Origin of the sequence: Aporhodopirellula rubra, assembly GCF_014192335.1 — a bacterium.
Lineage (GTDB): Bacteria > Planctomycetota > Planctomycetia > Pirellulales > Pirellulaceae > Rhodopirellula > Rhodopirellula rubra.
Genome location: NZ_JACHXU010000007.1, coordinates 279,765 through 337,435 on the forward strand (window position 1 = coordinate 279,765; position 57,671 = coordinate 337,435).

43 protein-coding genes (2 of these 43 cut by a window edge) are annotated in these 57,671 nt (G+C 54.7%); 27 read left to right on the forward strand and 16 right to left on the reverse strand.

Features of this window, described 5'->3' with window-relative positions; translation table 11 throughout:
- The 5 genes from FHS27_RS12130 to FHS27_RS12150 form a co-directional block, all read right to left on the reverse strand.
- Positions 1 to 1,782, reverse strand: the 5' portion of a protein-coding gene (locus tag FHS27_RS12130) for an ATP-binding protein (protein ID WP_246419638.1). 213 nt of this gene lie to the left of the window's left edge; the window shows 1,782 of its 1,995 coding nt (coding positions 1-1,782); its start codon is at positions 1,780 to 1,782; its stop codon lies off the left edge, out of view.
- Positions 1,783 to 1,959: 177 nt separating this feature from the next.
- A complete protein-coding gene (locus FHS27_RS12135; protein WP_184305193.1) occupies positions 1,960 to 4,146 on the reverse strand; it encodes a dockerin type I domain-containing protein in 2,187 nt (728 codons plus the stop codon).
- Between the two features lie 161 nt (positions 4,147 to 4,307).
- Positions 4,308 to 5,093, reverse strand: coding sequence for a class I SAM-dependent methyltransferase (locus FHS27_RS12140; protein ID WP_184305266.1), 786 nt, complete (start codon positions 5,091 to 5,093; stop codon positions 4,308 to 4,310).
- A 301-nt stretch (positions 5,094 to 5,394) separates the two neighbouring features.
- Positions 5,395 to 5,760, reverse strand: a complete 366-nt coding sequence (locus FHS27_RS12145) for a response regulator (RefSeq protein ID WP_184305194.1) — start codon at positions 5,758 to 5,760, stop codon at positions 5,395 to 5,397.
- A gap of 104 nt (positions 5,761 to 5,864) precedes the next feature.
- The gene (locus tag FHS27_RS12150; RefSeq protein ID WP_184305195.1) at positions 5,865 to 7,481 is read right to left on the reverse strand and encodes an ATP-binding protein; all 1,617 of its coding nucleotides are present in this window, start codon (positions 7,479 to 7,481) and stop codon (positions 5,865 to 5,867) included.
- Between the two features lie 103 nt (positions 7,482 to 7,584).
- On the opposite strand from FHS27_RS12150, the gene FHS27_RS12155 reads away from it, so the two are divergent.
- Positions 7,585 to 8,922 carry a sigma-54-dependent transcriptional regulator gene (locus FHS27_RS12155; protein WP_184305196.1) on the forward strand — a complete coding sequence of 446 codons (1,338 nt, stop codon included), beginning with the start codon at positions 7,585 to 7,587 and terminating at the stop codon, positions 8,920 to 8,922.
- 101 nt (positions 8,923 to 9,023) lie between these two features.
- Here the strand turns inward: FHS27_RS12155 and FHS27_RS12160 are convergent, their stop codons facing one another.
- Complete coding sequence (locus FHS27_RS12160) at positions 9,024 to 9,533, reverse strand: transposase (RefSeq protein WP_246419643.1); 510 nt, start codon at positions 9,531 to 9,533, stop codon at positions 9,024 to 9,026.
- Positions 9,534 to 10,117: 584 nt separating this feature from the next.
- Here FHS27_RS12160 and FHS27_RS31375 point away from each other — a divergent pair.
- The 6 genes from FHS27_RS31375 to FHS27_RS12185 all read left to right on the forward strand — a co-directional run bounded on the left by FHS27_RS31375 (position 10,118) and on the right by FHS27_RS12185 (position 15,087).
- Positions 10,118 to 10,564 carry an SDR family oxidoreductase gene (locus tag FHS27_RS31375; protein WP_221225043.1) on the forward strand — a complete coding sequence of 149 codons (447 nt, stop codon included), beginning with the start codon at positions 10,118 to 10,120 and terminating at the stop codon, positions 10,562 to 10,564.
- A complete protein-coding gene (locus FHS27_RS30795) occupies positions 10,548 to 11,039 on the forward strand; it encodes an SDR family NAD(P)-dependent oxidoreductase (RefSeq protein ID WP_221225044.1) in 492 nt (163 codons plus the stop codon). The genes FHS27_RS31375 and FHS27_RS30795 overlap by 17 nt, the downstream gene beginning before the upstream one ends.
- A 203-nt stretch (positions 11,040 to 11,242) precedes the next feature.
- Positions 11,243 to 12,091, forward strand: coding sequence for an SDR family oxidoreductase (locus FHS27_RS12170; RefSeq protein ID WP_184305198.1), 849 nt, complete (start codon positions 11,243 to 11,245; stop codon positions 12,089 to 12,091).
- Between the two features lie 146 nt (positions 12,092 to 12,237).
- Complete coding sequence (locus FHS27_RS12175; RefSeq protein WP_184305199.1) at positions 12,238 to 13,251, forward strand: zinc-binding alcohol dehydrogenase family protein; 1,014 nt, start codon at positions 12,238 to 12,240, stop codon at positions 13,249 to 13,251.
- A 78-nt stretch (positions 13,252 to 13,329) separates the two neighbouring features.
- The gene (locus FHS27_RS12180; protein WP_184305200.1) at positions 13,330 to 14,322 is read left to right on the forward strand and encodes an MDR family oxidoreductase; all 993 of its coding nucleotides are present in this window, start codon (positions 13,330 to 13,332) and stop codon (positions 14,320 to 14,322) included.
- Between the two features lie 309 nt (positions 14,323 to 14,631).
- A complete protein-coding gene (locus FHS27_RS12185; RefSeq protein ID WP_246419646.1) occupies positions 14,632 to 15,087 on the forward strand; it encodes a BLUF domain-containing protein in 456 nt (151 codons plus the stop codon).
- Positions 15,088 to 15,238: 151 nt separating this feature from the next.
- Here FHS27_RS12185 and FHS27_RS12190 read toward each other — a convergent pair whose 3' ends face one another.
- Positions 15,239 to 16,732: a hypothetical protein gene (locus tag FHS27_RS12190; protein ID WP_184305202.1), complete on the reverse strand. Its 1,494-nt coding sequence runs from the start codon at positions 16,730 to 16,732 to the stop codon at positions 15,239 to 15,241.
- Between the two features lie 178 nt (positions 16,733 to 16,910).
- Positions 16,911 to 19,688 (reverse strand): hypothetical protein, encoded by a 2,778-nt coding sequence (locus FHS27_RS12195; protein ID WP_390853348.1) that lies wholly within the window; start codon positions 19,686 to 19,688, stop codon positions 16,911 to 16,913.
- A gap of 437 nt (positions 19,689 to 20,125) precedes the next feature.
- Between FHS27_RS12195 and FHS27_RS12200 the strand changes: the two genes are divergently transcribed.
- Complete coding sequence (locus FHS27_RS12200; protein ID WP_184305203.1) at positions 20,126 to 21,610, forward strand: hypothetical protein; 1,485 nt, start codon at positions 20,126 to 20,128, stop codon at positions 21,608 to 21,610.
- A 299-nt stretch (positions 21,611 to 21,909) separates the two neighbouring features.
- Positions 21,910 to 22,617, forward strand: a complete 708-nt coding sequence (locus FHS27_RS12205) for a hypothetical protein (protein WP_246419674.1) — start codon at positions 21,910 to 21,912, stop codon at positions 22,615 to 22,617.
- A gap of 30 nt (positions 22,618 to 22,647) precedes the next feature.
- Here FHS27_RS12205 and FHS27_RS12210 read toward each other — a convergent pair whose 3' ends face one another.
- Entirely contained in the window at positions 22,648 to 23,061 is a 414-nt protein-coding gene (locus FHS27_RS12210) for a response regulator (RefSeq protein ID WP_184305205.1), read from the reverse strand.
- Between the two features lie 465 nt (positions 23,062 to 23,526).
- On the opposite strand from FHS27_RS12210, the gene FHS27_RS12215 reads away from it, so the two are divergent.
- From FHS27_RS12215 to FHS27_RS12225, 3 genes are all read left to right on the forward strand, one after another.
- Positions 23,527 to 23,691: a DUF1328 family protein gene (locus tag FHS27_RS12215; protein ID WP_044250748.1), complete on the forward strand. Its 165-nt coding sequence runs from the start codon at positions 23,527 to 23,529 to the stop codon at positions 23,689 to 23,691.
- 167 nt (positions 23,692 to 23,858) lie between these two features.
- Positions 23,859 to 24,884 (forward strand): NADP-dependent oxidoreductase, encoded by a 1,026-nt coding sequence (locus tag FHS27_RS12220; protein WP_184305206.1) that lies wholly within the window; start codon positions 23,859 to 23,861, stop codon positions 24,882 to 24,884.
- A 198-nt stretch (positions 24,885 to 25,082) separates the two neighbouring features.
- Positions 25,083 to 26,459: an NAD-dependent succinate-semialdehyde dehydrogenase gene (locus tag FHS27_RS12225; protein WP_184305207.1), complete on the forward strand. Its 1,377-nt coding sequence runs from the start codon at positions 25,083 to 25,085 to the stop codon at positions 26,457 to 26,459.
- Between the two features lie 129 nt (positions 26,460 to 26,588).
- On the opposite strand, the gene FHS27_RS12230 is transcribed toward FHS27_RS12225, so the two are convergent.
- The 3 genes from FHS27_RS12230 to FHS27_RS12240 form a co-directional block, all read right to left on the reverse strand.
- On the reverse strand, positions 26,589 to 33,020 hold the full coding sequence (locus FHS27_RS12230) for a PAS domain-containing protein (protein WP_184305208.1): 6,432 nt from the start codon (positions 33,018 to 33,020) through the stop codon (positions 26,589 to 26,591).
- Positions 33,021 to 33,299: 279 nt separating this feature from the next.
- Entirely contained in the window at positions 33,300 to 35,792 is a 2,493-nt protein-coding gene (locus FHS27_RS12235) for an ATP-binding protein (protein WP_184305209.1), read from the reverse strand.
- Positions 35,792 to 36,010 carry a MerR family DNA-binding transcriptional regulator gene (locus tag FHS27_RS12240; protein WP_184305210.1) on the reverse strand — a complete coding sequence of 73 codons (219 nt, stop codon included), beginning with the start codon at positions 36,008 to 36,010 and terminating at the stop codon, positions 35,792 to 35,794. The genes FHS27_RS12235 and FHS27_RS12240 overlap by 1 nt, the downstream gene beginning before the upstream one ends.
- Before the next feature lie 654 nt (positions 36,011 to 36,664).
- Here FHS27_RS12240 and FHS27_RS12245 point away from each other — a divergent pair.
- The 9 genes from FHS27_RS12245 to FHS27_RS12285 all read left to right on the forward strand — a co-directional run bounded on the left by FHS27_RS12245 (position 36,665) and on the right by FHS27_RS12285 (position 42,991).
- Positions 36,665 to 37,018 (forward strand): hypothetical protein, encoded by a 354-nt coding sequence (locus FHS27_RS12245; RefSeq protein WP_184305211.1) that lies wholly within the window; start codon positions 36,665 to 36,667, stop codon positions 37,016 to 37,018.
- A 221-nt stretch (positions 37,019 to 37,239) separates the two neighbouring features.
- Complete coding sequence (locus FHS27_RS12250) at positions 37,240 to 37,710, forward strand: PA2169 family four-helix-bundle protein (RefSeq protein ID WP_184305212.1); 471 nt, start codon at positions 37,240 to 37,242, stop codon at positions 37,708 to 37,710.
- Positions 37,711 to 37,843: 133 nt separating this feature from the next.
- Positions 37,844 to 37,996, forward strand: a complete 153-nt coding sequence (locus tag FHS27_RS12255) for a DUF3309 domain-containing protein (RefSeq protein WP_184305213.1) — start codon at positions 37,844 to 37,846, stop codon at positions 37,994 to 37,996.
- 33 nt (positions 37,997 to 38,029) lie between these two features.
- Positions 38,030 to 38,209, forward strand: a complete 180-nt coding sequence (locus tag FHS27_RS12260; RefSeq protein ID WP_184305269.1) for a hypothetical protein — start codon at positions 38,030 to 38,032, stop codon at positions 38,207 to 38,209.
- Positions 38,210 to 38,474: 265 nt separating this feature from the next.
- Positions 38,475 to 38,678, forward strand: a complete 204-nt coding sequence (locus tag FHS27_RS12265; RefSeq protein WP_009093831.1) for a CsbD family protein — start codon at positions 38,475 to 38,477, stop codon at positions 38,676 to 38,678.
- Positions 38,679 to 38,771: 93 nt separating this feature from the next.
- Positions 38,772 to 39,389, forward strand: a complete 618-nt coding sequence (locus FHS27_RS12270; protein WP_184305214.1) for a PRC-barrel domain-containing protein — start codon at positions 38,772 to 38,774, stop codon at positions 39,387 to 39,389.
- A 334-nt stretch (positions 39,390 to 39,723) separates the two neighbouring features.
- On the forward strand, positions 39,724 to 41,001 hold the full coding sequence (locus FHS27_RS12275; protein WP_184305215.1) for an AI-2E family transporter: 1,278 nt from the start codon (positions 39,724 to 39,726) through the stop codon (positions 40,999 to 41,001).
- Positions 40,980 to 41,492, forward strand: a complete 513-nt coding sequence (locus FHS27_RS12280) for a carboxymuconolactone decarboxylase family protein (protein WP_184305216.1) — start codon at positions 40,980 to 40,982, stop codon at positions 41,490 to 41,492. Before FHS27_RS12275 ends, FHS27_RS12280 begins: the two co-directional genes overlap by 22 nt.
- A 143-nt stretch (positions 41,493 to 41,635) precedes the next feature.
- A complete protein-coding gene (locus FHS27_RS12285; RefSeq protein ID WP_184305217.1) occupies positions 41,636 to 42,991 on the forward strand; it encodes a dihydrolipoyl dehydrogenase family protein in 1,356 nt (451 codons plus the stop codon).
- Positions 42,992 to 43,259: 268 nt separating this feature from the next.
- Here the strand turns inward: FHS27_RS12285 and FHS27_RS12290 are convergent, their stop codons facing one another.
- Entirely contained in the window at positions 43,260 to 43,496 is a 237-nt protein-coding gene (locus FHS27_RS12290) for a hypothetical protein (protein WP_184305218.1), read from the reverse strand.
- A 236-nt stretch (positions 43,497 to 43,732) separates the two neighbouring features.
- Between FHS27_RS12290 and FHS27_RS12295 the strand changes: the two genes are divergently transcribed.
- The 5 genes from FHS27_RS12295 to FHS27_RS12315 all read left to right on the forward strand — a co-directional run bounded on the left by FHS27_RS12295 (position 43,733) and on the right by FHS27_RS12315 (position 51,937).
- Positions 43,733 to 44,068 carry a cupin domain-containing protein gene (locus FHS27_RS12295; RefSeq protein WP_184305219.1) on the forward strand — a complete coding sequence of 112 codons (336 nt, stop codon included), beginning with the start codon at positions 43,733 to 43,735 and terminating at the stop codon, positions 44,066 to 44,068.
- A 75-nt stretch (positions 44,069 to 44,143) separates the two neighbouring features.
- A complete protein-coding gene (locus FHS27_RS12300; RefSeq protein ID WP_184305220.1) occupies positions 44,144 to 46,132 on the forward strand; it encodes an AI-2E family transporter in 1,989 nt (662 codons plus the stop codon).
- 76 nt (positions 46,133 to 46,208) lie between these two features.
- Positions 46,209 to 46,586: a response regulator gene (locus FHS27_RS12305; protein ID WP_184305221.1), complete on the forward strand. Its 378-nt coding sequence runs from the start codon at positions 46,209 to 46,211 to the stop codon at positions 46,584 to 46,586.
- Positions 46,587 to 46,616: 30 nt separating this feature from the next.
- On the forward strand, positions 46,617 to 48,446 hold the full coding sequence (locus FHS27_RS12310; protein WP_184305222.1) for an alpha-amylase family glycosyl hydrolase: 1,830 nt from the start codon (positions 46,617 to 46,619) through the stop codon (positions 48,444 to 48,446).
- A 452-nt stretch (positions 48,447 to 48,898) separates the two neighbouring features.
- Positions 48,899 to 51,937 (forward strand): glycoside hydrolase family 2 TIM barrel-domain containing protein, encoded by a 3,039-nt coding sequence (locus FHS27_RS12315; protein ID WP_184305223.1) that lies wholly within the window; start codon positions 48,899 to 48,901, stop codon positions 51,935 to 51,937.
- Positions 51,938 to 52,589: 652 nt separating this feature from the next.
- Here FHS27_RS12315 and FHS27_RS12320 read toward each other — a convergent pair.
- The 3 genes from FHS27_RS12320 to FHS27_RS31380 all read right to left on the reverse strand — a co-directional run bounded on the left by FHS27_RS12320 (position 52,590) and on the right by FHS27_RS31380 (position 56,865).
- On the reverse strand, positions 52,590 to 53,660 hold the full coding sequence (locus FHS27_RS12320; RefSeq protein WP_184305224.1) for an AI-2E family transporter: 1,071 nt from the start codon (positions 53,658 to 53,660) through the stop codon (positions 52,590 to 52,592).
- Positions 53,661 to 53,848: 188 nt separating this feature from the next.
- Positions 53,849 to 56,584 (reverse strand): cation-translocating P-type ATPase, encoded by a 2,736-nt coding sequence (locus FHS27_RS12325; protein ID WP_184305225.1) that lies wholly within the window; start codon positions 56,582 to 56,584, stop codon positions 53,849 to 53,851.
- 152 nt (positions 56,585 to 56,736) lie between these two features.
- Positions 56,737 to 56,865: a hypothetical protein gene (locus FHS27_RS31380; RefSeq protein WP_261363927.1), complete on the reverse strand. Its 129-nt coding sequence runs from the start codon at positions 56,863 to 56,865 to the stop codon at positions 56,737 to 56,739.
- Positions 56,866 to 57,451: 586 nt separating this feature from the next.
- Here FHS27_RS31380 and FHS27_RS12330 point away from each other — a divergent pair.
- On the forward strand, positions 57,452 to 57,671 hold the 5' end (the start) of the coding sequence (locus FHS27_RS12330) for a c-type heme family protein (protein WP_184305268.1). It continues 293 nt past the right edge of the window; only the first 220 of its 513 coding nucleotides appear in the window; the start codon lies at positions 57,452 to 57,454; the stop codon falls past the right edge of the window.

Here is a 57,671-nt window from a genome sequence, read left to right on the forward strand (position 1 = left end):
GACCCGAGTTGCGTTCGCACTGCGAGCGATGTTGGCAATCATGGCTTTGAAAATCAATACGATCTCGCGTTCGGCATTTTCTCCCGGACAGAATTCGACAAATGCGGGATCGAAGGCCCACTGCAAATTCATGCCCGGCAACATGCGTCGGGCGATGGATTGTAATTGGGAGGATAAACTTTCACCTCGTCGTTTGGGGCCGCCGAGCAACCATAGCGTCTCATGCATCGATTCGGTGCATTCGCCGGCGAGTTCACGTATCGAACGAAAGTCTTCTTTTAACTCGTCACTATCACCGACTGCCTCGCCGACTTCTCCAATTCGCGAGATGGCAGCAAGGTTACTGCCTATCTCATCATGCAAATCCTGCGCGAGTCGCATGCGAAACTCGGCACGCTGACGCGAACGTCGCCGACGCTGTTGCCATCCGATCGCGAGTAATGTGATCGCACCAATGTTCATCACACCAACCCCCGTCCACGAGGCTCGACGCCGAGCGATTGTCGAAAAGCGATTGATGTGTTGTTCCGTGGATTCCATCTCTTGCTGGAGGTTACGGGCCGCCTTCCATCGATCGAACCATTCTTGCAGAGACGAAATTTTCCCGTAACTGGCCTCTCCATCGACGAGTAAGCTCAGCGGGCGGTCGGACCGCCAATGCACAGCAGTGATGGGTCGATTCAACGCGAGGTTCTCACTTTCACGCAATACTTGAACCTCAGAGAAACCGACTTTATTGGTCGCTAATAGCGATCCTCTTTCGCTGACGAAACGCACGAAACGAAATTGCGATTCAGGCATTTGCAACGTGACGGGGTTGTTGCCGGGCGAGTCGAAATCACGCTGAGTTTGATACCACGTCGTTGATTCTTCGAAAGACTCGCTATCAGATGTTTCGATCCGAAACCGTTTGGGAAACGCGTAGCCGGGATAGTCAGCCCCCTGCCGAGCGTGAACCGGGAACAATCTGATTGCATCGAAGGACCGAATACTACCGAGGTCGATTTGAAACCAAACCTCTTCATCGGGTTGATCGGAATTGAAAAAGACGCCATCGAACTCAGGTAACTCATCACTCGATTGTGTCGCTTCGATCGGTGTTCCTAGTGGCGTTCGACCATCGACGAGGTAGCGAGGCGACCAAACGGGAGCCAATGATGTCGCGCCATTCATCGTGACGGCGGCATTCAATGCAATATTTCGGTCACCACGGATGACCATCACCTCGGATAACGCGTAGGTCCAACGGTTGGCGACCTGGGCGAGTTCCGTGACGGTAACTCGCAAGTATCTCGCACGAACCATCGGTGTATCGATCACTACAGGGAACGGGCTGATCGGATTCAGTTTTCCGGCCCCGGAACCGCTGCTCGCGGAATCGTAGAGAAGTTGAAACGAGTCGAATGTTTCCGTCATCGAGCCGTCGATGCGAAACCGTTGCGGGAACGCGTAGGACTCAATCGCGTCACTCACCAATCCCACGATTGCCGGAACAATGACGATGCGCTCAAACGATTCTGCGCGTCCCAAATCGAGCTGGATCCATGGGGCCTGTGGCGGCGGAGTCGCACCCATGTGCAATTGCGCCCCTGCTTGGGGCACCGTCTGACGCAGTTGAAGCGGTCCGAGTTGTTCGTACTGACGCGTCAACTCTCTGAGATGTGCCTGCGTATCTCGCAGTTCATTGGAGAACATTCCCCATCCATCCGCCCTCGCCGTGCTCATGAACAGCAGCGAGGTCAGGGCGAGAGGAATGTAAAACGGGAGGAAAAATCGAATCATTCTCTCCAGGTTCACGCGGTGGCAGGAAGCGGTATCCGTTCGCTCATTGCGAATGGCTCGCAGTATAGTACCTCCGAATCGCAACTCAGGTTACCGCTTGCCCGTCGGAAATTATCCTTCTCGAATATGATACCGAATGTCCCTCCATAGATTCAGCGGCGACATTGCCCTCGAGACCTAAAATCGATTCTCGGCAAAGATGGAATCGATCATCGCCAATCGTTCGTCGAGAGAATCCGAACTCGTCAGTTCATCTAGGCGAACGCCGGCCGAATCCAATTCGGGCCTTCGAACGTCCGGTTCGCGATTGGATGGCGAAGTGATTTCGGCGAACGCATTGGCATCCACATCGTTGGTCGTTCGGCTCTGATCGAATAGGGGCTGATCCGAGTCATCAAAAGTGAAATCGAGTAGGTTCGTCGCGAGAGCGAGTGATGAAGTCGCGGAGCGTGGGGATCCACTATCATTGCTGTCCCCTTCGTTTCCCCTGCGATCACCTCCATCGTTGTTTCCTCTATTTCCGTTTCCAGCTGGGCTGTTGTCGGCAAAGCCTCCACCTCCCGTATCACCATTGTCATTACCGGAGTTGGCGTCCGTCAAAGCTGCGAATTCGGATGCAACGGTGGCGGCAACGGTTTGCCCGACTGCTTGCCCGACGAGATCATCAAAGTCGAAATGGATTCCCAAGTACACTCGACTGCGGCCGTTTTCAGCCATCGCATCGCTGAACGAACTGAACGTGCGAGTTGCATCATCAAGACTGATTCCGTAGGCCTCCTGCAGCTCAGGATCTTCGAGCAAGACCTCCAGCTCCCTCGATGTCAACTCGAAGGAAATGTCATCGGTTCCGTAGAAATGTTGAAGCGTCCCGAAGAGGGCGCCGCCGAACGTCGCGTGTCCGGAAATATAGGTTGGAAATTGAGGCGTGAATCCAATCTCATCTTCGCCTCCATCGGGAGCTCCTAATGCGGTCCACTCGGCGTCGCCTTCGGTGAGCGGATTTCCATCGATGTCGCCCGATTGAATCGCCGTCACCGGTCTCCAAAACTCTTCACTGAATTTGGTATCCCACGCCACAACCGCCGCGTCGGCCATCGCCACGGATGCCTGTGCGAACAACGCCGCATTTTCTTCGAGCGTGTTCCCCTGTTGGACGGCGATCGTTGCGAGGACGTCGTTGTATAGTGCCAGTGGCGTTCCTAGTCCCTCACGGTCATACGCCCAAAAAACACCAGCTTCCGTTTGATCTTCAGTCCTAACCGCACTGTCAGCCGCCCCAAGTTCTTTGACTTCGTTGTAAGAGGCGGCATACTCCTCGCTGGTCAGAGCCGGAGTGGTTTCAGGTAAGTACTCGTCGGTGGAACTGATCGCGAATGTGCCCACCTCCCCCCACCCCGGCCCCCATACCGGGACGTCGGGGTTAAGTGGGTCTGCTTGGAACCAGCCGACCTCATCGGTGTAAGTGTATTGAACCAACTCATCGAATCCGTCGTCGGCGCGGATCGCGAGAATCTCATTGCCGATTTCGGTACCCAAGGCGATGCTGCGGGAAGTGCTATCACCGCTGCGAAAGTTTGCGAGACTAGAGGCTAAGAACGAATCGAGAGTCTCCTGCTGGTCGGGGTAGAGTCCGCTGAGCACCGTGTACGCCGCTTGAGAAGCCACGACCTCCGTCGCAACGTTGTCGGAGCTACCGCGGAAGTCAATCGAGTAGTCGTAGAAGGTATCCGCATCGGCCCCATCAGTTACGAGATTGACGGAGTCGAAAATGGCAACGTTCAACATCGCCATCGACCGCGAAGCGTAACCGGGGTTTTGGTCCTCCACACTGCTCGCCAGGATTTCACCAAAGAGGTCATTCCATTGAAGCACCACATCGGAATCGGTTTCGGCCGCGGGAAGCTCATCGTTATCGGTTGAATCAGCGGGCGAATCCTCGTTCGGTTCATCGGGAGAGGCATCTCGGTCGACAACAGGATTTCGCAATCCGTCGTCCCCGCGATTAAATCGATTGATCACCATCAACGCATCCAGTGCGCTATCACGACCGTCGTTGTTGACGTCCGTCAATCGCCCGCGTCCACGTTCTTGTGACCCAGGTTCACCCTCACCAATATTATCCGCTTGATTAATTTGGTTGATGATCGTTAACGCATCGACGGCTGTGACTATCCCGTCTTCATTGACATCTTCGGGCATCGCTTCGTTGTGAAAGATGTTCGCAGCGAGCAACTGCCGAGCCTCCAACGTTTCTGGGCGGAGACGTCGACGCGTCAAAATCCGTTTACGATTTTTTCCCGACGACTGATCCGACTGTGGATCGGAATTTCGGCGTCGTACCCAACGACTCAAAAAGCGTGCCATGCGTTCACCTGCGGTCTTAAATGTGGGAGCAGAACCCCCATCGCACGGCCCAGTTCGGCCGCCAATGGGTCCCCATTCAAGTACGAAAACGCACACCCCGTGTCACATTTTCGTCCACATGTCACCTCGGTTCCCCATGGACACCCGCCGGCGAAGAGCATTCAAGGCTTGATCGCGCGGGTCGCGATGAACGTGTCCGTGAATTTCGATATCGGGTCGTTGTCCGAGTCCGCATAGCGGTCTTCGAACATCGCGGACAATAGGAAACCGGCGCGTAGTTGCCCGCCGATTTGATCAGTCAGAGTGTGCGCAAACTCAAGAGGCTTTCCAGCGCGGATCGCGTTTTGAATGTGAGGTTCATCGAGATGATCCAAATCAGAATAGGGAAGTGAGTGAACGACCGCTAAACTGCCGTTCTCGACGCGTTCATCTTCAAACAGGTAACGCAGAGGATTGGTGAATCCCGCCATCATCACACCGCCGCTTCGCAACACACGAAAACACTCTCGCCAAACAGGCAGCACGTTCACGGCGAAGCCATTCGAACACGGGTGAAAGATGAAGTCGAAGCTTTGATCCGGAAACACGGCGAGATCAGCCATGTCACCTTCGACGAATCGCATCGATAGACCATCACGCTGCGCGACAAACCGGTCTTGATCTAACTGCGCCGGTGAATTGTCAAACACGGTCACGTTCGCACCCGCTGCCGCGAGGACGGGAGCCTGCTGCCCGCCACCTGACGCGAGACATAAAGTGTCCGCTCCCGTCAGTTCCGGAAACCAAACTGCCGGCACCGGGATCGTCGGCGTCAACACGATTTCAAATTTGCCCGACCTCGCTTCGTTGATCACGTCGATGCTCACCGGCCGTGTCCAGCGATTCGCATCATTCACTTGCTTGTTCCACGCATCTCGGTTGTATTTCAAAAGATCGTCGTTGTTCACTCGGCCCGCTCCGCATCGATCATTCGTATCACTCACGCTAGAAATCAAGAACGCAGCATACACGGGTGAAGCGACAATCGACATCGCTGCATCCCCGTTCTGCAGTTCCCATCAAGATCACCTGATCGCTATCCTTGTTTTTCGTCCGAGCAAACGAATCGATCGACGGAGCGTGATCCAACGCGTCAAATGGGTCAAACTGTCCATCGATGCACAGCTTCATCGAATTGCTGTCCACATTTGGGCAACATCAGTCACCGATGCGAGCGAGTGATCAGACCGACATTGCCGGTTTAGCGCATTAGTCGGTGCGGCTAGCTTTTTCGATTGCGGTTTGCAGATTAGGAACGCTTACTGGCTTGAGCAAAAAATCCGCGATGAACGCAGAATCCTCATCAGCCGGACGCTCATGAGATGACACGACGATGACCGGAATCGCCTGAGTTTTCGCAATCTGTTTCGCAGCCTCGATCCCTGACATTTCCGGCATCCGGATGTCGGTGATCACGAGGTCAGGTTGGGAATTCAAACAAAGATCCACCAACTCACGTCCGTTCGCTGCTTCGCCAATGACATCACATCCGAGCTTGCTCAGCAAACGGCGAAAACCTTGCCGGATGTCATCTTCATCGTCGGCGATCACAATTTTCAAGCGAGGTGTCATCATGTTGCGCAGGCCGCCCGCCCGCTGTTGAGGTTAAGATTTTCGTCGCACAAGAAGCCAGCCAGCGGTTGGCTTGCCCCTTCCAACCGGGCTGGTTTCCCGAAGTTTCACGACGTTTTCGGCAATTTGATGATGAATTCGGCACCATCTCTTTGATCGTCACCAATCTCGATCGTCCCCTGGTGTGCTTCGACGAGACGTTTTGCAATTGCCATGCCAAGACCGGTCCCCTTAGCCTTTGTAGTTTGAAATGCGTCAAAAACATGCGGCCGGATTTCCTCTGGCAGGCCCGGCCCGTTGTCACGCACCGACACGGAGAGTACTGACGAACCGCCGCGGCTGATCGTTTGACAGGCGACAGTGATCCGAACAGGGTCACAACACGCGGCGAGCGAGTTTTCGAACAAGTTACGGAACACCTGCTCGAACCGGAACGCGTCGATTTGCAAGGTCAGGTCCGCGTCACCAATTTCTTCGACCAATTCGGCCTCGCGTCCGGCACGCGACACCTTCAAATTCGTCCACGCCTGTCGCCAAATTTGGGCCAGATTGTCCGCAGTCGTGTTCAGTCGAATCGTCCCCGCGAAGCTGCGCAATTCGTCGTGCAGATGTTCGAGGTCGGATTTCGCACGTTTGATACGATCGAGATCCTCACGAGCTTCGCTTCCTTCCTCGATTTCATACTCCAACACATCAACCCCAACTTGAATGCGCTGCAGCGCGTTGCGGCTTTCGTGCGCGATCGCCGACACCATCTGCCCCATGGCCGCGAGACGCTCCGCCTGCACAAGTTTGCTCTGACTCTCGGCAAGCTTGGCTTCGGCGATCTTTCGATCGGTGATATCGCGTATCAATCCCAGGTATCCGATCGCCGCTCCGTGGTCGTCTCGAATGGTAACACCTACCATTTCACCCGGAAAGGTTTCACCGGACTTACGACGCCACTGAACCTCGATCACCGCCAAATTTTCATTCATTCGAGTATTAAATCGTTCCTCGGCGAGGCGATCGTGGTCACTGGGATTCGCGTATAAAAGAGTGGTCGGCTTGCCCAGTACTTCCTCGGGTTCGTATCCAAACATCCGCGTCGCACTGCGACTGAAATGCGAAATGGTTCGATCGAGATGACTCGACACGAGAGCTTCAGGGACCCCATTAACGATGGTCTTGAGCATCGCTCGTTCGAGCTCGACAGCGTTTTGATATCGAACCCGTTCAATCGCCAGCGCGGCGAGACTCGCGCACGTCGACACAAACTCCAATTCACTATCTTCGGGCGATCGCGGCGTTTGATAATACATGGCGAAGGTCCCCATCACCTTGCCCTTTGAGCTGACGATGGGTTCGGACCAACACGCCTTCAAGGAGGCTTGCAAGGCGACGCCGCGTCCCCTCTCCCACAACAAATCCGAACTGATGTCTTCGACGATGACACGCTTTCCGGTGTAAACCGCCGTACCACATGATCCACTTTTTGGACCTGGCCTCGTTCCGTCGATGGCGTCACAATATTCCTTGGGTAGGCGACGGGAAGCACCATTGTGGAGGCGGCCGGTTTCCTCATCGACCAACAACACCGACGCGATCAGTTCGGGCCGAGAATCCTCCGCGACTTCAATGAGCGTGTGCAGGACCTCTTCCAGCGAGGCACCTTGTGCTAAACGCTTCAGCACGCGAGTCTGGCCTCGGAGATCGCTTTCCAATAGTTTTTGAGAATGACTCATTATCGTTCGCAACACAGGCGGTCGACCTGTTTGCCCTGCGTTGTCCGAGAGAATGACAGGCAGACTGCCTGTCCTACATTGTTTCAGTACAATACCAGACATCATGAGCAACGAAACCTTAGACATCCTCTTCGTCGATGACGATCCCGACTTCGCCGCCGGTTGCGTACGTTGGTTTCGCAAGAACGGTCATGAAGTCACCCATACGACCAGCGGCCAAGACGGGATCGGGCAATGCGACAAGCGTGACTTTGATATCGCGATCCTCGATTGGAACCTTCCAGGGTTGGGGGGACTGGAGCTCGTCCAGCGGATGCGGGACGTCAATCCGGAAACAGAAATCATCGTCTTGACCGGTGAAGGATCGATCGAAAACGCTGTCGAATCGATGCGTCGCGGCGTCTTCGACTTTCTGTCAAAACCCTTTCCGATGGGCGACCTCGAACGTCGATGCTTTGGCGCTCTCGAGCGACGTAAACTACGCAAGGAAAACACCCAACTCCGGGAAGTCATCGGTCGCACCAAACGTCGAGCGGCGCAGATGATCGGTGAATCAGAACCGACGAAGAAGGTTTTCCGACTGATCGATCGAGTCGCCCCCACCGACAACCCGGTATTGATCGAAGGCGAAAGCGGAACGGGCAAAGAATTGGTGGCGCAAGCGATCCATCAGGGAAGCCTCCGTGGGAAACGACCGATCGTGACCGTCAACTGCGCCGCCTTGCCCGAACAACTCGTCGAGAGCGAACTCTTCGGACATGAGAAGGGATCCTTCACCGGTGCAACGGCCGCCAAACCGGGGTTGTTCGAAGTTGCCCACGGCAGCACCCTGTTCATCGATGAAATCGGCGAGCTACCGCTCTCGTTGCAACCAAAACTACTGCGTGTGTTGGAAGACGGATCGATGCGCCGAGTCGGATCTGAGAAAGAGCGACGGGTTGATGTACGAATCGTGGCGGCAACGAATCGCAATCTCAAACACGAAGTCAACGAGGGCCGGTTTCGTGAAGACCTTTATTACCGCATTAATGTTCTGACGATCGATTTGCCCCCGCTGCGAGAACGGGCCAACGACATCCGCTTGCTACTCCAGCACTTCCTCGGCGATGAGCACGAACTGGAAGAGGACGCCCGAATCGCATTGGAAACACATCATTGGCCCGGCAACATCAGGCAGCTCATCAACACGATCACGCGAGCCAAAATCCTCGCCGACGACGTGATCACGATCGAAGACTTACCCGAGGAATTTGAACCACATTCCTCAACCCACGGCTCTCATACTGGCGAGACACCAGGATCGTTGATTTCACTCCAACGCGACCACATCCTCGAAGTGCTCGAACAAGAAAACGGAAACAAATCCGCCGCCGCCCGCATCCTCGGCGTCGAACGACGCAAACTCTACCGAATGATGAAACAACATCGGATTGAGGTGTAGCGTATTGCAGGCTGCCAGCCTGCGTTTGCCGGCCCGTCACCTCTCGTAGCCCGCATGGCATTTCCTACCGACCAAAATGCCCATGCAGGTAGAAACCGATTCTACGATGCGGGTAACCAACCGCTGGTGTCACCATCGAGTTGAAACCGGTCGTGACAAGAACACCACGGCCAATCTTCCGGTTTCGAAGCCAAATTTGCCGCAATCGGGTTGCTGCAAATATAGCTGACGATACGCTCCATTTCTTCCTCATCGCGAATCCAGTGATCGTACGATTCCGGTTGCCAGAATCGGCCGGATCGCTCTAACAATTTGTTCGCTTCATTGGCGGTGTAGCTTTTCAAGCTATGCATGATTCGCGATAGCGGACTTCCTTTATCAAATGCTTCCCCGACCGCGTGACTGGATCGGCTACTATCCTCAATGAATTTGGGCGATGGTGTCAGCACAACATGAACATGGTTGGGCATGATGCAATAAGCATGAAGGTGATACTTCTCCCCGTCATGATGGTAGAGGTTCTGTCGAAGCATCGACGCGACAGCGGGATCACGCAGCCATTCGATCGCAGATACTTGATCGAGATACTTATCGTACTGAGAGAAAAGCACCTTATGAGCATGCCGACGATGTTCAAGGAATGGGCGTCTCGTCCTTGCCTTCAATAGCCTGGCCTTCGTCGCCTTCAGCTCCTCGACAACAGATACCGGCAGCGTCCCGGACAATCGATACGTTACGAAATAGGCTGCCCCTGGCTTGAACCAATGTGGCAACGAACGCCGATGAAGTTGCTCCATGCTTTCCCTCACACCACCATGCACAGGCTACCGCTGTGTTTTGAAACTTAGAAACCACGACAGCAAAAGTACGGGCCGTTTCGCGGGCAAAATCGTTGTGCATTACAGAGGGTCATTCTAGCTGAATTCTACGCTCGCATTTCCTGCGCAGGCTAAAAACGCAGACGGAGGTCTCAACAGCAGGCTAGCAGCCTGCACTACGCCCCCCTGTCCGCATCCTGCCAACACGGGGTACCGACCTGCGCACATATGGGCAGTTACCCTCGCCGATCATTTCCGCCCCTCGCTCAACCACGCGGATCCACGTAACTCCTCATGGATACGAAGCAAAACACGGCATTGGCACAACGGTTGCTTTCTCTACGTAAACATCGCGAACGTCTTTACCCAAGACGCGTTTGCGTTACATCACGTCTCCTCTTGAAAAGAACGGCGCATCCGTCAATTCCAACATCGCCCTATTCGCTGCCGATTCATCCATCGATCTCCAACAGCCAACTGCGACGAACGAGCGAGAAGATCAATGCGCATACTCACACGAAAAACAGGAACGCAGATCCGTGAACGATATGAAAGTTGTCATTGTCACCGGCGCTGGCTCAGGCATCGGCGCGGCCACCGCCAAGCGGTTTGTGAACGATGGCTTCAACGTTGTTTTAAACGGCCGCAACGAACGAAAGCTTCAGGATGTCGCTGATGCGATCGGCAGCGAAAACGCACTCATCGTGCAGGGTGATGTTTCATCGGAGGCTGACGTCGACAACCTCATCACTCAAACCCGATCACTTACGTTTTTACTAGAGAGACCATCACGAGTTTCAACAACAAATGGGACATACCCTTGACCAAGTGTCCGCATCGGATTGGGACCAGCAAATGGCGATCAACGCCAAGGGCCCGTTCCTCGTGACCAAAGCCGCCTTGCCGCATTTGGAAGATACGAAAGGCGCGATCATTAACGTTTCCTCTGTGTCCGGCATCGGCGGCGACTGGGGTGCGTTTGCCTACGACGCCAGCAAGGGGGCCGTCACGTTGATGACCAAAGCACTCGCACTCGACTTTGCTCCCAAGGGCGTACGCATTAACGCAGTAGCGCCGAGCCTTACCGATACCGACATGGCCGAATTCGCGATGAAGGATGACGAAACTGTCTCCGCATTCAAAAATCGAATCGCAATGGGACGTGCGGGCACGCCGGAAGAGGTCGCCGACGTGATCGTTTTCTTGGCTAGCGATGACGCTCGTTTTGTAACCGGAACGATCATTCCGGTCGACGGTGGCCTCAGTGCCTCGAACGGTCAACCCAAAATCGCAAAGTAAGCTAACGAACTCGCGTCCTGAATCGTTCGCATGGAACACGAAACAGAAACCCGATAACCATCACTGTGTCATCGACTACATCCAAAGTGTAGAACAGTTGTCTTAACGGTTCACTGAAACGACGCCGTCTCGACACTTGGCGTTTCCAAACGAACAGCCCAAACCCCCAGTTAAAATAACCAAACGAGAACACGGACGATTCAATGACTAGAGTCGCAATCACCGCAGCCAGTGGCCACCTTGGGGCTGCAATCGTGAAGAACGCCATCGTAATCCTCGGTTCCGAAAACGTCATCGGCCTTGCGCGAACACCGGAAAAGGCCCAAACGCTGGGAATCGAAATCCGCCCCGGCGACTATGAGTCTCGAACTGGCTTGGAATCATCGTTGGCCGGCGTCGATGCCGTGTTGCTCGTTTCGGGAATGGATGCACCGGACAAACGAATCGTCCAACACCGAAACGTTATCGAAGCAGCCAAGACTGCGGGCGTCAAAAAGATCGTCTACACGAGCATCCAGGGGGCCGAACAGAACACGGCATTCTCGCCGATCGTGCAGAGCAACCGACAGACCGAAGAAGATGTTCGCGACAGTGGATTGGAATGGGTGATCGGTCGCAATGGAATCTACATTGAACCAGACGTCGATTATATCGAGACGTACAAACAACAAGGTGAGATTGCCAACTGTGCCGGAGACGGATTGTGCGGGTACACAACTCGTGGCGAATTAGGTGCGGCCTATGCCCAAATGCTGACGTCGCCAACGCACAACGGACAAACTTACAATCTCCACGGTCAAGCGATCACGCAAACCCAACTCGCAGACCTCATGAATCAAGCATTCGGAACGAACTTGAAGTACAGAGAGATGTCGGTCGCGGATTACCGAGCGGAACGCATCTCGGCACTCGGTGAATTCCTGGGTAGTGTCATCGCAGGAATCTACGAAGGAATCCGAATCGGTGCGACAAACAACGAAAGCCAATTCGAAAAGGCAGCAGGACGCTCTCACCAAAGCTGGGAAGATTACTTCCAGCAACTATCCACTTAGAACACATCATTTATCGTAGGACAATGCCACCAACTGTTTCTCTACCAACACGACGATGAGCAAGACTGATGAACAGCGAACAATTGAGGACAATTGTTCTACCAAAGATTGCTCGACACCTAATTCAAATTCCTTGAAGAAAAACCATGAAAGCTGTTGGCTACAAAGTTCCCGGACCGATCGATCGAGATGATTCTCTGTCAGACATTGCGGTTGAGAAACCGAAGGCTGAAGGTCGCGATCTACTCGTCAAAATCCATGCAGTGTCGGTGAACCCCGTCGATACGAAAGTCCGACGAAAAGCTGGTCCTGACGGCAGCGAATATAAGGTGCTCGGGTACGACGCCTCAGGTGTGGTTGATTCCGTTGGCCCGGACGTCCGGGTTTTCCAACCCGGGGACGCCGTCTTCTACGCGGGTTCGATCGCACGTCCTGGCACCAACAGTGAATACCATCTCGTTGATGAACGGATTGTCGGACGCAAACCCAATACTCTACGTGACGCTGAGGCCGCCGCGTTACCACTCACATCGATCACCGCGTGGGAAATGCTGTTCGACCGCCTCGACGTCAAACGTGCGACTCCAGAGGGAGGCAATGTGATTCTCGTCGTCGGAGGTGCTGGGGGTGTCGGGTCGATCACGATACAGCTTCTGCGCGCGTTGACCGATATGACGGTCGTTGCCACGGCCTCGCGTCCGGAAACACAAGACTGGGTACGAGAGAGTGGTGCCCACCACGTGATCAATCACCGGGAGCCCATGTCTCCTCAGATTGAAGCATTGGGTACCGGCGCTCCGGGCTTTGTTTTTTCAACAACACATTCCGGCGACCATCTCGACGACATCGTCGAATTGATGGCTCCGCAAGGACGATTTGGTCTGATCGACGATCCTGAAAACTTCGACGCCATCAAACTCAAGCGCAAAGCCCTCTCGCTGCACTGGGAATTCATGTTCGCACGCTCGTTGTTTGGAACCCAGGACATCGCCGAGCAAAGCAAACTGCTCAACGAAGTTGCGGCGCTCGTGGACGCGGGGAAAATCCGATCAACCGCCACCCAATCCGCGGGCAAGATCAACGCGTTTAACCTGAAGGAAGTCCACGCGAAAATCGAAAGCAATACGGCACGCGGAAAAATTGTGCTCGAAGGTTTTTGAACCTTGGAAAAGCCAGCCTTTCTTAACGATGCGCGACACCGCCTCGACAGCCACCTTATCAATCCCAATTGAATAACAATGACATTTGATGCACTCCTTGTCGAAAAGATCAATGATGACGAAGTATCCGCGTCCGTTCAAACGCTGACCGACGATCGTCTGCCCGATGGCAACGTGACGGTTGCGATTGAGTACACCACCGTCAACTACAAAGACGGTCTGTGCATGCGTCCCAAAAATGGTCTCGTGCGCACCTACCCGCACGTTCCAGGAATTGACTTCGCGGGAACCGTCGAATCATCCGACGATCCTCGATACAAGCCTGGTGACAAAGTCGTGTTGACGGGATGGCGTGTCGGCGAAACTCACTGGGGCGGGCTGGCGCAGAAGGCTCGCGTCAACGCGGATTGGTTGGTGCGGTTACCCGACGCTCTGTCAACTGAACTAGCCATGGCTGTGGGAACAGCAGGCGTTGCCGCAATCCACGCCGTCATTGCTTTGGAAGACCACGGTTTAAACCCCGGCAAGGGCGAAGTGCTGGTGACCGGTGCGGCCGGTGGTGTCGGTTCGATCGCGACGGCGGTTCTCGGTAATCTCGGATATGATGTTGCCGCAGTGACGGGACGGCCCGAGACGTCTGACTATTTGAAATCTCTCGGCGCGAGTCGTATCGTCGCCCGAGAAGAGATCGACACCGTATCGAAGCGTCCGCTCGAATCAGAGACCTGGGCCGGATGTGTCGATGCCGTCGGAGGCGAGATGCTGGCACGCGTTATCGGTCAACTCAAATACGGCGGTTCGGTTGCCGCCGTCGGGCTCGCAGGCGGTTCCTCATTACCAACGACGGTGATCCCGTTTTTGCTTCGGGGAGTCAACCTGCTGGGCATCGACAGCGTCATGCAGCCGTACGAAAATCGCGTGAGGGCGTGGGACCGAATCGCCACCGATCTGCCGTTGGAAAAGCTCGGCGCGATGATCCATCGAGCAACCTTGGCCGACGTACCCGAGTTAGCGTCCGATATTCTGGAAGGGAAGATCAAGGGCCGAATCGTCGTCGACGTTAATGCGTAGACGCAGACGAAGACGTAGACGCCTGATTCAGTCGCACGGGCATCAAAGCTTCACAACCGGATTTGCGGTGGAAATCCGTTGCAGACAAAAGAGTTAAGCTGCACCGCTGGGGACACCAGTCGGGGGATAGGTCAGAATGCGTCGGTGGTACCCGGTCGATTACGCAAGTTTCGCATTGGGCTTGATCCTTTGCTACTGCTCTAGCTTAGGATGGTGAACGGATCACCAAACCAAGGACGCCTTCCTTGTCGTGCTTGCATCGCCCCCTATGAAAACATCCTGACGACGAAGTCCATCCCAAGAATCATCATGCTGATTGAACTCGTGTATTGCAGCGTCGCGTCTCGCGTCATGTCTACGGAAGACCTGCATGGCCTACTCGATCACGCTCGGAAGAAAAACGCGTCGTTGGGCGTGACGGGCATTTTGTTGTACGGCGAGAAAACTCGCGAGTTCATTCAACTGCTAGAAGGCGAAGACGACTGTATCGAAGCACTGTTGTCTGTGATCACTGCCGATGATCGCCATTCGTCCGTTGACGTGATGTACCAAGGCCCGATTAAAGAACGGAGTTTCGCCGACTGGTCAATGGCGTTTCGCACGCTGGATGAGATCGCTCCCAGCATTCAGGCGTTACAAGATGTAAGAGCGGATACGACAGAAGGGTACTTAACCTTTAACGCTGAGTCGTTACCCGCGAAGATGCAGAGCGGCAGAGCGAGTCGGGCGAAAACGATGCTCGCCGAACTCAGCAAGTCGCTCTGAACCACCACGGCGAGACAGATGTCTCTGTCGTGATTGCAGAATCGCTCCGCTGACCTTTCGTCCGAATCAACGCCTACGGTTCCGGTAGTCGATGCCTGACAAGGAGCGTTGATCGATACAGGAAAAACGCTGACGGTTTCGCTAGTTGATCTTAGAGCCCGCGACCGACGATCTCGCCAATTTGAGCTTGCTGCTCCGGAGACACCCATCGAAGGTCAATCACGATTTCATTGCCAGCAACACCGCATAACAAGCCGGTGGGTGCGTCGGCAAGATTTCGAGCAACGACGTCTGCGGCTTTCGATGCATCAAGAGTAACAACGACTTGGCGAGAAGGAATCGCGTCGTCAGCCTGAGACGTGCAATCTGATCCGGGTGCGATCCCGATACTGGCGGAGGCCGCGGTCACGCGAGTTGACTGGACGGCATCGAAACCAGCGAGTTGAGTCGCGAGGCGAGTCGCTCGGTCTTGGAGGTTCTCTTCCGATACTCCCATGAGTTGCCCCAACGGTGAGCGGCCTAACGATTGAACCGCTACCGACGACGCGACGATGGCCGTCAAAGCCGCCGGGGCAACAACGAGGTCATGCCGTGGATTTTCGACGAGACGTTCCATGACGTCTTCGTTACCCACGATGAGGCCGAGTTCGGGAGTGCCCGCGAGCACGCCTCCGGCCAGGACAACGATGTCGGCACCGGCGCGAAGTTGATCGACAACACTGTCGGTCGCGATTTCGTTTCCGGTTGAATAGATCGAACCGACAGGCATCACCACAACGTCAATCCAGTTTTCGCGTTGGCTACCAGGGATCTGACCGGTGTCCCCTTTCGCTGCGAGGCGAACCAGAACCTGCAGCCGAGCGCCACGGTGTTTGTCGCCGCCATGTTCGCCGTGCTGACCGTGACGCGGAGGTCCTCCCCGTCGGCCACTTTGTTTCGCGAAGTGGACATCGTCCCAACGGTCACTCCCGTCAACGCGTCCAAACTCACGGACGTTGCCGCAACCAAAACGGCGGAGTCGCTCGACGAGCAACTCGTCACGCTGGGATGGTTTCGAATCTTGCGAAGATGTTTGGACGACGGTGTCTAGCGGAACGGCACAGCAACGGGGGACGTTGAGCGAACCGCCCCGCTTGCCTAGCGTGGCGATCAAACCAAGCGACGCGTCGAGAGAGTTCGTAACGATCGCCGACAACGTCCGACTCTCCGAGGCCCCTTCGTTGCATCGACGGGTGATCGTGGCGGCGATCTGCTCACAGAGACGAGAATTAACGTTCTCGACATGAGACGCATCTCCCGCGAGGTGTGGGACCGCGGCGGCGAGCGACTCGGCGGGTATCCCGACGCCGCTGCCACGTGGATCGAGCAATCGCCCCGATGCGTTGATCAGCCGCGTTGGCGTCAGCGAGACGGTTCCGCCGCCCCACAACACTCCGCTCTGCCAGACGTCTTTGATCGGCCGCGTGGACTCTTCGGCTTGGCGAAGGATCGTGTCGACTTTTTCACGAGCGGTCTTGGGCAACTCCTCAACGAGTTTGCTCGCCTGCTCTTTCAACGATGCCGCCGTGTCGTTGTCGGTGACTTGACGGGCGAGATCGGCCACGCCGCGACGAAGAAGTTCAACGGTCCAGGGGGGGAGAGCCATGTCGGTGCCTGCATGTGCGTCGATGGGGGTAATTCAGATCACCTCATCATCGTCACCGTGCCTCCGACTCACAATCCCTCCTGCAAAACCTTTCAACTCAGACGCGAGCACCCCCAATCGCGTCCCGTCCGTTCTCGACGGTTAGCTCGCGATCATCGCACGATTGAGCCCGCCGAACCTAAATCCCACTGCTGTAGATATCACTGTGATAGATCGGCTCCGTCGGCTGGGTTTTCAGTTGCAGCCCGCATTTAGCCGGCGTGCAAGGATTCTCTCCGTCGATGAATTGCCCACAATCGATCAGCCCTCCTTCGCTCGTCCCGACGAGTCGGAGCAGATAGTCCGGATCGATCGGTCCGGGATCGATCCACATGCCATCGGGCGTCAACTCCATCGTCCCGAGGTCGAGATCGAGCCCGCGACGAACGACTTCGAAGTTCACATAAAGGTTCAACAAACCGTTTTGCGAATTCAGCAAGTCGCTCAATGCCGAGATCGTATCGCGAGCGGCCGTCGGTCCGCTGTTGAGCCCACGTGCGTCACGGAAGGAACGAATGTCTTCGTTGAGTTCCAACTGGGTCGCGGCGATTCGGACCGATTGGCGTCCGAGTTCGAAGTTGATCCGGTTGGCTTGCAATTGCCGAATCGTTGCCCGCAACAACTGCCAAATCCCGTCCTCGAATCCGTAATACGATCGCTTGGCCTGTTCATACTCGATCAAGGATTGACGATACGTGTTGCGTTCTTGCAGACGTGTGATCGGAGCGTCCCATTGCAGCCCGACTCGTAGGGAGCCGGTATTCTGCCGCAGTGCGAACGGGTTGTTGCCGTCGTTCTGAACTTCGCCCGAGAACGTCAAGTCGAGCGAGCTTTCGAGGTTATCGGCAATGAACTCGATCGAACGATATTGATCAACCAAGCTCGCCCGAGCGTTCGCCCAGTCGCGGCGATTCAGCCGTGCGATCTGCAACGCTTGAGCTGGATCGATCTCAACCTCCGGCAACACAAGGCTCTCCACGCGAGCCCGAGCTTGGACGAGTTGCAATGCCAGAACATCGTCACCGAGCGAGGACAGCAGTTTCTGACTCGAGAGGATGATTTCGCGGCGAACGACTTCGGCGATCTCGGCGCGATCCTCAGTTCCCGGTCCCGAGACAACGTACTTCTCGATACTATCGGTCAACTGATCGACTTCGTTTTGGTAGTTCACCAAACGCGAGGAGAGCTGCTCGAACTGTTGGTCCAACTCTTCGCCGAGTTCCATGATCGGTTCGATGTCAAAAATTGACTCATCGAGTGTCTCGATCCCCAACAACGAGCAAATCGTTTCTTGCTCCTCGCGGTAAAGCTCCAACAGTGATTCGGTTTGCCGCCGTCGCTCGGGCAACTGTTCGAGCAGAATCTCCAAGTCCGTCTGAACCCGCGGGAGGTCTTTCGAGACGAGGTTGCGTGAGAACCGCGAAAGCGGCTTGATCGCCTGCCGAAGTTTTTCGATCACCGCGATCGTGTCATCGTCCCACTTCAATTCGGCATGCGGCAAACCGGTGTCTTCGTCAATTTCCATTACCGCCAGATCCAGCAGTGCGACGTTCAGTTCACCGACTTCCGCCCGGGTGGCAATCAACTGCTCGCGGCGTGAGCGTAGTTCTCGGTCAATCAGTTCGAATCGATTCAATGCCGGATCGTTGATCTGCACGCACAGGTAAGGCGGCAATCCGAGGTCGCCGAGAAAACTGTCGACGGAGTTTTGGAATGCGACGCGGCGAGATACCAACGCACTCTGCGCGCCGAGCAGGGATGAGCGTGACTGCGCGATCTGCAATCGTTGACGAATGATCGCTTCCGGGTCGTCCGGAATGGTGGTCAACAATTCGACGAGTGTGTTTTCGAGAATGACGAGGTTCTCGCCGAGTCGGGCGATGTTTTCTTCAAGGTTGCGGATCTGCAGTTGGTCTTGAAGCAACCCAATGAAACCGCCGGCGTCAGGAACACCACCGCCACCGGTCAGCCCAAATCCACCGCCACCGCCGAGCCCCCCAAAGCCGCCGCCGAGTCCCGTGAATCCGCTCAGTCCGACGCCAAACACACCACCGCTGCGTCGCACTTGGGTATTGATGTTACGACCGGTGGTGATGTTCAAGTAGAACTCCCGCCGAAATCGCTCAAACGATCGGACGTTGGCGAGCAATCTGCGTTCGGCCAAGGTCAGCCGTTCCAAAACACGGTCGCGACCGGCTCCCCGTAACAGAGGTTGCAACAACGTGAAATCGAGAACCGTGAATGCGGACTGCGAATTCGGCCCGCTGAGTTCCCAGACGATGTTATTGGCGACACCCACGATCAGGTTTCCGCCGGTGGCAAAGGCCCGCTGCATCGACAGATCGCGAGCCCCGTTGCTGTCGGCACCGAGGGCGATCGCACTGCTGCTCTCGCCGGTCCGCCCCGCACCGATTGCCGTGTAGGAGGTGTCCGCCCCACCAAAGAACTGCGTGTCGAACTGAAACCGTTCGCTGCTGACGTCAAGCGCCGACAGGAACAGGGTCTCGAGTTGCTCCTGATATTCCGACGAATGCAACAACGCGATCCGAACCGCATTGTCTGCGTTGAGTTCGAGAATCCCGTTTTCGTTGAGCGGCAGATATTGCCACCACAGCGGATTTTCAGCTGCGTTGGTCAGCCCCGCGGCCTCCCACATGGGGTAACCACGCCGCCCATCGACGCACTGCATGAACCGGTTCGACGCCGGGTCGTCCAACGGCATCGGTTGGAAATCGGGGTCGAACGGATTAAACATGCGGCTCCGAGGATCCAAATCGATCGTCAGAGGAGTGTTGACCGGACGAGCGACCTGCACCGCCTTTTCGGCGATTAACGCATTGGCCTCCCCGTCGGCTTGGACGCGGTAGTGTGCGCGTGAGCACCCGCCGACGGCGATTGCGACAATCGCGACCGTCATCCCGAACGCCCCGCAAATGCGAAACGTATTGAACCGCGGGATTCCCACGCCTGCTGGGCGAGAAAAACCAGCCTCTGGCGACATTTGAGAATCCGCATGGGTATCGTAAACCAACGAGCGATCGAGCACGTCTTCCATCCGTGGGTTAAATGTACGAGTCATTCGGAACGGCCTGCCGATTAGGATTCGGACGATCCGAGCAACCCGCTTGACCGGTTCGCATCGGAAAGCCGCTACATCCCCACCAATGGCGTTGGTTTGGTGACTGATGTCCGGAATGTGCCGATTGAGGTGCTTTGAAAATTGATTCCGGCGGTTGGTGTCAGAAAACTTGGTGAAAAACTAGCGGTTAGGCCGACTCGTCGATTAAACTTCTGTTTCGGGCAACCTGAACGCCTGCGTTTGAATTCGCAATTACTCCACTTTTCTCCTATTCGATGCAGTACGCCCTCCTCGCATTTTTGGTCATCTTGGTGCTGGTCCAGGCTTTTTTGCTATGGAAAGCACGGGCAGAATGGCGTTGGTACGAAATCACAGCGATCATCATGACGATGATTCTGGCCGTCGTTTTCGTATTCCCGGTCGCCGGTGCGCTGAAGAGTCGTTCAGCCTGGCACAAAGTCAAAGAGGATCTCGACGCCCGCCTGGCAAAAGCCAAAGCCGAACAAAAGGAGCTCCGTGACGGCGATCGCAACAATCCGCTGTCCGACCAAGGGGCACTTCCGCTGGCCCAAAAACTCGCGGCGATCGGAATCGAGGCCGGACGTCGATGGCGTGGACTGCGTTTCAACAACGCGAATTTCAACGGCCAACCCTCGATTGTTTTGTCGAGAGTCGCCGAAGTCGATGACGGCACCGACCCGCTCGACGGCACACCACCGGATGAGGGGGCCGCCGCCGGCGAGGACGAGGCCGATCCGATGCCACTGATTCCCGAATCGATGGTTGTCTACGGTTTTGGCGAAGGACGCGGCCCCAATATCGAGGTTCCAGTCCCGATCAAATTCCTCGGCGAATTCCGAGTCACCGCCAGCACCCCGACCCAAGTCACCCTGACACCAACCGGGCCGCTGCTACCCGAACAACAACGATTGATCGAACAGGGCAACGCCCGCAGTTGGTCCGTCTACGAGCTGTTGCCACTCGACGGTCACGAACCGTTCATCGCCGAAGGCAGCCTCGAAGATGACGACAACATTTTCGGCCGCGTCGATGATCAATTGATCAGTGCGATCCTGCAGGGAGCGTCCGAAGAAACTCGCAACAACTACCTGCGTGACGGTTCACGGTCGTTGCCCGATGACGAGCCGTTGTCTCGCTGGGTCAAAATCGAATTCACGAAAAATCACACGATCACGGTCGACAGCCCCGATCAATACAGTGCTCTCGAAGGTGGCTTTTTCGACGGAAGTGGACGCGCCGTTGACAGCCGTCTGCAAGTCGGTGACAGCGGCCAGGTTAAATTCGACAAAGGCGACCTCTTAGTCGTCAAGGAAGAAGCGGCCGATGCGTTGAGAGCCGAAGGCGTCGCCCGACTCGTGGACGAGTATTACCTGCGCCCGCTTAACGACTATCGTTTCGTACTGCGTCGTATCCGTTTGCGAATTGCGGAACTCGATAACCGGGCCGTGCAACTGAATTTCGAAAAAGATGTGTTGGAGCGAGCGATCGACGCAACGGTCAAAATGTTCGCGTCGTACCAGACCGACAAATTGTTGCTCGAACAGGATTTCGATCAGTTCGAGAAAGAACGACTGGCGCTCGAAGCGTACAACAAAGACTTGCGTGAAGGCTCTCGAGCGACACGTGAAAAATTGGTTCGTCTGTACCGCAGCAACCAGGCCCTTGAGTTAGAACTCGAACAGATCCATCGCTCGATCCAAGAGAACATCAATTCGTTGACCTCTTCGGAAGTTCGCTAGCGAATTCTTCCCGATAACGCGTTGCCGCGAGCAGGTTTCAGTACTGCCGCGCCGCGTTCTCTGCCCCCCCAACTCTCGTTCCCACCGGGATATCTGCGAGGGCTCGCGTGAACGGGCAACCACGGCCTCTGCCAGCGAGAGGCTACGCTGGGTAGAATTATTTGTGCAAGTCCTCCGCCAAGAATACCGTTTGCGGACTTCCCCTCTCGGTACGCTGCCGAAAGGGACGGCTGATTCGAGAGGCTGTCTCGAAATGTGCCACGTTGAGGTGTGAACTGTTGAACGAAACGCCGAACACGATGCATGATCTGCCTGAGCGTCCGAACACGCTGGTGATGTCTTACCTCGGCATTCGAAGAGCGATCGGGATTAGCGGGTTATTACTGCCGATCGTCTTGGGGCCGGTCGGATTGCTGTTCGGCATCGAAATCCAAGACAACCTCAGCAGCTACTACCACACACCACTGCGTGATGTTTTCGTCGGCACGCTGTGCGCCATTGGGATCTTCCTGTTCTGCTACCGCGGTTACGACCGCGTTGAAAACTGGACCGCGAACCTCGGTTGCGTCTCGGCGCTCGGCGTCGCGTTGTTTCCGCTCGATTTCAACAGCGATCCCCTCGTCCAGAAGTCAATCACCGGTTACCTGCACACCGTCAGTGGCGGACTGTTCTTTCTCACGCTCGCCTTCTATTCGCTATACCACTTCCCTCGCGACTCGAGACGCGAACACGAGCCTCATCTGCGAGAGCGTGATTTCGTTTACCGAACGAGCGGGCTCGTGATTCTGGGATCGATGTTTGCGATGGGCGGCTACTTGTTCTTGCTTCCGGACGAATGGAAACAGTCGTTTAACGACTACAACTTTCTATTTTGGATGGAGTGGATCGCAGTGTGGTCGTTCGCCTCGGCGTGGTTGGCAAAAGGGCGCACTATTGTCGCGGACATCGCGGTCGACGTTCTCGCGTACTCGAGCGAATTGGTGCTCGGTCGAAGCCAAACGCAATGATGGGCACGACCGGCGGATCTCATAATCCCGCTAAACGGCGCTGAAGTACCGCAACGCCGCGACAGCCAACGCCCGGACGTTAACCGGTTTCGGCACGACCGCCTCAACGTGAAGTTGATTCAGTTCTGACAACGTCTTTTCGTTGATCTTCGAACTGCAGACGATGATGGGAATGTCCCTAAGATGTTCGATATCGCCAGTCCTCAATCCTTCGATCAACTTCTCGCCGTCCATAATCGGCATCTCCAAATCGGTAACGATGGCATCGGGGCTGGTGTCTCGCGCTAGCTTCAGTGCCGCACGCCCGTCCTCCGCTACCAATGTGGAAAACCCGAGCCGCTCAAGAGTACGAGTAACCAAATGCCGAGAGGATGCCGCGTCATCAACCACTAAGACGGTCGGGAATGACTCTCGATCAGAATTTCGCTCGGGTACCTTAAGCATCTCACGCTCTCGAATGAATCAGATTGGATTACTCGTCACCTAATCACCTAACGATTTCAACGGTCGGCAGGGAAAAACGGGAACAACGACGGTCGAATCGACCACCCCCAAAAGGATGCAAACGACGTTCCAACCTCCATTTCCAGTAGCCGAAGCGAAGGTCGCCGGTGTTCACGTGACATTCGTTTTCCCCCACCCGCGAGCAACGTTGCCCAACCAATCGTTGACACAAACCGCAACTCGCTGCGAACGCGTAACTATCCGAGGGGTTCACTTTTCACACAAACCGATCGCGAATCGCCCCCCGTTCGCTGAATCGGATATCACCGCAATGACCATCGTGAGCGCGGATCCATCACATCCGGCGCACCAGATTGGCACAGCAATCGCTCTTCCTCTCTCAGCATTCGCGTGACAGACCTTCAACACGGCCACGCTCTCAACACCTTTCCACTGGAGAAACTTATGCTCGGTTGGGCCCTCACATTTTTAGTCATCGCGTTAATTGCAGGCGTACTCGGTTTTGGTGCCGTCGCCGGAACCGCAGCCACGGTTGCCAAGGTGCTCTTCTTCGTCTTCTTAGTGCTGTTCATCATCGGCTTGGTGCTGGGACGACGCCCCGCCGTTTGAGCAGATCGATCAACACAGTCACCCGATCAATGATACCAGCGGTGAACGATGCCAGCGGTGAACGATTCGTTGCAATCGCCGCCATATCGCGTTCCGAACCACACACCAGTGACACGACACCGGGCCGCATCACACTTCCTATCCAACACCCACCCCAGGAAACACCAATGAGCACTCAAACGTATCGACCCGTCAAAAGTAAACAAATCGAACTCGCCTCTCGTCCAGACGGGATGCCAACTAAAAGCAACTTCGAACTCAGCGAAGTGTCCATCTCCCCCATCGCAGATGGTGAGTTCTTGGTTCGAAATCAATGGATGTCCGTTGATCCCTACATGAGAGGACGGATGAAGGACGGCGACAGTTACGTACCGCCTTTTCAAATCGGCAAAGCACTCGAAGGCGGTTGCATCGGCGTCGTCGTTGAATCGAAGAACGAACAATTCGTGGAAGGCGACCAAGTTCTCGGCAACTTAGGATGGCGTGAATTTTGGAAATCAGAGGGGCAGGGTGTCCAGAAGATTGATGCCGAACTTGCACCTGCTCAGGCCTATCTCGGTGCTCTTGGAATGACGGGCATGACCGCCTGGGTAGGGTTGAAACGGATTGCTAACGTACAACCAGGTGACACCGTTTTTGTATCGGCCGCCTCTGGAGCAGTCGGTTCCATGGTTGCCCAGATCGCGAAAGCAAATGGCTGCAAAGTCATCGGAAGTGCCGGCAAGCAGTCCAAGATCGATTGGCTGCGTGATCGTGCGGGGATTGACTCGGTGATCAACTACAAAGAGACAACAAACCTATCCGATGAACTCGGCAAGATGGCGTCCAAGGGCATTGATGTCTATTTCGATAACGTGGGCGGGGAACATCTCGAAGCTGCACTGGATCACATGAATGATTTCGGCAGGATCGCTTCTTGCGGCATGATTTCGACCTACAACGCAACCGAACCACCCGCGGCACCGCGAAACCTTTTCAAGGTGATTGCCAAACGCATCCGAATGCAAGGTTTCATTGTTCGCGACCACATGAATGATTACGAGGACTTCATGCGAGACGTGTCGGCACTGATCCGCAGTGATCAAGTCGTATGGGAAGAGACGGTCACTGAGGGTTTGGAAAACGCTCCCGATGCATTTATCGGTTTGTTCGAGGGTGACAATCTCGGCAAGTCACTCGTCCGAATTGGGTAACCGACGTCGCGGGTTTCCGTTGCGACTCCTTCACACGGACGCCCGGCATGTTTTCCACCAGAAGCGATCGCTTATCGAAGTTTCGTGCTAACTCAATCATCTTCGGTATGACAATCGCTGTCTTACTTTGTGAACATCGAGCACGTCCTTCCCAAGCAGACGGACTGCGTACCAATTCATCAATTACGGAGACCTCCCATGACGATTACCAGCATCAATCCTGCGACAAACAAGACCATCGAAACCTACACGCCGATGACCAAAGATCAGACGATTTCCGCGATTGGGAAAGCGGACGAGGCGTATCAAGAGTGGAAAAATAGTTCGTTCGAAGAGCGACGTAAGGCGATTCTGTCGTTTGCGAACCAGTTGAGAGAGCGTAAAGAAGAGTTCGCAAAGTTGATCACCCTCGACATGGGGAAACGAATTTCCGAAAGTCGTGATGAAATTGAATTCTGTGCCGAGATCGCGGAATTCTACGCGAACAACGCGGAGGAGTTCTTAGCCGACCAACCGATGAGCGACGTTGACGCGGATGCCTACATACACTTTGAACCGATCGGCGTCCTGATGGGCGTGATGCCATGGAACTTTCCGTTCTATCAAGTCACACGTTTTGCGGCACCAAACATCATGGCCGGAAATACCGTGATGGTGAAACACGCGAGCAATGTCCCACAGTGTGCTGACGCGATAGAGAAACTGTTTCGCGAATGTGGATTGCCTGATAGCGTTTATACGAACCTGTTTATCCCGTCGGAATTCGTCGAAGCGATTGTGTCTGACTCGCGGGTACAGGGCGTTTCGCTCACAGGTAGCGAAAAGGCGGGCGCCGCCGTCGCCGCACTCGCGGGCAAGAATTTAAAACGCTCCGTACTGGAACTCGGCGGCAACGATCCCTTCATTGTCCTCGAGGACGCGGACATCGAGAAAACAGTCGAGTTGGCCGTGAAGGGCCGAATGATGAATGCCGGGCAATCGTGCGTGGCCTCCAAGCGTTTCATCTTGCTGGAATCCATCGCTAACGAGTTTTTGGAAAGATTCAAGGAGGCCATGGGCTCGCTCGAGATGGGCGACCCCACGGATGAAGAAACCACTCTCGCCCCGTTGTCTACCGAAAGCGCGGCGGTGAAGTTGCAGGAGCAGGTTCAATCGTCCATTGATGCGGGAGCGACCGTATTGCTGGGCGGCGATCGTCCCGATCGAGAGGGTGCTTATTTCAATCCAACCATTCTGACCGACGTCACACCCGACATGCCCACGTTCGACCAAGAACTCTTCGGTCCGGTAGCGACGGTGTACGTGGTAAAAGATGAGGCAGAGGCGATCAGCCTCGCGAATCAATCATCTTACGGTTTAGGTGGCAGCGTCTACACCCAAGACAAGGAGCGAGGCCGACGCGTCGCGGAGCAGATCGAGACTGGCATGGTCTTCCTGAACCAACCGACAAACTCGCAAGCCGAGCTTCCTTTCGGCGGGATCAAAAACTCCGGTTACGGCCGTGAGTTGTCACACCTCGGTATCCTCGAGTTTGTGAACAAAAAACTCGTCCACATGGGCCCCGTCGAAGCATAGACGACGCACCACTTCCCCCCATAGCCGATACACCGTGATCAGGTGAAGTTTTTTTTCGCGTCGTGGGCGAGGTCGCAATTCAGTCACGAGCGTGTCTGCGCCGTTTGAAGTTCATCACCTTGAAGTTCATCACCGATCTCGCGAAGTCATCTCGGCAACCATTCTGATCAACCGTTCGCCATCGATCGGCTTCGATAGATAATCGTTGCACCCCGCCTCGAGACACTCGTTCATATCACCCTGCATCGCGTCCGCGGTCAGGGCGATGATCGGTCCTTTGTATCCCAGTGAGCGAAGGATTCGTGCCGTCTGATACCCATCGAGGTTTGGCATCTGCATGTCGAGCAGGACCAGTGCGGGACAATTGTCTTTCCCAAGGCAGTCTTTCATGAAGTCGACTGCAACCTGACCATCCTCGCACTCGTCAACCGTCGCTCCTGCCTTAGTGAGCAACCGACGACTCAAGAATCGAATGTCACGTCGATCATCGACAACGAGCACCCGGCATTGCAAAGACAAACCCTCTAAACGCTTCGGCTCTGGTAATTTCGCCTCGCTCACAGTCCCGGCGCCGAACTCAACCAGTTCGACATCAGCGACGTCTCCCACATCGACGGTCAGGGTGAATGTGCTGCCAACACCTTCGGTACTTTGCATCGAAATTTCGCCGCCGAGCATTTCCGCCAAACGTTTGCTGATCGCCAACCCCAATCCGGTACCACCAAAATGCCGACTGACCGTGGAGTCGCCCTGAGAGAATGGTTTGAAGAGTCGGTCCTGTTGCTCATCGCTCATCCCGATACCGGTATCGACGATATCGAAGTGAAGGAAGCCGTGTGCAGAACGGAGAGTCCTATCGGCTGAGCCCGTCATATGTGGCTCATTGTCATTGTTCGACGAGTTACCGTCACATCGCGCGTCGTATCGGACAGAGATTTTGACGTGTCCCTTCCGCGTGAACTTGATCGCGTTGCCGACCAGATTGATCAAGATCTGCTTTAGCCGTTTCGCGTCCGACTGAATCAGTTTCGGCAATTTCCCGACATACTCGACCTCGAGTGCCAATCCCCCCTCGCTCGCCCGCACCTCCATGACGCTTCTGACATCTTCGAGTAAGCGTGCGGGCTGAAAACGTTCGTTCTCGATATCCAGCTTTCCCGCTTCAATTTTTGACAAGTCGAGAATGTCGTTGATGATATCAAGAAGGTAATCGCCGTTACGTCGAATGGTTTCTAAATGACGAATCGCTTCCGGATCGTCGATCATGTCACTAATCAAATCCGCATATCCGAGAATCGCGGTCATCGGCGTACGAATTTCGTGTGACATGTTTGCCACAAACGCACTTTTCGATTGGCTCGCCGCGACCGCGGCCCGCTCACTCTCGCGAAGACGCTCCGCATTGAGATGTTCCTCCGTCGAATCCCAATTCAGTCCGTATAGGCTAACGACCTCACCTTTCTTATTGCGAACCACCTCTCCGACGCCCACCATCCATCGGATTTGGCCGTTGTTGCGGATCACGCGAAATTCATGTTCAAAGGACGCTTCCCCCCGCGTCGCTCGACTCCACTCCGCTTTCAAACCCTCGACGTCTTCGGGATGAACGTGCTCGAAGAAAAGCTCCGGTGACGCCGTTTGGTCGAGCGGAATTTCCAGCATTTCATAGACTTCTTCGGTCCAAATACTACCTGACGGAGTCCATTCCCAAGCAGCCATCTCGCCCGACTTCAGCGCCAACCGGAGGCGTTCTTCGCCTTGCCGAATACGTTCGGCGGTTACCTTTTGATCCGTAATGTCCCAGTTCAATCCGACCAATCGAGCCGGTTGACCGTCATGCCCCGGAATCAGTGTCCCGCTGGCCGCCAACCATCGCAACTGCCCATCTGGGCGAATGACACGGAACTCAACCTTGTAATCTTTTCGATCGTTCGTTCCATAGGGGAGCGACTCTTTGACGTGCTGCACGTCGTCGGGATGAATCAGATCGAACAGAGTTTTCCCCATCCGTGGCGATTGCCTATCGATACCAATGACGTCACACCATTGGTCGTCCCAATGGGCAATGTCCGTATCGGGCTGCCACTCGAAGGCTCCCATTCGCGCGGACTCCATTGCCAACGTCAACCGTTGCCGACTCTCGTGAAGCTGGTTTTGAAACTGCACCTCTTGCGTGACGTCGCGAGCGACCAAGGTTCCGCGAATCGGTTTGGGAGGTGATACCGACTCGTCGTAAAAAACACGCTTGCGGATATCGAGCCAACGGATCTCGCCACCAGGCAAAACGATCCGGTGGCGATGCGAAATCTCACCGTTGTCAATCGACGCGAGCGAATGATGGATCGCCGACATCATCAAATCGCGGTCCTCTGGATGGAAGAGCGCATGAACATCGTCGCGAGACACAGTAACCGCGTGATCCCCAAATCCATACAAGCGAGCCGCCTCTTGCGACAATTCGATTTGGTCCGTTTCGTAGTCGACTTCCGCCAGCGTCAAGGCAGCAACATCGATCCCCAATTGCAGTTTGCGCTCGGATTCGACCACTGCGGCTTCCGCCTCCTTCCGATCAAGAATATCAATCGCAGAGGGAATCAGATGAGTCACCCTTCCTTCATCATCACGGACCGGATTGAGCATGAAGTCGAGCATTCGGTTTTCATCTCCCACAACGCGGTAGCGAATGTCCCGACGAATCGACTCGCCTTCCGCAGCACGCGCAACGAGCCCCTTGAGTTCCGCCTGCAATTCGGGATCGTAGTTCCACCAGAAGGTGTCCCAAAATTTCATCCCAATAACATCTTCCCGCGAGAGGTCCGCCGACTGAAGCGCCGGTGCATTCGCCTCGAGCAACGTCCCGTCCGGCAGAAGAACGCCGATGAACCCGACCGTGTTGTCGATCACACGTCTCAGTTGAGCCTCCCGATCGGCCAATTCGAGTTGAATACGTTTGCTGTCGGTGACGTCTGAGATCACGCCAAAGAAATCATTCACCTCGTCATTTTCGCCGATCGCGGTCTGCCCGCGTCCGTGCAACCATCGACGTTCGCCATTGGGCAAATTGACAACGTACTCTTGGTCAAACGCCCCGCTGTTCTCAATCGCGTCCTCAATCGCCTTGGCAACACGTTCACGGTGTTCGGGATCGATCCGATTCATAATCGCTTGCGTGTTCACGTCTTCGTCTGCTTCAAAACCAAACAGTTTTTTCAAGCTGTCTTCAACCACGACCTCATTTGTACGCATGTCCCAACTCCACGGCGCCACTTTGCTGAACGCCATCGAGAGTTCCAAGCGTGCCTTCGCGTGCGCCAGTTGCCGTTCGGCGGCATGTCGATCGCGGATATCGACCCCGGACGGAATCAAGTATTCGACTTCGCCGCGTTCATCAAAAACCGGCGCAATCATGAAGTCGATATAAACACCCTCGTCACCGTGTGCAAAGAGCGACACATCGAAACGGACCGTTTCCCCCGCTCGGGCACGTTCGATCGCATCACGCATCGATTGGGCGACATCCTCCGAATAGGTCCACCAGGGCGCATCGGCGAAAGGCTTACCGACCACATCCTCACGTCTGACTTGGGCGATTTCGAGTGAACGATCATCAACCTCCAACAAGATGCCATCGAGTCCAACGAGGCCGACCAGCCCGAGTTGATGGTTGATCACTCGGCGCAAATGAGCCTCTCGGCCGGCGAGATCCAGTTCGTAGTGCTTCCGTTCGGTGATATCGGTGCACATTCCGACCCAGCGCTTGACGGTGCCACTGGCGTCACATTGCGGCAATGCTCGCACATGAGCCCAACGGTATTCGCCACTGCTTTCATGCCAAATACGATACTCCATCGACAGCGGCTGCTTGGTTGCAACGGTCGCTTCCCACGTTTTGATCGTCGGTTCGCGATCATCCTCGTGTAGCGCTTTCAACCAACCGTAACTGATCCACTCTTCAAACGATTGCCCGGTAAAGGCACGCCAACTCGGCGAATCTTCAACGACCTTACCTTCGGCATTGGTAACCCAAACAATTTGTGACGATGCATCAACGAGCAGTTGAAAGAGCTCCTCACTCTCACGTAATTGCGTAACGTCAGTGAACGTCACCACGATTCCCGAGTCGACACCGGTGTGTGACCGATATGGCAAGACACGACGGATATACGATTTCCCTGAATCGGCATCCACCGTGTCTTCGATGAAGCCGTCCTTGCGAATTGCCTTCGGGTCCGGCAACGGCGGCATGTTCGCCACGTTGGGGACGAACTTCTCGAGCGGCCGACCGATGTCGGTCGGAATCAAATCGTAGATATCTTTGATCGCGGGCGTGAATCGTCGAATATGCAAATCTTGGTCGAGGAAGACGGTCGCGATCTGCGTGCTACGCAACAGGTTCTCTAGATCGTCATGCGCCCGTGCCACGGCGTCACTGGTCGCTCGGATCTCCTCCTTGGACGTTTCGAGTTCCTCGTTTGCAGACTGCAACTCTTCGTTCATCGAGAGCAATTCTTCATTCGAAGATTTCAACTCCTCGTTCGCTGCCTCGATGTCCTGCAGTGTCTTGTCGAGATCATCACGTGTCGTTTCGAGTTCCCACTCGAGCTGCGTGACGAGCGATTCTTGATCGAGGTCAGCAGGCAGGATACTCAGTTCGCCCGAAGAGTCATCTCGCTTGAACGGCTTTCCGACATCATGAAAAACGACCAGGAAGAGCGATTCCTCTTCTCCCAGTTTCGGCATCGGCTGAACGGTGATCATCACCCGCTGAACCAACTCGCCGACCCGGATCGACATGTCTTCATGCTCCACCTTTCGCCGCGTCTTCTTAGCCTCATTGATTGCGGCGCGCAATCCGATTCGCAATCCGCGTGCCGCCATTTTAACGATGTTGTTTTGGTAGTCCCCTCCACTGACCGTGAGATATCGCTGCATGTCAGCCGACGCATTAAGAATCTGTCCTGATTCGTCAATGACAACGCTCTTGGGCGCAAACTCATCGAGCGTGATCTTTTGCCGGATTTCGGTCAGATCAGTAGATTCGTCTGGAGTGGTGTCGTCGGGAGCATCTGAATGCATTGGGATCCGCGCGGGACGTTGTTGGTTTGAATTGCGTGAACCGATGGAAGTCCCTTTGCGTTGGGAGATTCGATAGTGCGAATTAATGGGACGAAACAACTCGCCATGCGAAACGATGTTTTCACTCGGACCGAGAAAGAGAAATCCCGATGGGCGCAAAGCATAGTGAAACAGCGGAATGAGCTTGTTCTGCAAATGCTGACCGAGGTAGATCAACAGATTACGACAGGATATCAAATCTTGACGCGAAAAAGGTGGATCGCTGATCAGGTTGTGAACGGAGAACAACACCATCTCGCGAATGGACTTGTTGACATGATAGCGTTTGCCACGTTTGGAAAAAAAACGTTTGAGTCGTTCAGGACTGACCTGCTCCTCAATGCCTGAGGGATAGGCTCCGGCTCGCGCGATCTGCAGCGCGTGCTCATCGATATCGGTTGCGAAGATCTGAACTTGGCAGTTTGACTGCAACTCATCCATCACCTCGCGGCAAAGGATCGCCATCGAATAAGCTTCCTGCCCGGAAGCACATCCCGCGACCCAAATGCGAACACAATCATCGTCTGAACGCCCGTCAAACAAGTTGGGCAAGACAGATGAACGGAGTGAATCAAATGCCTCAGGATCACGGAAGAAAGCGGTTACTCCGATCAACAGTTCTCGAAACAGGCGACGAACTTCATCCCCGTTTTCTTGCAAAAGCTCAACGTAGTCATCGACGAGCGTGAGCCGCAACACTTGCATTCGGCGTTGAATACGTCGGGTGAGCGTATTGATTTTGTAGTGTTGAAAATTGTGCTTGGTTACCTCCAACAGACGCTCGGCAATCTCGGGAATGGCTTCCTTGATATCGCTTTGCCAATGCACGTTCTTTTCAGGTTGCGTCAGTTCGCTCCAATGTTGGGCATAGTTGAGCAGCTCCGTCGCAATTTCATGGGGCGACAACACGTGATCAGCCACTCCAGTCGTTGCGGCACTTCGTGGCATTGAATCGAATCTCGCAGACTGAGGATCCTGTGCGCACGTTAATCCGCCCTGATCACTGATCGATTTCAGACCGAGTGTTCCGTCACTGCCCGACCCCGACAAAATCACACCGACCCCACGCTCGCGTTGATCTTCAGCTACCGAATGAAAGAAAAAATCGATAGGCGCTCGCTGACGTGCCTCATCGTCATCCTGAACGATCGTGACGAAGCTGTTTTTGAGTGCCAAGAGTTTCTTGGGGGGGCAAACATAAACCGTCGCGGACTTGAGTTTGCGACGGCCCTCGATCTCGACCACTTTCAAGTTCGTTGACTTTGTTAACAACTCGGGCAGCAACGATTCTCGAGTCGCGTCAAGATGCTGAATGAAAACGATCGCCATCTCGGGACTGTCTCCGAGACCACGCAATAATTCCTGGAACGCCTCGAGTCCTCCTGCGGAGGCGCCGACTGCGACGATGAGTGGCGACTGCGTTTTCGGGTTGGCCGTATTTGTCATATTCTAAGTAAGTTGGATCATTTTCGTTCAATCGTATCATCCGAGCAAATCCCGTAGGACGATGCCTTCAACACGCTCGGATGAAGCAAATACGGAAACGGTCGCATTAAGCTCGGTCCACGTTGAGTGGAAGAAGGTTCACATCGAAACAAACGGGCAGGAGAACTGCAACGCTAAGATTGCAGACGGCATCAGAATTGTGATCCCGCAATATCGCTCGCCCCTTCGTCACCTTCCCTCCGAACGAAAAAGACGACGCGTCCTGCGAATTCGTCGCGATTACGATCCGTTGGTTTCTTCACTGATTTTACCTCGAAGCCACTTGGCTCGTTCTTTTCGACGTTCTGTCAATTCGTCAGCCAAAATTTCCTGCGTGTATTTGGCCACCATGCTGACCAAACGCATGTGATCGATCGGTTTGGAAAGGTAATCGTCGCAACCACCATTAAGACACCGATCCCGATCCCCTTTCATCGCATCCGCGGTCAATGCGATGATCGGCCACTGAATCCCCTCGGATCGCAGCTGCGCTGTCGCATGCAGCCCATCGACGTTCGGCATTTGCATGTCCATCACGATCAAATCAAACGGTTGCCCTTCGTCACGAGCGGCGATCGCGGCATCAATTCCCTGCTGTCCATCCTCAGCCGTCGCGACCTTCGCACCTGCTTTCTCGAGAAAGTGTTGACTGATGTGACGCACGTCACGGCGATCGTCAACGACGAGCACGCGGCACGAAAGTCGGGGCGATTCGGGAAACGGAACATCAGGCTCGCCTTCCCGGACCACGAGACTCGGTTTGACCAACTCGATGTCCTCAAACGAAGCGATCGGCAAGCGGACGTAAAACGTCGATCCACGCTCAGGCACGCTCCTCAAATCCATTTCGCCGTCCATCATATGCACCAGTCGTTGACTGATTGCGAGGCCCAAGCCACTGCCGCCGTACTGCCGCGTCACCGAAGAGTCCCCCTGGGAGAAGGGTTTGAACAGTCGTTCTTGCTGCTCGAGCGTCATCCCAATCCCCGTGTCTTCGATCGCGAATTCGATCATCGGGGTCTTAACGTCTTCGAGGAACTTCACCTTCAGACGAACGGAACCTTCATCGGTAAACTTGATCGCGTTGCCAATCAAATTGATAAGCACCTGTCGCAAACGTGTCGGATCGGTCTCGATCGTCTTGGGGACCAATCCTTCAAAAACCACATCAAATTTGACCTTCTTCTCCTCAGCTCGGACCGCCATCAGCGATTGTATGTCCGCGACAAGTTGCGGCAGCGCGGTGGGTTCAACATCGACGTCGAGTTTACCGGCTTCGATACGCGACAGATCCAAGATGTCGTTGATCAGCTCGAGCAGGTGTTCACCGTTGCGTTTCATGATCAAGACGCAGTTGCGGTTATCGGGGTCGTTGAGGTGCCCGAGCAACACGTCGGCGTATCCAAGAATCGCAGCCATCGGCGTGCGAATCTCGTGGCTCATATTGGCTAAGAATTCACTCTTGGATTGGTTCGCCGCCAGTGCCATTTGCTCGCTCTCGCGCAACCGCACTTCCTGTTCTTTTCGCTGGGTGATGTCTTGCACGATCGCACTCACGGCCGTCACCGTCGTACCACTCTCGCCGTTGAGATCCAACGGATAGTAACTGGCCAACCAAGTGCGTCGCTCACCACTGGTCGGGTGGGTTCCGACAATTTCCACATCGACCACGGGTTCACCGGTTCGAAACACGCGATCGTAGTGTGGTTTGATTTGGTCCTGAAAACCGTTGAGAAACTCCTCGGCAGTGCGACCGATGTGGTCCTCTCGGGCGACTCCGTTGATCTTTGCCAGTGTGTCGTTGATCCTCAGAAAACGGTAATCGCGGTCGATCAAAGACATTCCCACCGGAGCGGACTGATAGATCAACTCCAGCTCTCGTTTTTGTTTGACCAGCTCGGTGCGAGCAATCCCGAGATTAACTTCCGCTTGACGCTGTCCCTCGATGTCGCTGATCGTGCCAACCCACTCGATCACGCCGCCATCGGAGTCAAAAACCGGAACCGCCTCGGCTACGAACTGGTGCCATGCCTGCGCCGCATGATTCCATATTCGCCCCGTCGCTTGATACTTGGTCAACGTGGTGGCGGCTTGGTTCCACTTTCTCAACAACTCATCGCGATCCTCTTCATGGATTACATCAACCCATCCAAAATCTTTGAGTTCCTCCCACGACTGCCCCGTGTATCGCTCCCATGATGCCTGTGGGGTCGTGAATTTCCCCTCTGAACTCGCGGTCCAAACGATGCTTCGCGTTCCTTCGATTAACGCTTGATGTCGGGCATTGGCAGCCAACAACTGTCGCTCGGTGATCGTGCGTTGCTCGACTTCGTTCTCAAGACGTTGGATCGTAGCGGTCAATGAAGGCAACTTCATGACGTGCGGCAGATTCTTCACGATGACGCCGAGAGTCACCCACGACACAATCGCGGTAAAGAACTTCGCAAGAGCACTCACACGATAGATCGGGTTCCAAAAAATCACCGCCTCGATCATGTGCGTCACCCCGCACGCAACGATGAACGCGGCGAAGAGATAAATGATCCGAGGCAGGATGACGTCTTTCCTCGTCCGGACGAAATAGATCAACGATAACGGGATGCCAAAGTAGGCCGCCCCGATCGCGATGTCCGAAACGATATGCAGCCACCCCAGGAACTCCGACCAGTGCCCGCAATACCATCGCGCGGGAAAGTCCGAGGTGTCAAAGAACTTCTCGAAGAACTCTTGCATCAGGCGGGCACCTCACGCTCGGCGATCGCACGCGCGAGAAACCGTTCGAGTTGCTGCCTTTCGTAATAGCGGTAGCCGGTGACGGGATTCCGCGTGGGCACCAAACGACCGGACTTATCCCAATTCCGCAACGTCTCCGCCGAAACGCCTAGAAATTCCGCGGCGAGTCCAACCCGGATCATTCCCTCGAAAGCACTCCGCGTTTGCTGATCCGCCATCCGTCCACTCCCCATAAAACCTTACAAACTCCCAACTGATATCAAATTGAACGCGGCTCGAGACTTTGGTCAATAAGGCTCGACAGGAGCGTCCGCCGGCACAAAAGTCGGACGCTCTCTCAGCCCCACCACATCGTGCCCCAAACCCATGCCCCGGTCGTCTTTCGCACCAACGATCCTCAAAAACCATCTCGCTACTGCCGCCTGCACCGATCAATCTCACGCTCGATTTCGAATCAGGCGAGCGCCTGCCGAACGGGCGGACAAGAATGCCTAACGAGCCGATGAGGACCTCACAATTGGAGTTCATCGTTGGCAACGACTGCATCTTTCAACGTCGCACGAGGGCTCTTTCAAGTTAGCCGCCAACAACGTTCGTCGCATTCGATTCGTCTTCGGTCCTCACCGAGTCGTCTGCTATACTACGCCCGATGATGGCCGCGAGTGGTATGGCAGTTGCTTCCGCACCATCCCCACACCGCGACTGGGGATCGATGCCTCGAACGTTCATTCGATGCTTTAACGAATAGCCTGGAACCGTTGCTTATGCCGAATCAGTTATGACGCCGAAGCAACGCCAGGCAACCTCTCTGACTCAGACCGCCGCGAGATCGGAACTCGCATTCCAATGCAAATCAGTACGGAGACATTTCGATGGTCATGACTACTCCGGATCACTCACAAACACATCGCTTTCCATCACTCGGAGTCGTGATTCGCGTCGACCGTCCACACGACGGTGTTCCCCGGGTCAACGTTAGCGTGCCTGATGACCTCCTCGATGGGAAATTCGACGCAGCGCGTTGGTCGAGTATCGCCCAGCCCCAACTCTCCGATCAAGAACGTTCGAAACGACGTCATCATATTTGCAATCAATTGCACATCGTTTCCATGTCGCTCGACCTTCTTCAAAACTCATCGATTGATGGTGACCGAGAAGACATCGAACAAACGCTCGAAATCGCGATCACCTCGATGAACGAATTGGAATCGCTCGCCACAGGCTAAGCGAGTTTCGATCACTTAACTTGCCTCGAAGGCCAGACTCTCGCAATTGCCGAGTAATGGAATAGTGGCAGCGACCACAATGGGTGATGACCGACCAAGGCACAATTCGGCACCTTCTCGACGCTTCTACTGTGTTTTGCGGCACGCCCTTTGCATTCTCCATTGGTTAGCCCGGTGAATCCCACCGTGCGATCTAACGAAACCCAAAACGGAGAATGAATATGAGTTTGGAAACAAAGACCGATCTTAATGAAACGACCATCAACAAGCTTCAAAAACTGATTCGCGCCAACATCGACTCCTACAACGGATTCCATGAATCGGCTGAGGAACTCAACGATGAAGCGTTGGCCTCGTTGTTCCGCAGCATTGGTGATGAGCGATCGGCGATGGCGACGGAACTGCAACAGCACGTGGCGTTCAATGGTGAAGAAGCCGAAGATGACGGCAGCGTCGCCGCAAAGACACACCGCATTTGGATCAACATTCGCGGCAAACTCAACGGCGGTGATCCGCACGTGATTCTAATCGAAGCCGAGCGTGGTGAAGACCACATCAAGGAAGCGTACGAGGAAGCACTGAAAGAGACCGCGGGCAGTGCGATGAACGACGTCCTTTCTGCTCAGTATGCCAAGGTAAAAGCGGGACATGACAAAATCCGCGACCTTCGCGACGCGTACGCGAAAAAATAATCCTCACGTTCGTCTCGTCGGTAGCGTTGCACGGCGGCATCTCACATGCCGCTGCAGCGCACCGAACCTTGGGGACAGCGTCCCTGCCCAAACAACCGATAAAACGCCCTATCCTAATCCGCGATAAATATCGATGTACACAATCCTCTTGATCGTCCTGATCCTGCTACTCCTCGGCGTCGTCCCCGCATGGCCGCACAGTCGATCGTGGGGTTACGGACCGAGTGGATTGCTGACCGTGATTGTAGTGATCATGGTTGCACTGCTGCTAATGGGACGTATTTAGAACATCTCCAATCACTCTTCTCTGGAAAGCCGAATGAATTACTTACACCTGACCCTGCGTTCTTCCATCGCCGTAGGCTTACTGACAATGGGGCTCGTATTTTTTGGATGCGACAACAAAGAGACCGTTCTTGACATTGACACTCCCGACGGTGGCGTGGAAGTGGAACGAGACCGAGATGATGGAGCCCTCTCAATCGATGTGGATGAATAAGAGCCACCTGGATAGCAAACGATCAAATGAGAAGAGGCAGCGAACGAAATGTTCGCTGCCTTTTTTCGTGCGCGACCGCAACTGAGAGACAGAGCCAATATAGGGAAACTGCCAATCACGGGAATTCACAGCGTGCCACGCCAACGACTCACTTACACCCATCCCCGAATCAATCATGACCCGCTCACGTTGGTCCGAGAGTTGCGACGATCCCCCTTGCCTTCCACGTCGGGAGGAGCCTCATCTATTTAACACGGAGCTAACAATGAACTGGGATCAAATTCAAGGCAAATGGAAACAAGCCAAAGGTCAAGTCCAACAGAAATGGGGTGACCTGACTGACGACGACCTCGATGTTGTCGCCGGAAAACGTGACGTACTCGTCGGCAAAGTTCAAGAGCGTTACGGAATCGCCCGCGAAGAAGCCGAACGGCAAGTCAATGAGTTTCAAAGCTCATGTAGCTGCTGATCAACTCCCCCCTAATCAACCCCAAAGCGGACGTCAGTGAGTCTCAGGCGTCCAACCACTTCCCCACTTCTTTTCCACAATGGAGAAACAAAAATGAAACGCGTATTCAAAACAATCGTCGCCGCAATTGCTGTCGCTTATCTTACCACCGGCGTATCGAACGCCCAAGAACCAAACGGCCAGTTACCGGTCGATCATCAACCAAACGTTCAGGATCGCTATGAAGCGAACAAACCAGCATTGCGAAACGATGCTGGCCGTCTCGATGCCAAAACGCGTGGGACGGCGATCCGTGTAAGCCAGTTAATGGGTCTGAACATTCAGAACTCGCAGGGTGAGAGCGTAGGTGAAATCAACGATATCGTCCTCGACTCACGTACCGGGAAGGTTCGCTACGCCGCGGTTACCTACGGCGGCTTCCTCGGCGTAGGAAACAAGATGTTCGCGGTTCCGTTCGAAGCATTCAAGGTTCAAGTCGATCCCGATGAAGCGGGCGATGACGACATCGATGCCGACGATTACGTGATGGTGCTCGACGTCACCCAACAACAACTCGAAGGCCAACAAGGCTTTGACGAAGACAACTGGCCTAACATGGCCGATCGTCGCTGGGCCGCCGAATTGAATGAACGGTACAATGTCAATCAAGATCGTGATGCAAGCAATCGTGGAAACCGAGTTGATCGAGAGCGAAATCGCCAGAACCAATAGTTGCTGCGATCATTAGTTGAAGGCATTTTTGCCTGAAAACAGGCATTGTTCGGACCGAACGTGAATCGCGTTCGGTCCGCGGCGTAATGCGACTTACCGAACACGACTCGGAATGACGTAAAAATTCATAGCTAGCAAAGACAGAGACGCACCTCGTATTTGCATTCCTTGGCATCGAGGAACCGGCTTTCCCCGAGCCGACCGACGCACCTCATTGCCGCTTGGCTGATCGTAGTTCTCCCCACCCCCGGTTCGGCACATGATCGAACAACAAACAGCCAACTGGCAGCACCATTGCTGGACCCTAAAACCCTTCCTCGGAGCGGAGTGAGCGATGGCGATCTCAAATAAAGCGATCTCGAACGACGATTCCGGTGACGAATCTCGCGGTAAAAACGGAGTGTTTTCAACACGCGTTTGCGCTGCGATGCTCGTTCTCTACGCACTGTATTACGCGAGAAGTCTCGCGGTGCCGGTCGTGACCGCGATTGTTGTTTACATGGTTTTGCGTCCGCTGGTCCGACAAGGCCAGCGAGTCGGAATCCCCTCTACGCTGAGCGCCATTGGAATCATCGCGGCATTAGTGATCGCGTTCTCAGTAGCAACCTACGTCGTTATCCAGCCTGCGCGCCAAACGATTGCTGACGCTCCAAAGAACGTCGACATCATCAAAGAGAAACTCTCCTTCCTTACCGATCGACTAAAAGCCCTAAACGAAGTCACTGAAGATCTGGCCGAACCTGCCGAGGATGAAACACCTGTTCCCGGAACGGACAACGAACAGGAAGAAGCTGAACCGGTACCAGTCGAAATCAAACAGCCGACTTGGATTAGCAGTGTGAGCTACCTGAGCGGCACAGGTAACGTGGTCTCGTTCCTGACTATTTGTGGTGCGTTGGTTTACTTCCTGTTAGCGGCAGGGGACAACCTTTTGCGAAGCATCATGCACGCCCTCCCTGACTTCACCGCACGCCGTCGTTTGGTTGAAGTCATTGAAAACGTCCAGGAAGGGCTGGGCAGCTATCTCGCCCGCATCTCCTTCATCAATGCTTGCCTTGGAATTACCGTTGGGATCGCAATGTGGATCCTGGGAATGCCCACACCTTCCCTCTGGGGTGCCATGGCGTTCGCGTTCAATTTCATCCCAATCATCGGTGCCTTGATTGGTGGATGCATCATCTTTCTCGTCGCCCTAGTGAGCTTTGAACCCATCTACTACGCGTTCATCGTATCAGGAACGTTCTTTGTATTGACATCGTTGGAAGGTCAATTCATCACTCCGGTCGTCCTCGGCCGCTCGATGAGCATGAGCCCCGTTCTGGTGCTCCTTTCCATTGTAATCTGGGGCTGGATGTGGGGTTTCATGGGAGTGTTCCTGTCGGTTCCGATCCTGATTGCCACTCGCATGGCTTGCGAAGGCTACGACGGGCTGCAACCGCTCGCATTCATCCTTGGTGCGGAAGCTCCTGCACCGCCTCCCGATCGCGGCCCCGATCCGGAAGTTGATCCGGCCACACCAAAATCCACAACAACAGATCCACGACAAAATTCAATCCCGAAGCCTCACCTCGAAAACGAACGTAGCACACCATGCCTTACGTCTCCCCCTTGAGCCTGGATGACGCTCCCGAAAAATCAAAGTCACTTCTCAAAGCGATCAAAGAAAAATTCGGTAAGTCACTCAACCTGTTCAGCACGCTCGCCCATCAACTCGACGTTCTCGGAGGAGTGACCCAACTCAACGCCGGCGTTCACGCCGACCTGCCGGATAAGTATCGTGAGCTTGCGTACTACAAAGCTTCGCATTTGAACTCATGCGACTACTGCTCGCATTATCACCGAGTCGCCGCCCAAAAGGCTGGCCTCAGCAACGCTCAACTTGACTCAATGAACGCCGAGGCGACCGAGTTGTTTGATGACAAGGAGATCGCGGTTCTTCGGTACTCACAACAACTCACCGAAAATGCCAACGACGATGACAAAACGGCCAACCGAGTCAAGCAATTTCTGAATGACAAACAACTCGCCACTCTTGCGGCGACGGTTGCGTTGGCGAACTTCGCCAAACGTGTCAATCATGGTCTCGGGATCGAACTCCCGTAGCATCACGGTCGCCCGCAAGAGACACGGATCTCATTGGAACGAGAGCGTTGCACGTTCCAATCGCAAACGTTCTCACGCCCCTAAACTTTCCTCGCCTGTGCCTCGTCCGGCCACTCGCGAAACACGCACAGCACACACAAACCATGAAACAACATCAATTTGACCTGATCGTTCTTGGAAGCGGTCCCGCCGGATCGACGGTCGCCATGAAAATTGTCGAAGCGGGGAAATCCGTCGCGATGATCGATTCACGCGAGTTTGGGGGAACGTGTGCGTTGCGTGGATGTAACCCTAAGAAAGTCTATGCCAATGCGGGCGCAATCATTGATCTGGCACGTCGGTCTGAGGGCAAACTGATTATCCGCTCGGTAAAGATGAAGATCGATTGGCGGCAATTGCTGGAATTTAAGAAAGAATTCACCGAACCGGTCGTGAACAAAAAGGAGAAGTCATTTCAGGATTCTGGAATCGAAACATTCCACGGTGCCGCGAAGTTTGTTGGGCAAAACCAAATCAGTGTGGGTAACACCGTCTTGCCGGCGAACCACATCCTGGTCACGACAGGTGCCACGCCAACGAAGATCGACATCCCTGGTTCAGAACATATCACCACAAGTGATGACTTTTTGGAGATCGCCGAACTTCCTGAACATGTTGTCTTCATCGGGGGTGGCTACATTTCAATGGAATTCGCTCACGTAGTTGCTCGATGCGGCACAAAGGTGACAGTCATCGAGCGTGAGAACCGTGCGTTGTCCGGTTTTGATCCAGATCTTGTCAAACAATTGGTCAACTATTCAAAACGAAACGGAATTCAGTTTCGTTTCAACGCAGCACTCGCCGGCATCGATGCCGATGGCGACGGCACGTACCGATTGAGCTTCAACGGTGCCCCATCGATCGACAACGTTGGATTGATCGTTCATGGGGCGGGGCGGATGCCGAACATCGGTGACCTGGGTCTGCAAACTGCGAACGTTGCCCACGACCGAAACGGCATCGCCGTGGATAAAACCTTGAAAAGTCCGACGAACGATCATGTCTATGCCGCAGGCGATTGTGCCGCGAGCGGAGCACCTCGTCTAACACCGTGCGCAAACGAGGAAGCTCGCATCGTCGTTAAGAACTTCTTGACGCCCGGATCAGAGTCACATGCCGATTACGGAGCCGTGCCGAAGGTGGCATTCACCACTCCGGCGATCGCAGCGGTCGGGCTCAGCGAAAAGGAGGCAACCCGTTCGTCTGACGTTGACGTGCGTGCCGATGACACCTCTTCATGGGGTAGCGTCCGCAAAACGGGCGATGCAGTGGCGGGTTACAAATTATTGATCGACAAGAAAACGGATCAAATTCTTGGCGCCCACCTGCTTGGTCCCGGGGCTGAAGAAACCATCAATTTGTTTGCGATGGCAATGAAGTTCAACCTCACGGCCACCGACGTGAAGTCAACGTTGTTTGCATTTCCAACGTTCGCATCGGATGTTCGCTCGATGGTGTAGGCGACAATGCGTTCTCTCCGACAATGCGATGCCGTCGCGGCCCCTTGAGCATCTCTGGACTCGCATTGATCATTCACGAACGCATGACGCTGAGTCAATGCGAACACGCATTACCGCGTTACGGAATAAAACGTTTCCTAAATGCCGCAAGTGTTCAACGGTGGATGCGTTCGCCATAACGTAGTCCACCGTCGGGCGAGGGTGGCTACGACAAAAATAGAAATGTCGTTGAGAATCGCGTTGCTGACTCAGTGCTCCAGCAGAGAGTCTACTGCTCGATCGGCTCACGATCGATACTGGCGTCAACGTTCTCTGCCGCGCGGTCAATCGACCTCGCCGCGCCGTCGACTGCCTCTTTCGATTTCTCAACAATCGCCGAGGTGTCTTGACGCACTTTCTCGGTATCGACCCGGATCGTAGGGTCACCGTCCGGCGAACTAAATCGCAACCAGCCAACGAGGCCGAGCACCAGGACAATCACGGCTATCACGATAATTGCACGCATCGGGTCATCTCTTTCGTTTCGCGGTTCGGAAATGGAACGAACTTCGTGATTCGTCCCGTGAGGACAACCGACGTCGCAACTGGCATGCCGATCTCTACGTTGCGGTACACCTTTTGCTAACTCGTGTCGGCTGACTCGTGTAATGCGATTGCCAACCTGTTTGGGACGAAGGCGGAACCTACTGAGTAACGCTTGTTTCAGTGCCCATCCATCGAACCAACCATCAATAGCCAATCATGGACATTCCTCAAATCATTCCAAAAACGTCATCCGAAACCGGCGAAATGGGGCAGGACTACCTCGCCACGGGCAAACATGTCGCGATGCGTCGTTGGCAGGAAGACCGTTGCGATTACGGCCCCGAGCACACTCGCGACTACGAAACCGTGGGCTACCTCGTCAGCGGTGTATCCGAACTTGATATGGAAGGTGAACGCGCGAAGCTCATGCCGGGCGACTCCTGGTTGATTCCCAGTGGTGCCGTTCATCGATATCGAATCATTGAGCCCATTGTCGCGATCGAAGCCACATGCCCTCCGGGGCGTTTTGCAGGTCGAGATCAGCCCATTTGAGTTGATCGACTCGCCCGCCTAGCAAACCCACGTCGTTCTCGTTGTCCGGGATTCCGGCCGAACCTAAAGATATGAATGAAACGAACTAATTCCGAGCTAGCGACCATCGCTGCTGTCGCTCAATTGCTCGCCGTTGTTTTGACGGTCGCGGCGCTGTTCTTCGCGAGAGACGTGTTTATCCCATTGTCGTTGGGATTGCTGTTGTCGTTTCTTCTCAGCCCCATTGTCAACCGACTGCAACGAATCGGCGTCCCAAACCTCGCTGCCGTGGTCGCCACCGCCACGATCGCGTTCGTCTTACTCGCAGGCGGCTTCACGTTGCTTGGTCGCGAACTGACCACGCTGGTCGGCGACCTTCCAAAGCATAAAGACGAGTTGGTCGAGAAAGCGAGAAGTTTCGCGGGCCTGACAACGGGGATGGGCGGGACGCTCAATGAACTTGCGGATGAAGTCAGTGAAGCGATGGAGGCGGAACCAGAATCCGCAAATGCTGCGGCATCTAAAACGCCACCTATCGACGAGCAAGCCACCGCAGATTTGCTCCCCGAGTCGGATAGCGCCTCATATGCAACCATGTTTCAACGCTGGACCGACAAAGTCTTCCCCGCTGAAAAGACTACCGCGGAAACAAACCCCAATGACGGCAGCTCGCCCAAGTCTCCACTTTATATCCAACCCGTCAAAGACGACCTTCCACTGGCAACGTGGGCAACGACCGCAGGTACCGTGCTCGGCCCACTCGCGACAGCGGGTCTCGTCACCGTTTTCGCATTGTTCATGTTGATCCACCGCGAGGACTTGCGTGACCGAATCATCGCGGTCATTAGCCACGGCGATTACGTCACAACCACCGAGGCACTCGATGAAGTCGGAAATCGCATCAGCCGATACCTGATCGCACAAACGGCGATCAATACTTCGTACGGAATCGTTCTTGCCATCGGCCTGTCTGTGATCGGCATCACAATGACCGAAGACGGCGCGTTCCCTAATGCCGTTTTATGGGGAGTGATGGCAACCTGCCTGCGATTTGTCCCTTACATCGGCCCAACCGCCGCCGCAATATTCCCACTCGCGATCGCCTTATCTGTCTTCCCCGGCTATAGCGTCTTTATCGCCGTCCTGGCGTTGATCGTGACAATGGAACTGTTCAGCAACAACGTTGTCGAACCATGGCTGTACGGCACCAGCACGGGGATCTCTGCTGTCGCGGTTATCGTTGCCGCGGTGTTTTGGGGTTGGTTATGGGGTCCGGTAGGCCTGCTTCTATCGACACCGCTGACGGTATGCCTCGTGGTACTCGGGCGACATGTCCCACGTTTTCGTGTGATGGCAACGTTGCTCGGTGAAGAGGTTGATATCAGTCCGTCATTGCGATTTTACCAACGACTCCTCGTCGGCGATCAACATCGAGCCGCTGAACTCTTAAACACGCAACTAGCCGAATCGACGTTCGGACAAACGTGTGATGATGTCCTTGTCCCTGTAATGAAACGAATCCGAAAGGACCATAACGCCGAACGATTGAGTGATGCGGATGCCAACCGCCTCTTTGCGTTGACCGGAGGGCTGATCGACAAGCTTCAAAAGCAACACGCGTCCGAAGCAGACGACTCCGACAACGAAGACTCGATTGATAATCCGCCCAGTGTTGTCGGGTGTGCGTCTCACCATTTCAGCGAATCGCTGGTTCTCAATCTCTTGCGATATGGCGGCAAGGGAACCTATCAATTGAACTCCGTTGACGACGAATCACTGCCACAGGAGGTCGGCAAGCACGTGGCCGACCTCTCTCCTGCCGTCGTCGTCATTGTGGTTCTCCCCAAAGGAGGCACACCTCAAGCGAGCTTCCTTTGCCGGACCATCCGAGGTGAGGGCTATCGCGGACCAATCATCATCGCGTGTCTCGGAAAGTTTAAGAACTTCGACACACTCTTCGTCAAATTTCGAAAAGCCGGTGCCACTAGCGTTACCACCTCGTACTCGCAGACGCGAGCCAAGATTGAATCGTTTGTTCTTCGACAGAATTCCGCCACTCGCTCTCAAACAACCCTCATCGCCTGATGAAGCGGCGTCTTCCATAGAAGCTTTCGTTTCATGGATTCACACAAGATCTACCCATATCCGAACCGAGCCGATTATGCCCACTCTTTTAGTCGTCGACGACCATGACGACATTCGCGAAATGATGACGCTGCAATTGCAACGTCGCGGCTTTTCCGTTGTCGCCGCACGCAACGGAATCGAAGCGGTTCTCGCTGCCGCTAACGCGGCACCGGCGTTGATTTTGATGGACGTGAACATGCCCGAACTCGATGGCTTCGAAGCCACCATGCAGATTCACCAAGCCAACGCAGAAAATCGCATTCCCGTCATCGCGTTGACAGCGTATGCGCTGCCTGGCGATCAAGCCCGAGCGATCGCTGCCGGTTGCGACGCGTTTCATCCCAAACCAGTCGACTTTGAAAAGCTAATCGAACAAATCAACGGCTTGATCGAAGCGACTTCCACCCTCTAAACCCAACCAACCTTTTCAGGACCTCAATCAATGAGCCAGACAACCACCCTCACCGAACCCAAACCCGCATCCTCTCGAACTCACGTCGAAGGAATGGGTCCGATCATTTTAGACAACGCCGTGGCGTTCCGCGTATGGGCCCCCAACGCGGATTCCGTCAGTGTGATCGGCGATTTCAACCAATGGAACAAGGACGCTGACCCTCTCGCGCGTGAGGACAGCGGATGCTGGGTGGGCATCGTCGACGGTGCCAAACCCGGTCATCAATACAAGTACCAAATCACCGCCGGAGATAAAACGTTTCAGCGAATCGACCCACGCGTCCGCGAGGTCACCAACTCGGTAGGCAATGGAATCATTCATGACCCCAAGTTTGACTGGCAAGACGATGACTTTCAAATGCCTGCCTGGAATGAATTGGTGATTTACGAATCCCACGTAGGGACGTTTTTTCGCGATGGCAAAGATGGCGTCGGGACGTTTGACGACTACGCGAAGAAGTTCGACTATCTCAAAAAACTGGGCGTGAACGCTTTGCAGATCATGCCCATTGCCGAATTCGCCGGCGACTACTCGTGGGGATATAACCCAGCGCATCCCTACGCGATCGAAGAGGCCTACGGCGGACCGCAAGGTTTTAAGACGTTCGTGCGTGAAGCCCATCGGGCCGGTTTCGCCGTTATCCTCGACGTCGTCTACAACCACTTCGGTCCGAGCGACCTCGATCTTTGGCAGTTCGATGGTTGGAGCGAAAACGAAAAGGGCGGCATCTACTTTTACAACGACTACCGCAGCAGCACGCCCTGGGGCGACACCCGCCCCGACTACGGTCGTGGCGAAGTGCGATCATACATCCGTGACAACGCCATGATGTGGCTCGAAGATTACCACGTCGATGGCTTGCGTTACGACATGACACTTTACATCCGATCGGTGGACGCATCAGGTCAGCAAGAAATCCCCGAGGGATGGGGACTGACGCAGTGGATCAATCGAGAAATCCATGCATTCAAACCGTCGGCGATCACCATTGCCGAAGACCTTCAGAACAACGACTACCTGACCAAGTCGGATATTGAGGGCGGTGCAGCATTCTCAACCCAGTGGGATGCTAACTTCGTTCACCCGATCCGTGACGTCATCACGCAACCGGACGACGCCGGACGTGACATGATGAAGGTGCGTCATGCCTTGCAGCACGCCTTCAACGCGGACGCGTTCCAACGTGTCATTTACACCGAATCGCACGATGAAGTCGCCAACGGGAAATCACGAATTCCGAGCGAAGTCGACGGGGAAGATCCGGGAAACTGGTATTCGCAAAAGCGATCCACACTCGGTCTCTCGCTCGTCCTGACCGCCCCCGGAATCCCGATGCTCTTCCAAGGTCAGGCGATCCTACAAGATGGTTGGTTCACCGACACCAGCGAACTCGATTGGGAGAATGCGTCGGAGTATTCGGGAATATGCAAACTCACCGCTGACCTCATCTCGCTCCGACTTAACCAATCCGGCATTTCCAAAGGCTTAACCGGCCAACATGTCGACGTATTCCACGTCAACAACAAAGACAAGGTTGTGGCCTATCGTCGCAGTTACGACGCAGGTCCTGGGGATGATGTGATTGTCGTCGCGAACTTCGCAAACCAACATTTCGAACAATACGAATTCGGTCTCCCGAACAGTGGAATTTGGAAGCGACGTTTCAGCAGTGATCAATCACGATACAGTGAAGATTTCGGGAACGACGCGAGCGGAGACATTGAAGCGATTGCTGATGCCTACGACGGCCAGTCCCACCGCGGACGAATCGAATTGCCACCCTACACGGTGTTGATCTATTCCCAAGATCCCGTCTGAACGAAACGTCAGGAATCCCTCCATCGAGGATTGTTCCAATCAGCGACATCGATTTGGCAACTCGCCCAGGCTAGACAATCCTTTCGAAAACGCATCTCAAATCTCGCCCGCCCACGATCTCGACATTGTCGATTCTCGTGGACGGGCGTTTTTCATTAGGACATCGCTCACCATCGTCAAATGTCGATTCAAAGGGAGTCCGCCCCATCGGATTTTCGATTAGGATTGAGCCCTCGAATGCATGCGGATGCTGCACCTTACTACGACTCGATTGGGGGTGTGGCGGGCGAGTCGCGTGTTTCACCCCGTTAGGCGTAGGTTTTTCAAGCCCTGGGCACCCCTGACGCACGAAAACGCAACACACTGTCCACTCCTAACGCCGAAAACACTCCTGAACGACCGGCGATTGATCGACAATCCGGTCGAGACATAGCACCCAAACGAACCCTTCCATGAGAAATTTCATCGTCGTCATCCTCTTGGCAGTGACGCTAACTTCCACGCAAGCGGCCGATCGAACCAATTTCGATTCGAATTGGAAATTCGCTCTCGGAGACGTTTCCGGCGCCGAGCAAATCGCATTTGACGACTCCTCATGGCGTCGACTGAACGTCCCTCACGACTGGAGCATCGAAGGCGAATACTCCGAAGACAATCCTATGGGCGGACAATGCGGATACTTGCCCGCAGGAATTGGTTGGTACCGAAAAACGATTGATGTCGATCCCCAATGGAGATCCAAGCACGTCGAGATCACATTCGACGGCGTGTACATGAATAGCACCGTTTGGGCGAACGGAAAGAAACTCGGAAACCGCCCCTATGGATGGAGTTCGTTCACTTACGACATCAGCGATCTGACCGACATTTCTGACTCGATCACCTTTGCGGTCAGGGTCGACAATGAAAAGCAACCCTCGGCACGTTGGTACACCGGCAGCGGGATCTACGCTCATACTTGGTTGACAGTAAAAGAAAAGGTTCATGTCCCCTCGGACGGCATCTTCATCCGCACGAAAGGCAACACGGTCCGCGTCGATACGGAAATCATCAACCGATCGGCTGAGTCGGGACGTTTCAAACTTCGAACGTCCATTCGTGATGCCTCTGGCAAGGTAGTCACCTCAGCCAACCAACCGGTCGCATTGGATCGAGACAAAACCGGTTCGGTAAACCAATCGATGGACATTCCCAACCCGTCGCGATGGTCGGTGGAAACTCCGTACCTCTACACCGCAGTAACGGAAGTCGTTTCAAGTGACCGCGTCCTCGATCGCGTCGAAACCCGATTCGGTGTCCGCGATCTCGAATGGAAACCAGAGAGCGGCATGTGGCTCAATGGCAAGAACGTGAAAATGCGTGGCGTCTGCAACCACCAAGACGCGGGAGCACTCGGCACCGCAGTTCCCGACAAGGTTCTGCGTTACCGTATCGAACAACTCAAAGCGATGGGATGCAACGCGATTCGAACATCACATAACCCACAAACTCCGGTTTTCTACGACATCTGCGATGAAGTCGGCATGCTGGTCATGGATGAAATATTCGATGGATGGATGCGTAAAGCCAATCAGGATTATGGCGGGCGTTGGTTCAATCAGTGGTGGAACCGCGATCTCACCGACTGGCTCCGACGCGACCGCAACCACCCTTCGGTCGTGATCTACAGCATGGGTAACGAAACACGTGGCAAGGTCGGCGTCGAACTGGTCGCCCGATGTCATGAACTCGACCCAACTCGCCCGGTCACCTCCGGGCACTCCGCTGACGAAGCGATGGACATTCTCGGCGTTAACGGTGCGAGCGAAAAAGTCGGATGGTTAGATACCATGAACACCGACAAAGTGTTCATCGGAACCGAAAACACGCATACCTGGCAGGTGCGAGGTTTCTATCGCTCACTCACCTGGTATCGCGACGGCTACCCCAATAAGAAGCAAAAACCCTACAAGACGCCGGATCTCACTGAAAAAGAAATCTTCACCTACGACTGGACCGATGACCCAGGGCGAGCGAACGGCAAACAGCGTTTCAATTCCAGTTACGACAACGCAATGGTACGCTTGAATTCCCGGCGAAACATCCAACAATTGCGAGACATCCCACGCTACGCCGGGTCGTTTCGTTGGACCGGATACGACTATCTCGGCGAAGCAGGCTACGTGCATGGTGGATGGCCATTCAAGGCGTTCATGGGCGGCGCGATCGACCTCGCCAACTTTGAAAAGGATCTATACTACCTCTATCAGAGCCAATGGACCGATGAACCGATGGTCCACATTCTGCCCCACTGGACTCACCCGGTCATGGAATTGGGGACAACAATTCCTGTTTGGGTTTATTCCAATTGCGATTCCGTAGAATTGTTTTTCAACAATCAGTCGCTGGGCAAACAAAAGCCAGGGCAGGCCTGGGATGAAATGCAGTGCCAGTGGATGGTCGGTTGGCAACCCGGCACTCTCAAAGCCGTCGGATTCTGCGACGGTAAACCGAACGTCGAACACGTGATCCGAACCGCCGACGCTCCCGCGCAGATCGCACTTTCCATCGACGGCGAACCACTCGCTGATTCGGACGTGGATATCGTACAAATTCGCGTCACATCAGAAGACGCCAAAGGCGAATTCTATCCATACGGCGAAAACCGCACCCACTTTCATGTGACCGGGCCCGCCACCATTCGAGCTCTCGACAACGGCAGCCCCATTGATGTGGAGAAACACTTTGGGACCACGGACCGCATTGCGTTTTACGGTCTGACACGTGCCTATGTCGAAACAACCGGCGCCGAAGGTGACGTCGCTCTCCTGGCGAGCTGCATCCTAGGTGAGAAAAAGCAAGTCACATCGGACAAGGTCAGCATCGACGCGAAGTGGCTCGCCCTGCGCGGCAACCCGTCGACAGCGAAGACCGAAATTTTCTACACCATCGACGGCTCCTCACCGTCGCCCTCTTCGCCTCGTTACACCGAGCCCTTTTCTGTTCCATTGGGCACGACAGTGAAAGCGTCCATCGTTGTCGACGGCAAAGCCGTGCAAACGCTCGAGGAACGGTTTGCCGAAGACGAAGGTTTCGTGTGGGACGGCGGCCAGTCAACAGGACCGGTTGGCGAGCAAGCAGAAGATGCAGAATACGCGGAAGCCAATGTGTCGGCGAACGGCCTGGGCTTCCACGGCAAAGGCTACATCCGGTTCACTAGGAATCCCGGTGGGTTTGTCCAGTGGTATCAAGAGAATGACGGCGACGCCGGGACCGCAGACCTCATTATCCGACACAGTGGAAAACTGAACAACAAAAACGGATACGAACTCAAAGTATCCATCAACGGAAAAACGGTTGACGCAGCCGTCGCTGTTCCCAACACCGACCTACCGGGGCAAGATTGGAAAACGGTGACCGTCGAGATCCCGATCGGACGCGGCGCCAACATGATCCGTTTGACTCCCAAATTCGGTAACGGTTTGTGCATCGACGAAATCCTGATCCGATGACCGCCGAGTCAACCGATTGCAAGCGACTTCGGTTGCTGGCTAGACCAGCGCGGGACCGGCCTATCGAGATAAAAACGATCTTCGCCGAGGAAAGACTGGTTCGGGATCAGTCCACTTTGGCACTGACTCATCAAACCGTGATCAGCCTAAAAAAAGCCGGTCATGGCCGCGAGTTCTAAGGGGCAATATAGAACTGATACGACCATGACCGACAAAGAGAAGCAGAACGATAAGCCAAACCCGTCAACCGAATCGAGCACGTCGCGGGCTTGGGATTTCATCGAAACTACGTGAGTGATTCCACCTAACCGTCTGACCGTCTGACCGTGCACGGAAAAGGGGAAACGTTGCTTTCCCGGCTGGTGGTCTGTGACAACTAAATTTTCGGGTAGTGGACGAGGCAACCCTAAAATTAAACTGTCACAGACCACTAGCACGTCGTCGATTTTACGCGCAAAAGTCTTTTAACGGGTGGTTCAAAAGACACCAGAAAGATAACACCCTTTCGGGGAGCGTGCAAGCGAATATCCGTGATCGGCCCCTCGGCACCAAACCAGTGGAAATTCGTCACCAACAACCGAGGAAAATCGGTAAATCATCCCCAAAATCCCCGCAATTGCCGATTTATCATCACGAGCGAAGCGACAAGAGGCTACGCGGCGACCTCGGTTGCGTCGCCTTGCCATCGCCCCGCCATTAACTCCGCAATCGGCTTGGTAACGTCGATTCGATCCAACAAAATTCGGAGCGCAGCCGTAATCGGCGTTGCTAAGAACATCCCAACGACGCCCCACATCATTCCCCAAAACATCAACGCGACCAGGACGGTAACCGGGTGCAAATCAGAGGAATTGCCCATTAATTTGGGCTCAACTAAATTTCCGCTGATTAACTGAATCAACCCCGTGACGACAATCACCGACGCCATCCACGTAACGCTCGCGTTGGGATCCAGAAGAATCAAGGGGATTGGCAAAATGCTAGCGACGATCGGTCCGATATTGGGAACAAAATTCAGCAGAAATGCGAGCACGCCGAACGTGAACGCCATCGGCACCCCAAAAAGATACAGTGTGGCCCCAAATGCTCCGCCGGTAAAAATTGAAATCACGGTTTTGAGAGACAAATACGTCCTCACCTGCTTGTCGATCTCCCGAGCGACAGATCCGGTATGGCCAATCGTCGAAGTGCCGATCAACAAAAAGAACACGTAGATCAAGACCACCGCGCTGGTCGAGATCAACCCAATCAGCGCCTGCGATAACATCGTGATTCCATCGCGGACAAAGATGTCGATGAATTCGCTGGCATCGTCCGCGGTCGATTTCGACGGAACTTTCGACTGGGACGGCACGAACGATTCTGGCATGATCCCGACCGCACGTTCTTCGAGATAGTTGACGATTTCTTGCACACGATTGCGGTAGGCAGTTGCGTTGCGTGATAAATCGATCATCGAAACCCAAATCGCGAATCCGAACACGATCATCGCGACCAACCCGGTCACGATCGTGATTCCCGCCGCGACCAACCGATTCACACCCAACCGGTGCTCGAGTCCATTGAGCAGCGGGGTCACGCCACTGACCACGAACAGAGCAACGACCAACGGCACGAGGACTGGCCGCAGCCAGTAGATCGAAAACGTTACCAGAACGACCGCGATCACCATCAAACAGATGGTTTGGATCTTGAGACGATCGTACTGTTCAGGGAATTCCATGCGGCCAAACCAAAAAAGTGAACCGATCAAGACGGGTTCGATATCGTCGTCCGTCGACAAACGACGCAATTCTGCGAACAGGTTAAGCCTCTCCGACAACCCCGACAATCGTCGTTGGATGATTTATTGCCGTCGACGGCTACCCATCCCCCCCCTCAAACTCCGCCAGGCAATATGAGCATGTCGCATCAGGCCGCTTTACGCGCGAACGACTTTCCCAGTTTTTCCAACTCCACCAATACGAATAACAGCAGTCCTGAGGCAGCGGCCAACGCCCAAGGACGCCACGTGGTGGGGGCCGTATCAAAAATCCGATTCATCAATGGCATGTATGTGAACACCAATTGCAAACCGACCATTGCCGCGATTCCCATCCACAGCCATAGGTTGCTAAACAGACCAACTCTGAAAAAGGAATGCCGAAGGGACCGACAACTCAGCAGATAAAACGCTTGGCCGATCACAATGACATTGACCGCCGCGGTGCGAGCCGAAGCCATGTCGACTCCAAGAGATTTTTTGAAGGCGAACACCGCATAGGTTGCTACCACTAACAGGCTGCCGACCCACAGCGTTCGCCAAACCAACGCCCTTGACAGAATCGGCTCGTCGGCTGGCCGCGGCGGACGCGACATGATCCCCGGTTCTTTGGGTTCCATCGCCAACGTCGCACCGAGCAAAACCGCCGTTGACATGTTGACCCACAGGATTTGCAGCGGTGTGATCGGCATTTGCCAACCCAACGTCGCGGCCACCAAGATGATGCCCGCTTCGCCCAGATTCGTAGGCAAAGTCCACGCGATGAACTTTGTCAGGTTGTCATAAATCCCACGCCCTTCCTCGACCGAAGCCTCGATAGACGCGAAGTTATCATCCGTCAAAACCATATCGGCCGCCTCCTTGGTAACCTCCGTACCCGTGATTCCCATCGCCACGCCAATATTAGCCTGACGCAATGCAGGAGCGTCGTTGACGCCGTCACCGGTCATTGCAACAACATGGCCGCACGCCTGCATCGCCTCGACGAGCCTCAGTTTTTGCTGAGGTGTCACTCGCGCGAACACTGCAATGTCTTCGACGGTGTCGATCAGTTGCCGATCCGTCAACGCAGCCAACATGGCTCCGGTGAGTCCCGCGACTTTCGCCTCCTCGACACCGAGTCGTCCCTGTAGCCCCAACTGCTGTGCGATCGCCGTCGCGGTTCCCAAATGATCTCCCGTGATCATCTTCACCCGTATCCCCGCGTTCTGGCATGCCCGCACCGCTGTGATCGCCTCCGGTCGCGGCGGATCGATCATCCCCTGCAATCCGAGAAACACCATGTCATTTGTTAAATCCTCATGATTGACCGAGGTCTGTTCAGCCGGCATGACCTTCATCGCGAAAGCCAAAACTCGTAACCCCTGTGACGTCATCGAATCGACCTGCTGACCGACCGTCGCTTTGACATCGTCCATCCGCAAGCCGTCATTCCCTTGGACTTTGGTGCATCGAGGCAACAACGATTCGACGGAGCCCTTCATGTAAACGGTGTTACCGTACTCACACCGATGCAGCGTCGCCATGTATTGGTACTGCGATTCAAAGGGCACCGCGTCGAGCCTTGTGCGAGCCGCCTGCTCCTCCTTTCGAACCAACCCCGCCTTTGCCGACGAAACCAATAGCGAGGCTTCCGTCGGATCTCCCTCCACACGCCATCCGTTGTCCTCCGTCTTTGCAAGACGCGAGTCGTTGCACAACATCCCCGCACGAAGCACTTCAACGAGCGGCTCACTGGATGTCAATTCAACGCTCTCGGACTGCCCAACGTTCCCCCCGGGGCGACGCACTTCGCCGTCTGGGTCATAGCCGGTGCCGGTTACTTCGTAACGTTGCTGCCCCGCAAAAATTTCGCGGACGGTCATCTGGTTTTGCGTCAATGTTCCGGTCTTGTCTGAACAGATCACTGTCGTGCTACCTAACGTTTCCACTGCGGGTAGTTTTCGTACGATCGCTCGGCGTTTTGCCAATCGTGAAACGCCCAAGGCCAACGTCGCGGTCACGACCGCGGGAAGTCCTTCGGGAATCGCCCCAACGGCCAACGCGACGGCCGACAATAGCACGACCACGGGAGGCTCACCGCGGAGCATAATCATCAGAGCCACCACAGCCGCGAGGACCAAGATGACTTTCAACAGCATGTGACTCAGTTCGTTGATACGCCGAACCAATGGCGTTTCGAGTACGTCGGCCGAAGCGATCAGATCGTTGATTCGTCCGATCTCGCTTCGATCCCCGGTAGCAATCACAAAGCCGACACCGGTTCCGTAGGTTACCAAGGTCGTTGAAAACGCCATGTTGGTACGTTCGGCCAACGTGGTGTCTCGCGGCAGAACATCGATGGACTTTTCGACGGGGACGGACTCACCCGTTAATGCCGATTCGTCGATTTGCAGATCTTTCTCCCGGATCAGTCGCAGGTCCGCGGGCACACGATCGCCCGATTGAAGTTGAACCAAATCACCAGGCACCAGATCAACCGCTTGGATTCGCGTCACTTCACCGCCGCGGACCACCGTAGCCTCAATATCCATCGCGCGGCTGAGGGCGTCGATCGCCTTCAAAGCCTTTGCTTCTTGAAAGAAACCGATCAAGGCATTGACCATCACGACAGCAAAGATCACGGACGCATCGGCCCACTCTCGTAGCACCAACGTCAGCGCCACCGCAACGAGCAGAATATAGACCAACGGTTGCCGAAACTGCCTGAGAAATATCTGCAAGCGGGTCTCGCCGACTTGCTGAGTCAGTTCATTGCGACCATAGCGATCTGCACGCCGAGCGATCTCCAACAACGGCAGTCCACGTTGGGGATCCGATTCGATTCGCTCGGCAACTTCATGAGAAGGATGGTGGTACCAGATTTCCGTTTGTGGCTTTTGCATTGAAATGGAGGCTGCGGTTGGAATTCAATTGCGGGTTCAGACCTGACGTAGACCTGATTCTAATCCGCAATCCCCCCTAATTCTCGAACCAATCAACTTTCAATTCGAGCATTCACGCATTGGTCTTCACGCAACACGCGGTTAGGGGCCACTCAAACTTCATTGACCGCTGATCGAGCGGGTGCCGGCGCCACAATCTCTTCTTTGGAGTTAAAATTTTCGTAACGAACGCGATGCTCATCCACGCCGAGTTCTTGAAGACATGCATGGATATTCTTCATGAAAGATCCAGGCCCGCAGAATTAGAAATTCGCATCCGCAAATGGTGTCCAATTTCGCGACAACTGAGTATTAATCAATCCTACGCCGTCGCACTTGCCCTCCTCGACATCGCCCTCCAATGGTGAGTCGTAAAGCAGTTGAGCGTGTAGGTTCGATTCATTCACATCGAGGTCGCGGATTTCATCGGAGAACAATTGACATTTGCTGTTGCGAACCGATACAACGTCACATCGCAATTCGCTTGCACAATCGACTTGGCCATTGATAACAAAGAGGGACGCCTTTCAAGGTCAAAGTGTCGTCAATCAATCAGTTTCCGGTGGTGTTCGATTCGCTCAATTCACCGGCTAATTTCTGCGAATTCCTTGGAGACGAAAGCTGCGCAAACACTTTGTCAGCCAACACCCATTTTTGGCGGCCGAGCGTTAGCCACAGTGACCACGTACAATCGGTGCGAGAGAGACACTACAGCGCAGCGTTGTCCGCGTCGGAAACGGACGTCCAAATGGTGATTCATCGAATCATGATAGAAGCTGAGTCCACGCTCCAGGCATTGAGGAATCGATGATGAAGATAACCGGTACAATGCTCGCAATTGCGATTTGCACGGCGACTTTCCTGTGCACGAGGGCTGACGCCCCCGTAACCCCCTCACTGACAACAACGAGTCGAGTTCCCCCCGCGACCACTGTTGCCGAAGCACGTGCACGAGCGATGCTATTGCACGAATCCATTCACGGAACGCTGCAGGTCGTCCATCGAGACTTCTTCGATGAAGACAACACCCACGCGATTCCCTCCGCGT

Coding starts and splice junctions, on each gene's coding strand:
- FHS27_RS12145 (WP_184305194.1), bottom strand. CDS start 5,760: ATGATGACACCTCGCTTGAAAATTGTGATCGCCGACGATGAAGATGAC.
- FHS27_RS12315 (WP_184305223.1), top strand. CDS start 48,899: ATGAGAAATTTCATCGTCGTCATCCTCTTGGCAGTGACGCTAACTTCC.
- FHS27_RS12265 (WP_009093831.1), top strand. CDS start 38,475: ATGAACTGGGATCAAATTCAAGGCAAATGGAAACAAGCCAAAGGTCAA.
- FHS27_RS12185 (WP_246419646.1), top strand. CDS start 14,632: ATGCTGATTGAACTCGTGTATTGCAGCGTCGCGTCTCGCGTCATGTCT.
- FHS27_RS12240 (WP_184305210.1), bottom strand. CDS start 36,010: ATGGCGGATCAGCAAACGCGGAGTGCTTTCGAGGGAATGATCCGGGTT.
- FHS27_RS12200 (WP_184305203.1), top strand. CDS start 20,126: ATGCAGTACGCCCTCCTCGCATTTTTGGTCATCTTGGTGCTGGTCCAG.
- FHS27_RS12270 (WP_184305214.1), top strand. CDS start 38,772: ATGAAACGCGTATTCAAAACAATCGTCGCCGCAATTGCTGTCGCTTAT.
- FHS27_RS12320 (WP_184305224.1), bottom strand. CDS start 53,660: ATGGAATTCCCTGAACAGTACGATCGTCTCAAGATCCAAACCATCTGT.
- FHS27_RS12295 (WP_184305219.1), top strand. CDS start 43,733: ATGGACATTCCTCAAATCATTCCAAAAACGTCATCCGAAACCGGCGAA.
- FHS27_RS12135 (WP_184305193.1), bottom strand. CDS start 4,146: ATGGCACGCTTTTTGAGTCGTTGGGTACGACGCCGAAATTCCGATCCA.
- FHS27_RS12250 (WP_184305212.1), top strand. CDS start 37,240: ATGAGTTTGGAAACAAAGACCGATCTTAATGAAACGACCATCAACAAG.
- FHS27_RS12150 (WP_184305195.1), bottom strand. CDS start 7,481: ATGAGTCATTCTCAAAAACTATTGGAAAGCGATCTCCGAGGCCAGACT.
- FHS27_RS12325 (WP_184305225.1), bottom strand. CDS start 56,584: ATGCAAAAGCCACAAACGGAAATCTGGTACCACCATCCTTCTCATGAA.
- FHS27_RS12155 (WP_184305196.1), top strand. CDS start 7,585: ATGAGCAACGAAACCTTAGACATCCTCTTCGTCGATGACGATCCCGAC.
- FHS27_RS12225 (WP_184305207.1), top strand. CDS start 25,083: ATGACGATTACCAGCATCAATCCTGCGACAAACAAGACCATCGAAACC.
- FHS27_RS12245 (WP_184305211.1), top strand. CDS start 36,665: ATGGTCATGACTACTCCGGATCACTCACAAACACATCGCTTTCCATCA.
- FHS27_RS12195 (WP_390853348.1), bottom strand. CDS start 19,688: ATGACGGTCGCGATTGTCGCAATCGCCGTCGGCGGGTGCTCACGCGCA.
- FHS27_RS12290 (WP_184305218.1), bottom strand. CDS start 43,496: ATGCGTGCAATTATCGTGATAGCCGTGATTGTCCTGGTGCTCGGCCTC.
- FHS27_RS12190 (WP_184305202.1), bottom strand. CDS start 16,732: ATGGCTCTCCCCCCCTGGACCGTTGAACTTCTTCGTCGCGGCGTGGCC.
- FHS27_RS12205 (WP_246419674.1), top strand. CDS start 21,910: ATGCATGATCTGCCTGAGCGTCCGAACACGCTGGTGATGTCTTACCTC.
- FHS27_RS12230 (WP_184305208.1), bottom strand. CDS start 33,020: ATGACAAATACGGCCAACCCGAAAACGCAGTCGCCACTCATCGTCGCA.
- FHS27_RS12260 (WP_184305269.1), top strand. CDS start 38,030: ATGAATTACTTACACCTGACCCTGCGTTCTTCCATCGCCGTAGGCTTA.
- FHS27_RS12175 (WP_184305199.1), top strand. CDS start 12,238: ATGAAAGCTGTTGGCTACAAAGTTCCCGGACCGATCGATCGAGATGAT.
- FHS27_RS30795 (WP_221225044.1), top strand. CDS start 10,548: ATGGGACATACCCTTGACCAAGTGTCCGCATCGGATTGGGACCAGCAA.
- FHS27_RS12275 (WP_184305215.1), top strand. CDS start 39,724: ATGGCGATCTCAAATAAAGCGATCTCGAACGACGATTCCGGTGACGAA.
- FHS27_RS12300 (WP_184305220.1), top strand. CDS start 44,144: ATGAAACGAACTAATTCCGAGCTAGCGACCATCGCTGCTGTCGCTCAA.
- FHS27_RS12235 (WP_184305209.1), bottom strand. CDS start 35,792: ATGCAAGAGTTCTTCGAGAAGTTCTTTGACACCTCGGACTTTCCCGCG.
- FHS27_RS12210 (WP_184305205.1), bottom strand. CDS start 23,061: ATGCTTAAGGTACCCGAGCGAAATTCTGATCGAGAGTCATTCCCGACC.
- FHS27_RS12220 (WP_184305206.1), top strand. CDS start 23,859: ATGAGCACTCAAACGTATCGACCCGTCAAAAGTAAACAAATCGAACTC.
- FHS27_RS12170 (WP_184305198.1), top strand. CDS start 11,243: ATGACTAGAGTCGCAATCACCGCAGCCAGTGGCCACCTTGGGGCTGCA.
- FHS27_RS12180 (WP_184305200.1), top strand. CDS start 13,330: ATGACATTTGATGCACTCCTTGTCGAAAAGATCAATGATGACGAAGTA.
- FHS27_RS12255 (WP_184305213.1), top strand. CDS start 37,844: ATGTACACAATCCTCTTGATCGTCCTGATCCTGCTACTCCTCGGCGTC.
- FHS27_RS31380 (WP_261363927.1), bottom strand. CDS start 56,865: ATGAAGAATATCCATGCATGTCTTCAAGAACTCGGCGTGGATGAGCAT.
- FHS27_RS12215 (WP_044250748.1), top strand. CDS start 23,527: ATGCTCGGTTGGGCCCTCACATTTTTAGTCATCGCGTTAATTGCAGGC.
- FHS27_RS12280 (WP_184305216.1), top strand. CDS start 40,980: ATGCCTTACGTCTCCCCCTTGAGCCTGGATGACGCTCCCGAAAAATCA.
- FHS27_RS12285 (WP_184305217.1), top strand. CDS start 41,636: ATGAAACAACATCAATTTGACCTGATCGTTCTTGGAAGCGGTCCCGCC.
- FHS27_RS12305 (WP_184305221.1), top strand. CDS start 46,209: ATGCCCACTCTTTTAGTCGTCGACGACCATGACGACATTCGCGAAATG.
- FHS27_RS12310 (WP_184305222.1), top strand. CDS start 46,617: ATGAGCCAGACAACCACCCTCACCGAACCCAAACCCGCATCCTCTCGA.